This window comes from Rhodoferax sp. (assembly GCF_028689295.1).
Lineage (GTDB): Bacteria > Pseudomonadota > Gammaproteobacteria > Burkholderiales > Burkholderiaceae_C > Rhodoferax.
In genome coordinates, this window is sequence record NZ_JAQTWL010000010.1 from 1 (window position 1) to 57,426 (window position 57,426).

Annotated in this window: 54 protein-coding genes and 1 tRNA gene (1 of these 55 only partly in view); 21 read left to right on the plus strand and 34 right to left on the minus strand. The window is 59.5% G+C overall.

Annotated elements, in window-relative coordinates:
- The 4 genes from PHF15_RS09965 to PHF15_RS09980 all read right to left on the minus strand — a co-directional run.
- Positions 1-472: UDP-2,3-diacylglucosamine diphosphatase (locus tag PHF15_RS09965; protein ID WP_300120773.1), on the minus strand; the 472-nt coding region annotated here is incomplete at its 3' end.
- A gap of 16 nt (positions 473-488) precedes the next feature.
- A complete protein-coding gene (locus PHF15_RS09970) occupies positions 489-995 on the minus strand; it encodes a peptidylprolyl isomerase (protein ID WP_300120775.1) in 507 nt (168 codons plus the stop codon).
- A 3-nt stretch (positions 996-998) separates the two neighbouring features.
- Positions 999-1,682: a peptidylprolyl isomerase gene (locus tag PHF15_RS09975; RefSeq protein WP_300120777.1), complete on the minus strand. Its 684-nt coding sequence runs from the start codon at positions 1,680-1,682 to the stop codon at positions 999-1,001.
- A gap of 67 nt (positions 1,683-1,749) precedes the next feature.
- Positions 1,750-2,319 carry a tetratricopeptide repeat protein gene (locus PHF15_RS09980; RefSeq protein ID WP_300120778.1) on the minus strand — a complete coding sequence of 190 codons (570 nt, stop codon included), beginning with the start codon at positions 2,317-2,319 and terminating at the stop codon, positions 1,750-1,752.
- Positions 2,320-2,513: 194 nt separating this feature from the next.
- Here PHF15_RS09980 and cysS point away from each other — a divergent pair, with 194 nt between their 5' ends.
- The 11 genes from cysS to PHF15_RS10035 all read left to right on the plus strand — a co-directional run bounded on the left by cysS (position 2,514) and on the right by PHF15_RS10035 (position 14,705).
- A complete protein-coding gene (cysS, locus tag PHF15_RS09985; protein ID WP_300120780.1) occupies positions 2,514-3,890 on the plus strand; it encodes a cysteine--tRNA ligase in 1,377 nt (458 codons plus the stop codon).
- A gap of 13 nt (positions 3,891-3,903) precedes the next feature.
- Positions 3,904-4,542, plus strand: coding sequence for a DNA-3-methyladenine glycosylase 2 family protein (locus PHF15_RS09990; protein ID WP_300120782.1), 639 nt, complete (start codon positions 3,904-3,906; stop codon positions 4,540-4,542).
- Between the two features lie 90 nt (positions 4,543-4,632).
- Positions 4,633-5,610, plus strand: coding sequence for an acetyl-CoA carboxylase carboxyltransferase subunit alpha (locus tag PHF15_RS09995; RefSeq protein WP_300120784.1), 978 nt, complete (start codon positions 4,633-4,635; stop codon positions 5,608-5,610).
- A 15-nt stretch (positions 5,611-5,625) separates the two neighbouring features.
- Entirely contained in the window at positions 5,626-6,579 is a 954-nt protein-coding gene (tilS, locus tag PHF15_RS10000) for a tRNA lysidine(34) synthetase TilS (protein WP_300120786.1), read from the plus strand.
- A gap of 18 nt (positions 6,580-6,597) precedes the next feature.
- The gene (locus tag PHF15_RS10005) at positions 6,598-7,866 is read left to right on the plus strand and encodes an aspartate kinase (RefSeq protein ID WP_300120788.1); all 1,269 of its coding nucleotides are present in this window, start codon (positions 6,598-6,600) and stop codon (positions 7,864-7,866) included.
- 43 nt (positions 7,867-7,909) lie between these two features.
- A tRNA-Ser gene (locus PHF15_RS10010) sits at positions 7,910-8,002 on the plus strand.
- Positions 8,003-8,187: 185 nt separating this feature from the next.
- Positions 8,188-9,402 carry an integrase arm-type DNA-binding domain-containing protein gene (locus tag PHF15_RS10015; protein WP_300120790.1) on the plus strand — a complete coding sequence of 405 codons (1,215 nt, stop codon included), beginning with the start codon at positions 8,188-8,190 and terminating at the stop codon, positions 9,400-9,402.
- 107 nt (positions 9,403-9,509) lie between these two features.
- Positions 9,510-9,980, plus strand: a complete 471-nt coding sequence (locus PHF15_RS10020; RefSeq protein WP_300120792.1) for a MerR family transcriptional regulator — start codon at positions 9,510-9,512, stop codon at positions 9,978-9,980.
- 15 nt (positions 9,981-9,995) lie between these two features.
- Positions 9,996-12,314: a VIT domain-containing protein gene (locus tag PHF15_RS10025; RefSeq protein ID WP_300120794.1), complete on the plus strand. Its 2,319-nt coding sequence runs from the start codon at positions 9,996-9,998 to the stop codon at positions 12,312-12,314.
- 37 nt (positions 12,315-12,351) lie between these two features.
- Complete coding sequence (locus tag PHF15_RS10030) at positions 12,352-14,016, plus strand: hypothetical protein (protein WP_300120796.1); 1,665 nt, start codon at positions 12,352-12,354, stop codon at positions 14,014-14,016.
- Between the two features lie 296 nt (positions 14,017-14,312).
- The gene (locus tag PHF15_RS10035) at positions 14,313-14,705 is read left to right on the plus strand and encodes a hypothetical protein (RefSeq protein ID WP_300120797.1); all 393 of its coding nucleotides are present in this window, start codon (positions 14,313-14,315) and stop codon (positions 14,703-14,705) included.
- A gap of 458 nt (positions 14,706-15,163) precedes the next feature.
- Here the strand turns inward: PHF15_RS10035 and PHF15_RS10040 are convergent, their stop codons facing one another.
- The 7 genes from PHF15_RS10040 to PHF15_RS10070 form a co-directional block, all read right to left on the minus strand.
- Positions 15,164-15,334, minus strand: coding sequence for a hypothetical protein (locus tag PHF15_RS10040; RefSeq protein WP_300120798.1), 171 nt, complete (start codon positions 15,332-15,334; stop codon positions 15,164-15,166).
- Between the two features lie 384 nt (positions 15,335-15,718).
- A complete protein-coding gene (locus tag PHF15_RS10045) occupies positions 15,719-16,816 on the minus strand; it encodes a site-specific integrase (protein ID WP_300120800.1) in 1,098 nt (365 codons plus the stop codon).
- A 13-nt stretch (positions 16,817-16,829) separates the two neighbouring features.
- On the minus strand, positions 16,830-17,300 hold the full coding sequence (locus PHF15_RS10050) for a helix-turn-helix domain-containing protein (protein WP_300120802.1): 471 nt from the start codon (positions 17,298-17,300) through the stop codon (positions 16,830-16,832).
- Positions 17,301-17,321: 21 nt separating this feature from the next.
- Positions 17,322-19,907 (minus strand): hypothetical protein, encoded by a 2,586-nt coding sequence (locus tag PHF15_RS10055; protein WP_300120804.1) that lies wholly within the window; start codon positions 19,905-19,907, stop codon positions 17,322-17,324.
- A 10-nt stretch (positions 19,908-19,917) separates the two neighbouring features.
- A complete protein-coding gene (locus PHF15_RS10060) occupies positions 19,918-20,190 on the minus strand; it encodes an AlpA family phage regulatory protein (protein ID WP_300120806.1) in 273 nt (90 codons plus the stop codon).
- 57 nt (positions 20,191-20,247) lie between these two features.
- Positions 20,248-21,075, minus strand: coding sequence for a hypothetical protein (locus tag PHF15_RS10065; RefSeq protein ID WP_300120808.1), 828 nt, complete (start codon positions 21,073-21,075; stop codon positions 20,248-20,250).
- A 9-nt stretch (positions 21,076-21,084) separates the two neighbouring features.
- The gene (locus PHF15_RS10070) at positions 21,085-22,200 is read right to left on the minus strand and encodes a hypothetical protein (RefSeq protein ID WP_300120810.1); all 1,116 of its coding nucleotides are present in this window, start codon (positions 22,198-22,200) and stop codon (positions 21,085-21,087) included.
- Positions 22,201-22,212: 12 nt separating this feature from the next.
- Between PHF15_RS10070 and PHF15_RS10075 the strand changes: the two genes are divergently transcribed.
- The 8 genes from PHF15_RS10075 (at position 22,213) to PHF15_RS10110 (ending at position 33,394) form a co-directional block, all read left to right on the plus strand.
- On the plus strand, positions 22,213-22,554 hold the full coding sequence (locus tag PHF15_RS10075; protein WP_300120812.1) for a hypothetical protein: 342 nt from the start codon (positions 22,213-22,215) through the stop codon (positions 22,552-22,554).
- 34 nt (positions 22,555-22,588) lie between these two features.
- Complete coding sequence (locus PHF15_RS10080) at positions 22,589-24,649, plus strand: class I SAM-dependent DNA methyltransferase (protein WP_300120813.1); 2,061 nt, start codon at positions 22,589-22,591, stop codon at positions 24,647-24,649.
- A complete protein-coding gene (locus PHF15_RS10085; protein ID WP_300120815.1) occupies positions 24,646-25,980 on the plus strand; it encodes a restriction endonuclease subunit S in 1,335 nt (444 codons plus the stop codon). The genes PHF15_RS10080 and PHF15_RS10085 overlap by 4 nt, the downstream gene beginning before the upstream one ends.
- A gap of 2 nt (positions 25,981-25,982) precedes the next feature.
- A complete protein-coding gene (locus PHF15_RS10090; RefSeq protein ID WP_300120816.1) occupies positions 25,983-26,504 on the plus strand; it encodes a hypothetical protein in 522 nt (173 codons plus the stop codon).
- Between the two features lie 2 nt (positions 26,505-26,506).
- A complete protein-coding gene (locus PHF15_RS10095) occupies positions 26,507-29,485 on the plus strand; it encodes a type I restriction endonuclease (RefSeq protein ID WP_300120818.1) in 2,979 nt (992 codons plus the stop codon).
- A gap of 228 nt (positions 29,486-29,713) precedes the next feature.
- A complete protein-coding gene (locus PHF15_RS10100; protein WP_300120820.1) occupies positions 29,714-30,061 on the plus strand; it encodes a hypothetical protein in 348 nt (115 codons plus the stop codon).
- Between the two features lie 26 nt (positions 30,062-30,087).
- Complete coding sequence (locus PHF15_RS10105) at positions 30,088-31,371, plus strand: hypothetical protein (protein WP_300120822.1); 1,284 nt, start codon at positions 30,088-30,090, stop codon at positions 31,369-31,371.
- A 274-nt stretch (positions 31,372-31,645) separates the two neighbouring features.
- Positions 31,646-33,394: an alpha/beta fold hydrolase gene (locus PHF15_RS10110; protein ID WP_300120824.1), complete on the plus strand. Its 1,749-nt coding sequence runs from the start codon at positions 31,646-31,648 to the stop codon at positions 33,392-33,394.
- 63 nt (positions 33,395-33,457) lie between these two features.
- Here the strand turns inward: PHF15_RS10110 and PHF15_RS10115 are convergent, their stop codons facing one another.
- Positions 33,458-34,792: a D-amino acid dehydrogenase gene (locus tag PHF15_RS10115; protein ID WP_366520602.1), complete on the minus strand. Its 1,335-nt coding sequence runs from the start codon at positions 34,790-34,792 to the stop codon at positions 33,458-33,460.
- A 108-nt stretch (positions 34,793-34,900) separates the two neighbouring features.
- Between PHF15_RS10115 and PHF15_RS10120 the strand changes: the two genes are divergently transcribed.
- The gene (locus PHF15_RS10120) at positions 34,901-35,368 is read left to right on the plus strand and encodes a winged helix-turn-helix transcriptional regulator (protein WP_300120826.1); all 468 of its coding nucleotides are present in this window, start codon (positions 34,901-34,903) and stop codon (positions 35,366-35,368) included.
- 50 nt (positions 35,369-35,418) lie between these two features.
- Here PHF15_RS10120 and PHF15_RS10125 read toward each other — a convergent pair whose 3' ends face one another.
- From PHF15_RS10125 to PHF15_RS10135, 3 genes are all read right to left on the minus strand, one after another.
- Positions 35,419-35,835: an RNA-binding S4 domain-containing protein gene (locus PHF15_RS10125; RefSeq protein ID WP_300120827.1), complete on the minus strand. Its 417-nt coding sequence runs from the start codon at positions 35,833-35,835 to the stop codon at positions 35,419-35,421.
- The gene (locus tag PHF15_RS10130; RefSeq protein WP_300120829.1) at positions 35,835-36,287 is read right to left on the minus strand and encodes a DUF192 domain-containing protein; all 453 of its coding nucleotides are present in this window, start codon (positions 36,285-36,287) and stop codon (positions 35,835-35,837) included. The genes PHF15_RS10125 and PHF15_RS10130 overlap by 1 nt, the downstream gene beginning before the upstream one ends.
- A gap of 67 nt (positions 36,288-36,354) precedes the next feature.
- Positions 36,355-36,765 carry a hypothetical protein gene (locus PHF15_RS10135; protein WP_300120830.1) on the minus strand — a complete coding sequence of 137 codons (411 nt, stop codon included), beginning with the start codon at positions 36,763-36,765 and terminating at the stop codon, positions 36,355-36,357.
- Between the two features lie 59 nt (positions 36,766-36,824).
- Between PHF15_RS10135 and icd the strand changes: the two genes are divergently transcribed.
- Positions 36,825-38,078, plus strand: a complete 1,254-nt coding sequence (gene icd, locus PHF15_RS10140) for an NADP-dependent isocitrate dehydrogenase (protein ID WP_300120832.1) — start codon at positions 36,825-36,827, stop codon at positions 38,076-38,078.
- 77 nt (positions 38,079-38,155) lie between these two features.
- On the opposite strand, the gene PHF15_RS10145 is transcribed toward icd, so the two are convergent.
- From PHF15_RS10145 to hybA, 19 genes are all read right to left on the minus strand, one after another.
- A complete protein-coding gene (locus PHF15_RS10145) occupies positions 38,156-39,514 on the minus strand; it encodes an ATP-binding protein (RefSeq protein ID WP_300120834.1) in 1,359 nt (452 codons plus the stop codon).
- 18 nt (positions 39,515-39,532) lie between these two features.
- Positions 39,533-41,029, minus strand: coding sequence for a nickel-dependent hydrogenase large subunit (locus PHF15_RS10150; RefSeq protein ID WP_300120836.1), 1,497 nt, complete (start codon positions 41,027-41,029; stop codon positions 39,533-39,535).
- Between the two features lie 14 nt (positions 41,030-41,043).
- Entirely contained in the window at positions 41,044-42,045 is a 1,002-nt protein-coding gene (locus PHF15_RS10155; protein WP_300120837.1) for a HupU protein, read from the minus strand.
- A gap of 14 nt (positions 42,046-42,059) precedes the next feature.
- On the minus strand, positions 42,060-43,253 hold the full coding sequence (locus tag PHF15_RS10160; RefSeq protein WP_300120839.1) for a nickel-dependent hydrogenase large subunit: 1,194 nt from the start codon (positions 43,251-43,253) through the stop codon (positions 42,060-42,062).
- 16 nt (positions 43,254-43,269) lie between these two features.
- Complete coding sequence (locus tag PHF15_RS10165; protein WP_300120841.1) at positions 43,270-44,724, minus strand: sigma-54 dependent transcriptional regulator; 1,455 nt, start codon at positions 44,722-44,724, stop codon at positions 43,270-43,272.
- On the minus strand, positions 44,721-46,418 hold the full coding sequence (locus tag PHF15_RS10170; protein WP_300120843.1) for a hydrogenase maturation protein: 1,698 nt from the start codon (positions 46,416-46,418) through the stop codon (positions 44,721-44,723). Before PHF15_RS10170 ends, PHF15_RS10165 begins: the two co-directional genes overlap by 4 nt.
- 10 nt (positions 46,419-46,428) lie before the next feature.
- A complete protein-coding gene (gene hypE / locus PHF15_RS10175) occupies positions 46,429-47,493 on the minus strand; it encodes a hydrogenase expression/formation protein HypE (protein ID WP_300120845.1) in 1,065 nt (354 codons plus the stop codon).
- Positions 47,493-48,620: a hydrogenase formation protein HypD gene (hypD, locus tag PHF15_RS10180; protein WP_300120847.1), complete on the minus strand. Its 1,128-nt coding sequence runs from the start codon at positions 48,618-48,620 to the stop codon at positions 47,493-47,495. Before hypD ends, hypE begins: the two co-directional genes overlap by 1 nt.
- Complete coding sequence (locus tag PHF15_RS10185; protein ID WP_300120849.1) at positions 48,617-48,859, minus strand: HypC/HybG/HupF family hydrogenase formation chaperone; 243 nt, start codon at positions 48,857-48,859, stop codon at positions 48,617-48,619. The genes hypD and PHF15_RS10185 overlap by 4 nt, the downstream gene beginning before the upstream one ends.
- On the minus strand, positions 48,850-51,177 hold the full coding sequence (gene hypF / locus PHF15_RS10190) for a carbamoyltransferase HypF (RefSeq protein WP_300120851.1): 2,328 nt from the start codon (positions 51,175-51,177) through the stop codon (positions 48,850-48,852). Before hypF ends, PHF15_RS10185 begins: the two co-directional genes overlap by 10 nt.
- Positions 51,177-52,148: a hydrogenase nickel incorporation protein HypB gene (hypB, locus tag PHF15_RS10195; RefSeq protein ID WP_300120853.1), complete on the minus strand. Its 972-nt coding sequence runs from the start codon at positions 52,146-52,148 to the stop codon at positions 51,177-51,179. The genes hypF and hypB overlap by 1 nt, the downstream gene beginning before the upstream one ends.
- Before the next feature lie 97 nt (positions 52,149-52,245).
- Positions 52,246-52,587: a hydrogenase maturation nickel metallochaperone HypA gene (hypA, locus tag PHF15_RS10200; protein ID WP_300120854.1), complete on the minus strand. Its 342-nt coding sequence runs from the start codon at positions 52,585-52,587 to the stop codon at positions 52,246-52,248.
- 12 nt (positions 52,588-52,599) lie between these two features.
- Entirely contained in the window at positions 52,600-52,995 is a 396-nt protein-coding gene (locus PHF15_RS10205; RefSeq protein WP_300120856.1) for a hemerythrin family protein, read from the minus strand.
- Between the two features lie 33 nt (positions 52,996-53,028).
- On the minus strand, positions 53,029-53,532 hold the full coding sequence (hybE, locus tag PHF15_RS10210) for a [NiFe]-hydrogenase assembly chaperone HybE (protein WP_300120858.1): 504 nt from the start codon (positions 53,530-53,532) through the stop codon (positions 53,029-53,031).
- On the minus strand, positions 53,529-53,795 hold the full coding sequence (locus PHF15_RS10215) for a HypC/HybG/HupF family hydrogenase formation chaperone (protein WP_300120860.1): 267 nt from the start codon (positions 53,793-53,795) through the stop codon (positions 53,529-53,531). The genes hybE and PHF15_RS10215 overlap by 4 nt, the downstream gene beginning before the upstream one ends.
- A gap of 10 nt (positions 53,796-53,805) precedes the next feature.
- On the minus strand, positions 53,806-54,300 hold the full coding sequence (locus tag PHF15_RS10220) for a HyaD/HybD family hydrogenase maturation endopeptidase (RefSeq protein ID WP_300120862.1): 495 nt from the start codon (positions 54,298-54,300) through the stop codon (positions 53,806-53,808).
- Positions 54,301-56,007 carry a nickel-dependent hydrogenase large subunit gene (locus PHF15_RS10225; protein ID WP_300120864.1) on the minus strand — a complete coding sequence of 569 codons (1,707 nt, stop codon included), beginning with the start codon at positions 56,005-56,007 and terminating at the stop codon, positions 54,301-54,303.
- Between the two features lie 22 nt (positions 56,008-56,029).
- Positions 56,030-57,190, minus strand: a complete 1,161-nt coding sequence (gene hybB, locus PHF15_RS10230; protein WP_300120865.1) for a Ni/Fe-hydrogenase cytochrome b subunit — start codon at positions 57,188-57,190, stop codon at positions 56,030-56,032.
- Positions 57,187-57,426, minus strand: the 3' portion of a protein-coding gene (gene hybA, locus PHF15_RS10235; protein WP_300120866.1) for a hydrogenase 2 operon protein HybA. 747 nt of this gene lie beyond the right edge of the window; 240 of the gene's 987 nt are visible here — the last part of the coding sequence; the start codon falls outside the window, past its right edge; it ends in the stop codon at positions 57,187-57,189. Before hybA ends, hybB begins: the two co-directional genes overlap by 4 nt.

Consider the following 57,426-nt stretch of genomic DNA (forward strand, 5'->3'; position numbering starts at 1 on the left):
CTTGTTGCCACGCTGGGTTGCGTACCTGTTGTCGAAACTGCTGGTAGTCCACATCGTCGAGGCACAGTTCTTCGCCATGGGACAGCAGCCAGCGCTGGCCATCGAAGTCCAGCACCGTCGGGTCAGTCAGCAGCGTCATGCCACAGCCCTTGGCAAAGTCGTTGCCCAGCAAAAAGTCGCGGTTGCCGTGCATGAAATACACGGACATGCGCGCTGCCGTTGCGCTGATGACCTGCTGGCATTGCAGCGCGAAAGCCCCCTCAGGGTCGTCAGCCGCGCGGGTGATGTCATCGCCCACCCAGACCTCGAACAAGTCGCCCAGAATGAACAGCGCATCAGCCGACGTGCTGGCCATGTAGCGCTGCCAGGCAGCAAAGGTGGCGGGCTCGCCGGCCTGCAGGTGCAGATCGGAAATGAAGTCGATCATGCGCCAGTGGGGGCGGGCAATTTCCACTGGCGCAATGGGGAGCATCCGAATCCCCGGAGGTTTACAGCGCGACGGCCTTTTCGATCACCACGTCTTCCAGTGGCACGTCATCATGGTAGCCCTTGCGGCCGGTTTTGACGGCCTTGATCTTGTCCACCACATCGGTGCCGCCCACCACTTTGCCAAACACCGCGTAGCCCCAGCCCTGGGCGCTGGGCGCGGTGTGGTTCAGAAAGCTGTTGTCGGCGACGTTGATGAAAAACTGGGCGGTGGCCGAGTGCGGGTCGCCGGTGCGGGCCATGGCCACGGTGTAGTTCAGGTTTTTCAGGCCGTTGTTGGCCTCGTTTTCGATCGGCGCGTCGCAGGCCTTTTGCCCCATGCCAGGTTCCATGCCGCCGCCTTGCACCATGAAGCCTGGTATCACGCGGTGAAAAATGGTGTTGTGGTAATGGCCCTTGTTGACGTAGCTGAGGAAGTTGGCGGCGCATTTGGGCGCCTTGTCAGCATCGAGTTCAAGCGTGATGGTGCCGTAGTTTTTGATATGGAGTTCGACTTGGGGGTTGCTCATGATTTATTTCACCAGGTTTGCAGAGTTGATAAGAATGGGGGTTTTGGGGACGTCAACACCAAACGGGCCACCGGGGCCGGTGGGCGTGGACTTGATGGCGTTGACCACGTCCATGCCTGAAACGACTTTACCAAAAACCGTGTAGCCAAACAGGCGGTTGGAATTTAACAGATCAGCACGGGGCGTGTTGGTATAAACCTCACCCTGGAATTCAAAACGCGGCACCGGGTCGCCTGGGGGAATGGCGACGGGGTCGAGGCGGCGGTTGTCGGCCACATTGATGAAAAACTGGGCAGTGGCCGATTGCGGGTCACTCGTGCGCGCCATGGCCAGCGTGCCGACCACATTGCGCAAGCCCTTTTCATAGGCCAGGCGGCCTTCATGCACGACAGGTGCGCGGGTGGGCTTTTGCTGGTAACTGGCATCGAAGCCGCCGCCCTGGATCATGAAGTTGCCGATCACGCGGTGAAAAATGGTGCCGTCATAGTGCTTGTCCTTGACGTACTGCAAGAAATTCTCGACCGTTTTGGGCGCCTTGTCGGGGTACAGCTCGACCACAAAATCGCCCGCCGAGGTGGCAAACTTGACCTGTGGCGCGGCTTGCGCCAGCGCCAGGTTGGCCGCAGTCGATAGCGCCGAGGCGGCTATAGAGGCACGAACCAGCATGCCAAATGTATTGAAAATCATCCAATTACTCCTTCATAAGTGGGCGTCAGTGCCGATCTGTGTGATCAGCCGCTGTGACTGCGGGCAATCAAGGCTTGACTACCGGGGGTAGCGTTGTCTGGCGCGGGTTGGCCAAGCTGGGTTTGAAGACTTCGCGGATCAAGGCGAGCTTGGGCGGCACAAAGCTGTTGCCGCTGTCGAGTTGCAGGGCTTTGTTGTAGGCTTGGCCAGCCAGACGGGCATAGACGTCGCCCAGATTTTCATAGGCCGTGGCGTAACCGGGGTTGGTGCGGATCGCCATTTCGAGTGCCGCGCGCGCCTTTTCATAGTGGCCCTGCGCTGCATGTAGCACGGCCAGGTTGTTGTACGGTTCGGCCAGTTCGGGGTAGTCCTGGGTAAGGCTGACAAAGGTGGCAATCGCCTCGTCCTGCTTGCCCAGATTGCGCTGGATTACACCCTTGAGAAAGCGCATTTGCGGATCGGCCGGTTTGGTGGCTAGGTAGCTGTCCACCTTGGCCAGGGCCTCGGCGAATTTGTTGGCGCGCACTAGCTGGCTGGTGTCAGCGTATTCGTCAGCCTGGCTCGACAGTGCCGTCAATGCCCCCAAAATGATGAACCAGCGCAAGGTTTTGTAAAGGAGTGAACGGGCTTGCTTCATGGGTGGAAGTGTGGAAAGGAGTGGCTCGGCCTGCCCACAAGCATGTGTGGGTAGGGCCTTATACTGATGCGAATTGTAGCTGAGGGGTCCTTTTTTGGGCGTGTTTGCCGGTTGCCGGACACCATGCTCGAACGTATGGTTCGCGCCTCCCCGTTTGGCGCAATATTGGTTTTTTTAATGGATTTAGACGACTCATGAGTTTGCGCATTTACAACACGATGTCTCGTGTTCTTGAAGCTTTTTCGCCGCTACAGCCCGGCCATGTGCGCATGTACGTGTGTGGTATGACCGTGTATGATTTGTGCCATCTGGGCCACGCGCGGGCCATGGTGGCTTTTGATGTGGTGCAGCGCTGGTTTAAGTGCAGTGGCTATCAGGTCACTTATGTCCGCAACGTGACTGATATCGACGACAAAATCATCAAGCGCGCCCTTGAAAACGGTGAAACCATCCGTGCCCTGACCGACCGCATGGTGGCAGCCTTGCACCAGGATGCCGATGCGCTGGGCATCGAGCGCCCCACGCTTGAGCCGCGCGCTACCGACTACGTCCCCTCCATGCTCAAGCTCATCGGCCAGTTGCAGGACAAAGGCCTGGCCTACCAGAGCGGCGACGGTGATGTGAACTTTGCGGTGCGCAAGTTCGACGGCTACGGCAAGCTCAGCGGCAAGTCGCTCGACGAGTTGCGCGCCGGCGAGCGTGTGGCTGTGGCCGATGGCAAGACCGATCCACTCGACTTCGTGCTTTGGAAATCTGCCAAACCTGCCGAGCCGGTCGATGCCAAATGGGACAGTGTTTATGGTCCCGGACGGCCGGGCTGGCATATCGAGTGCTCGGCCATGTGCGGCGAGTTGCTGGGTCAGACGGTCGATATTCATGGCGGCGGGGCCGACCTGCAGTTCCCCCACCACGAGAACGAAATCGCCCAAAGCGAAGGCGCCACCGGCCAGCCATTGGCGCGTTTCTGGATGCACAACGGTTTTGTCACGCGCGACAACGAGAAGATGTCCAAAAGCTTGGGCAATTTCTTCACCATACGCGAGATCCTGGCCCGCTTCGATGCCGAGACGCTGCGCTTTTTCATTGTGCGCGCGCACTACCGCAGCGCCCTGAACTACAGCGACGTGCATCTGGAAGACGCCCGCCAGTCGCTCAAGCGCTTGTACACCGCGATGGATTTGGTGCCCCCTGAATCAGTCGTCATCGATTGGACTGACCCCTTTGCGGCGCGCTTCAGGGCGGCGATGGACGAGGACTTTGGCACGCCCGAAGCGGTTGCAGTGCTGTTCGACTTGGCCAGCGAGGTCAATCGCACCCGTTCGGGTGCGCTGGCGGGTCTGCTCAAGGCCTTGGGTGGCTGCCTGGGCTTGCTGCAAGAAGACCCCAAAGCCTATTTGCAGTCAGGCGCCGGTGTCAGCGAAGCTGACATCACCCAGCGCATTGCCGAGCGGGCCGCCGCCAAGGTTGCCAAAGATTTTGCCGAGGCTGACCGCATTCGCCGGGAGTTGCTGGCTCTGGGTATCGTGCTGAAAGACTCGGCCAGCGGCACCAGCTGGGAAGTTTCCAAATGAGGGCGATCAAGAGATGAGTGCGACAGAGAGTTGTGCGACGCCCGCCTATTGGGAGGATGCCTGCAAGCATCTGGTCAAAAAAGACCGCGTCATGAAGCGGCTGATTCCGCAGTTTGGCCAGGCCTGCCTGCAAAGCCGGGGCGATGCCTTTGCCACCCTGGCGCGCAGCGTCGTCGGCCAGCAAATCTCGGTCAAGGCGGCGCAAACCGTGTGGGACCGCTTTGCCAAACTGGCGCCCAGGATGGCCCCCGCGCAGGTGCTCAAACTCAAGATCGACGACATGCGGGCGGCGGGTTTGAGCGCCCGCAAGGTGGAATACCTGGTGGATCTGGCGATTCACTTTGACAGCGGTCTGGTGCAAGTGGATGACTGGACGGCGATGGACGACGAGGCCATCATCGCCGAGTTGGTGGCCATCCGTGGCATCGGCCGCTGGACCGCCGAGATGTTTCTGATTTTTCACCTGATGCGCCCCAATGTGTTGCCGCTCGACGATGTCGGGCTGATCAACGGCATCAGCAAAAGCTATTTCTCGGGCGATGCCGTCAGCCGCAGCGACGCGCGCGAGGTGGCGCTGGCCTGGGCGCCCTACCGCACCGTGGCAACTTGGTATATTTGGCGCTCGTTGGATCCGGTGCCGGTTGAATACTGAAACCAAAAACTTTGCGGGACAGACCAAGATTTGCGCAGCAAATTTGCTCTGTCCTCAACTGATCAAGAAGACCCTGAACAGGAGCCCGTTTTGGCTAAAAAAACTTTCCTCGATTTCGAGAACCCGATTGCCGAACTGGAAAACAAAATTGAAGAACTGCGCTACGTGCAGACCGAGTCGGCGGTCGATATTTCGGCTGAAATCACCCAACTGGCCAAGAAAAGCCAGCAGCTCACCAAAGACATCTACAGCGACTTGACGCCCTGGCAAATCACCAAGATTGCGCGCCATGCCGAGCGTCCCTACACCATGGACTATGTGAACGAGCTGTTCACCCATTTTGTCGAGCTGCACGGCGACCGCCACTTTGCCGACGACCTCAGCATCGTGGGCGGCCTGGCGCGTTTCAACGGCACGCCCTGCATGGTGATCGGCCAGCAAAAGGGCCGCGACACGCGCGAGCGCGCCAGCCGCAACTTCGGCATGAGCAAGCCCGAGGGCTACCGCAAGGCGCTGCGGCTGATGAAGACCGCTGAAAAGTTCAAGCTGCCGGTGTTCACCTTTGTCGATACGCCCGGCGCCTACCCCGGCATCGACGCCGAGGAACGCGGTCAGGCCGAAGCCATTGGCCGCAACATTTTCGAGATGGCGCAGCTCCAAGTTCCGATCATCGTCACCATCATCGGCGAAGGCGGCTCGGGCGGCGCGCTGGCGATATCGGTGGGCGACCAGCTGCTGATGCTGCAGTATTCCATTTACTCGGTGATCAGCCCCGAGGGCTGTGCCTCCATTCTTTGGAAAACCGCTGACAAGGCGCAGGAGGCCGCCGACGCGCTGGGCATCACCGCGCACCGCCTCAAGGCTCTGGGCGTGATCGACAAAATTGTCAATGAACCAGTGGGCGGCGCGCAGCGCGACCCCAAGCAAATGGCGGCATTCCTCAAGCGCGCGCTGACCGAAGCGTACCGCCAGGTCAGCGACCTCAAGGTGGAAGATTTGCTGGCCCGGCGCTACGAGCGGCTGCAGAGCTATGGCCGTTTCACTGACACCAAGACCACGGGCAAATAACCCGCTTGCCACGCCATGACGCGCTCCTTCGAGCAGGCCATGGCCGCTTTCGAGCCTGCCTTGCCGCTGGCCGTAGCCTACAGCGGTGGTGCCGATTCCACCGCGCTGCTGCTGGCATGTGCGCGCCAATGGCCCGGCCAGTTGGTCGCCGTGCATGTGCACCACGGCTTGCAGGCGGCGGGTGACGACTTCGAACGCCATTGCCGGGCCTTTTGTGACAATTTGCAGGTGCCGCTGATGGTGCAAAAAGTTGATGCCCGACATGCCCCGGGGCAAAGCCCCGAAGCCGCGGCGCGTCAAGCCCGTTACAACGCCATCGGGGCGCTGGCGCAGCGCGGGCCAGCCGCCTTCCAAACCATTGCCGTTGCCCAACATGCCGACGACCAGGTCGAAACCCTGCTGCTGGCTTTGAGCCGGGGTGCCGGCCTGCCCGGCATGAGCGCCATGGCCGCGCAGTGGCGGCGCGCTGGCCTGACTTGGTGCCGCCCCTTGCTGGAGGTCAGCAGCGCGGATATACGGGCCTGGCTGAAAGCGCAGGGCGCTGACTTCATCGAGGACCCCAGCAATGTCGATGAACGCTTTACCCGCAACCGTATCCGGGCACGCCTGATGCCTGCGTTGCAAGCATGTTTTCCCCAGTTCCGTGACACCTTTGCCCGCAGCAGCCGCCATGCCGCGCAGGCTCAAGGCCTGTTGCAGGAGATGGCCGTTGAAGACCTTGCGCGCATCGGTGTCCCCCCAGCCATTAAATCCCTGCAAATCCTGAGCCCTCCGCGGCTGGCCAATTTGCTGCGCCACTGGCTGCTGCGCGTGCACCAGGTCACGCCGACCAGTGCTCAACTGGATGAACTGATGTTCCAGCTCGATGCATGCCGCACCCGGGGTCATCAGTTGCACCTGAAGGTGGGTCAGGGCTTTTGTGTCAGGCGCGGGGATGCCCTCGATTGGTACAATCCTCAGCTCTTGTAACCCACCTCAACCCCTTTCATGTCCTTGATTGTTCATAAATACGGCGGCACCTCGATGGGCTCAACCGAGCGCATCAGAAATGTCGCAAAACGCGTCGCCAAATGGGCGCGCGCCGGTCACCAGATGGTGGTGGTACCCAGCGCCATGAGCGGTGAAACCAACCGCCTGCTGGCCCTGGCCAAAGAACTGGCGCCATCCACCCTGACCGACGCCTACAACCGCGAGCTCGACATGCTGGCCGCCACCGGCGAGCAGGCGTCAAGTGCCTTGCTGGCCATTGCGCTGCAGGCCGAGGGCTTGGAGTCGGTAAGTTACGCGGGCTGGCAGGTGCCCATTCGCACCAACAACGCCTACACCAAGGCCCGCATCGAGTCGATCGACGATCAAAAAGTACGCGCCGATCTGGACGCTGGCAAGGTGGTCATCGTGACCGGATTCCAGGGTCTGGACGAATCAGGCAACATTACCACGCTGGGCCGCGGCGGCTCGGACACCTCGGCGGTGGCCGTGGCAGCGGCCATGAAAGCCGACGAATGCCTGATTTACACCGATGTTGATGGCGTTTACACCACCGACCCGCGCGTGGTGCCCGAAGCGCGCCGCCTGCAAACGGTGAGCTTTGAGGAAATGCTGGAGATGGCCTCCATGGGTTCCAAAGTGCTGCAGATTCGTTCGGTCGAATTTGCCGGCAAGTACAAAGTCAAACTGCGTGTGCTGTCGAGCTTTACGCCGTGGGACATCGATATCAATGAAGAAGCCAAATCTGGCACCCTGATCACTTTTGAGGAAGACGAAAACATGGAGCAAGCCATCGTTTCAGGCATCGCATTCACACGCGACGAGACCAAAATTTCTGTGCTGGGCGTGCCCGACAAGCCCGGCATTGCCTATCAGATCCTGGGCGCCGTGGCCGACGCCAACATCGAAGTGGACATGATCATTCAGAACATCAGCAAAGAAGGCAAAACCGACTTCAGCTTTACCGTGAACCACGGCGACTACGCCAAGACCATGGATTTGCTGAAAAACGTGGTGGTGCCCAAGCTCGGCGCCCAGGAAGTGTTGGGCGACACCAAGATCTGCAAGGTTTCCATCGTTGGCATCGGCATGCGCAGCCATGTGGGCGTGGCCAGCACCATGTTCCGCGTGCTCAGCGAAGAAGGCATCAACATCCAGATGATTTCCACCTCGGAGATCAAAACCTCGGTGGTAATCGACGAGAAATACATGGAACTCGCCGTGCGCGCGCTGCACAAGGCATTTGGCCTGGATCAGGCACCAGCCTGATTAAAGTCGCCAAGTCGTGACATAATCGCGGCTCTGATTTTCAGGAAACGTGACCGAGTGGCCGAAGGTGCTCCCCTGCTAAGGGAGTATGGGGTGTAGAGCCTCATCGAGGGTTCGAATCCCTCCGTTTCCGCCAAAATTAGGTTTTATGACATCCAATAAAGCCTTCAAGAAGCCCCGCAAACCTAGTGTTTACGGGGCTTTTTTGTTTTTTAACGTCCAGCTAGGGGTATTGCAAGCTAGTGGCTAATGGGGGTATCTTTGGGGGCATGGGGGTATTCCAGTGGGGGTATCGCCAAAAAACAACCCTTGGAGTGCCCTATGTCACTGACTGATACAGCCATCAAGAAGGCCAAGCCGGGCGACAAACCTGTGAAACTGAGCGACGGCAGGGGCTTGTACCTACTGCTCAATCCCGTTGGCTCGAAGCTATGGCGCTGGAAATACCGGTATCTTGGCAAAGAGAAGGTGATGTCGCTGGGAGCCTATCCTGATGTTTCCCTGGCGCAGGCGCGCGACGGTATGGGTGAAGCGCGCAAGTTGTTGGCCAGCGGCACGGACCCCATGGCGCAGCGGGCCACCGACAAGATCACCAAACAGGCATCTGCTGAAAACTCTTTCCAGTCCGTGGCGTTGCTGTGGTGGGACCACTGGCACGGTGCCAAGAGTGCTCGCCATGCTGATGATGTGATGCGCCGCCTCAAGGCTGATGTCTTCCCCGCCATTGGCGCACGCCCGGTATCGGAGATACAGGCGCATGAGCTGGTGGCGATGGTGCTGACGATTTCAAAGCGGGGGGCATTGGATATTGCCAAACGGGCCTTGCAGACCTCTGGACAGGTTTTTCGATACGCGGTGGCCCATGGCCTGGCCCAACGCAATCCGGCCGGCGACATTAAGCCCAGCGACGTGCTGGCGTCCCGCAAGGCTGGTAATTACGCACGCATCAGCGCCAAAGAGCTGCCTGAGCTGCTGCGGCACATCGAGGGCTATGCAGGCGCTGCCGTGACACGCATGGCCATGAAGTTGATGGCGCTGACCTTTGTCCGCACCTCTGAACTGATCGGCGCGCGCTGGGCCGAGTTTGACTTGGAAACGCGGCGCTGGGACATCCCCGCTTCGCGCATGAAGATGAAAACCCCGCACATCGTGCCGCTGTCCACCCAGGCGGTGAACGTGCTGCAAACGCTGCAACTGGTGTCCGGGCGCGGCAGGCTGCTGTTTCCGGGCGAGCGTGACCACGAAAAGTCCATGAGCAACAACACCATTTTGGGTGCGCTGGACCGCATGGGCTACAAGGGGCGCATGACCGGCCACGGATTCCGTGGCGTGGCTTCCACGTTGCTGCATGAAATGGGTTTTGACCATGCCCACATCGAACTGCAACTAGCGCACCAGGAACGCAACGAAGTGAGCGCCGCCTACAACCATGCAACCTATCTCAAGCAACGGACCAAAATGATGCAGGATTGGGCGGATTACCTGGACCGTTGCACCACAGGCAAGGTGCTGGCGTTCGAGCGTAAACAAGCCTGATCGTCAGTGTTTGGGCGATACGAACTGGGATCAAATTTGTGATCACTCGATGACCCGATATATTAAGACACTTGTTTAAATACAGTAATAGTGTTTTAATATGTCCCATGCCATCCGAAACAACGCCATCAATCCAAAGCTACCCACTCTCAGACCTGTGCGTGCTTGCAGATTTGCCCCTGCGCACGGTTCGCTATTACGTCCAGGTTGGCTTGGTTGATCGCCCCGAGGGTGAGACCCGTGCCGCACGCTACGGCGCCAAACATCTTGAGCAATTGCTGCTAATCAAAAAGTGGACAACGGCCGGGGTTTCTCTTGACCGTATCCGCCAACTACTCCAGGGCGAACCAGCGCCGGTGCCGCCACGCCACAAAGGCATTGGCACAGTTGAAGTGTGCAGTCACCTGATGGTCACAGACGGTATTGAGGTGGTCATCGAACCAGGCCGTGCTGGCATGACCCCCGAGCAAGTGCGTCATTTCATCAACGGGGTGATGACGGTGTTTGCACAGGTCACTGGCGACCAATCGGCCGATGCAGCAGGCGCCGCAAAAGCCCAGAGCAAAAAAGCATCTTAAAAAGGGAGTAAAAAAATGAGTCAAAAAGAACATGCGCAATTGACCTGCCGTGATGGTGCGCCGGTCATGCTGCAGGGTATCAATGTCTCCGGTGATCTGAACGGCTTGATGTTTGAAGCCAACATTGAGCAGCGTTTTTGCAACCCTACGGACAAGAACATGGAGGTGGTTTACACATTCCCCTTGCCGTGGGGTGCAGTCCTATTGGGTATTGATGTGCAGTTGGGTGACAAGCATCTGACTGGTGCCGTAGTCGAGAAGAAGCTCGCGGAAGCGCGTTATGAAGAAGCGCTCTCACAAGGCGATGCGGCCATCATGCTGGAAAAGAACCATGACCTCAGTTACAGCCTGAATCTCGGTAATTTGGCAGCCAAGGAAACCTGCGTCATCACGCTGCGTTATGCCCAGACGCTTCAATTTGAGCAAGGCGGTCTGCGTTTGTTGATCCCAACTGTGCTGGCACCGCGCTTTGGCGATGCGGTCATCGACGGCGGACTGCAGCCGCATCAGGCGCCTGTTCATAGCCTTACCGTGGACTATCCATTCAATATCGAATTGCGATTGCACGGTGATTTGGCGGCGGCCCGGGTCTTGTCGCCGAGCCATCCGGTTGGCATGAGCCATACGTCCAAGGATGGTGCCAACGTGCTAACGGTCAGCTTGGGCCGCAGTGCATCGCTGGACCGTGACTTTGTGTTGGTGATCGATCAGTTGGCCCATGATTCGGTAGCCCTGCTGGCGCGTGACATGGATGACGCTGATGGGCTGGCGGTAATGGCCAGTTTTTGCCCTCGAATTGAAACGCAGGCGGACAGTTTCATCGCAGTAAAAATTCTGGTGGACTGCTCGGGTTCTATGAATGGTGAGAGCATAGAGGCGGCGAAACGCTCCCTGCAAGCCATCGTCGGGCAGTTCGGACAGCTTGATCGATTTTCCCTGTCAAGGTTCGGTAGCAGCGTTGAACACCGGTCGCGCGGACTGTGGTCGGTGACTGATGCCACACGGCTGGCAGCACGGCGCTGGGTTGGCGCACTGGTTGCCGACCTTGGCGGCACTGAAATGGAATCGGCTCTGGAATCGACCTTTGAACTATCGCAATTGGTGTCCAGCGACGTTTTGCTGATCACGGATGGCGAGATCGAGTCGATTGATCAAACCATCGAGGCAGCTCAAGCATCGGGCCATCGGGTATTTGTGGTGGGCATCGGCAGCAGCCCCGCAGAGGCGCATTTGCGTCGCCTGGCCGAAACCACTGGCGGTGCCTGTGACTTTGTGGCACCGGGTGAAGCTGTGGAGCCAGCCATCTTGCGGATGTTCGCGCGCCTGCGTTCACCAAGGTTAAGTGACCTGACGTTGGTTTGGCCCGACGGCTTCAGCCCAACCTGGACCACCGCGGTCCCCAAATCCGTGTTTTGTGGCGACACAGTGAACCTGTTTGCCATGGCCAGGCAAATCCCCACGGGTATGGTGCGCCTCATGGGGCGCCTTGCCGATGATGGCGAACTGATAGAAATCGCCTGCGCACAACTCAGTGCCGATGTGCTGCAAAGTGACACCCTGTCGCGCATGGCCGTGGCGGATCACTTGCAGCGCAAATTCATGGTCAGGCCAGTCGGCACCAAAGCCTTTACCAAGGACCTGGCACTTGCCTACCAGTTGGTGACGGATCAGACCAACTTTTTGCTGATTCATGAACGCGCAGAAGCAGACAAACCCAAGGACATGCCCGATCTGCACAAAGTCAGCCAGATGCTGGCCGCTGGATGGGGTGGTGTGGGCGGTCACCGTGTTGACGAACAAAACCCTCACTATGGGGTTGTCAGCGCTTCAAGTGGCGATTTTGATATGCCCATGTTTAGCCGCGCGCAAGCAACCACCCCCGCCGTCTGGCGCACGGCAAGGAGCGAGTCTGTTGTGCAAAAAGAAGTCATGACACCCATGGCGCTATGCGTGTGGCTGCGGAAAATTCCCGAGATCAACTGGCCAACGGATTACCAGACACTGTGCCAGTTGGGCGTAAAACGTTGGGTGGTCGAATGGCTGGAGATTGCGATGGCAGCGAATCACGACAAGGCGTTGACCGAACAAACCGTTGTGCGAACTTTCCTGTTCGTCATGGCTCGGCGCGACACATTTGATCGACTGTCTTTGACCCAGGCTGCGGAAGTGCGCAGCAATGGATTTGTGCAAATCGTCAAAGGAATCTTTGCCACGGTTCATGGCGGCAGTAAAACGGGCGTCGATATGCAGCTTGCAGATGAAATCGCTGCAGCATTGCAAGGCATGACCGCTGATGTGTGGCCGGATCAGATTTACGAATTGACTGTTGTCTGAGCATGTGAGGCCAATATGCCCAACGTTCTAATTCGCCATGGTCACCGCCACCAAAACTCTTGAACTGCGCTTTTCAGAGTGTGACTATGGCCTGTCTGCTCGTCGCCTTTGGGAGCACACCGAGTTGGGGCAGATCAATGTATTCGGCCGTGCCATCAGTCAGCAGCCGGGTGCCAACATGGCAGCCGCGTTTATCGATGTTGTCCGTTTTGATGGGGAAACCTTTTCGCTGCTTGACATGACGCTAGCCGAACTACAGGCTGGTCAGTTTCAACCAAATACTTCGTTTCGCATCAATACCGAGTTGAGTCACCGAGTGAAGACGCAGCGAGGGCAGGCATTCGTCCGTGCGGTGGCAGCGCACCTTCAGCAATGTGCGACCAGGCAAGCCGTGCGCAATCTTCAACATGGCTTTCTGCCTGTTGCACGCACAGGTGATTCCTTTGGCGTGCCGTACATTTTTAGCACCTTGCAGCGTCGGCTAAGGGAAATGGGCAATTCAAAAGCTGCAGGCGTGCAGTGGATGAGAACCATCGAAAACTTTCAAAAGAAAGGCATGCGTGCCGAAGAGATGGAATTTGCAGACTTGTTTCCTGACTTGAATGTGGCGGACGATGCAAATGCTCAGCTCACAGGCGCGGCATTGGCGCGCTTGTGTCATTTCAAAGACTTGCGAATTTCAGTGATTCCGGTGATCAGCGACGCACAACGGCAGTTGCAATTTGCCAAGCCTACTGGCCGCAAGCTGACGCGCACCAAGAATTTGTCCAAGGCTTTGGTAGCATTACCCAGGACGGTTTCCAGCTTCGAGCCTGCGCTGGGCTACCGTATCGAGGAGGTAGAGCATGAGTCACTTTGGGGTGCTGAAAAAAGCTGGCAGGCTGTCACCTTTGGCGGCAAAGTTATCAGTACTCCCGTAGGGCAAACTGGCTTTCAGACGGCTGAAGCGGCAGCAGGGTTGGCCAATCAACACGCCAAAGAGCATTTCCCCAAACGCATGGCGCTCGGGCGCTTTGGTCACTGCGCCTGGACGGGTGGCCAGGATTACCGGGAATGGCTGATCACGTTGCCTTATTACCCAATGACTTATTTGTCAGGTCACTTCAAGGTTCGAAACGTGCTGGCCCATGTTCGCTGTGACGTGCGACTCGGTGCGGATGACGAGCGGGTCCTGATGTTGCAGGAGGCGCAGAGCGACTGGGCACAGCGGGCGCGCAAGGCTTCCAGTACGGGCACCATGGAAGCGGATGATGAGGTGCCTCCACCGTTCATGAAAGAGTGGTCGGCGCTGGTGATGAAGCTGGTGATGCTGCACGCGGCGCACCAAGGGCTCGATGCTGTGGCCTGGACGCGCGGCGCGCATCAGGTGCACCGATGGAATGGATTAGGTGCGGCAGGGCTGATTGAGTTGTACGACCGCACACTGCCGCGCGAGGTCAATCGGATCATGAAACCATTCGGTGGAGCGTGCGAGACGCTGGGGGTGTTTGTGCCGACCAATTTCAGCATCAAGCAAACGGAGAACGGGTACGAGGTCCATTCACCAGAACATGGGCTGTTAGGGACTGCGTCGACGCTGGAAGACGCCAGGGAGTTTGTTCCTGACAAAGGACATGAATTGCTATATGACGTTCATGGGGTGCGATTGACCGCGGCGATGCGTAAAGCGATTCTCGGCAGTGGATTCCCGGCCTGGGGTTGAAAATGGGTCGATCAAAGTTGACAGTGTCGGTCACAAACTACCCACTCCCGCAGGAAAGAATCGGGCAGCCTGATCCGTTGGCACCGGACTATGTGGGGACCTACAGTCCACCGTGTCCTTATATGACACACTGGCACCACTTGGTGACCCAGCCTCTTGGTCAACACATGAGGTCGCCATCCAGCAGTGGGTTGACTCCAACATTGTTTATCTGTCGCAGGTGGTTCTCTTGACAAACTTCAAATCGACCTCGCACTTGATAAACGCATTTTTTGAGGCTGCACAAGGGGATAGCAATGCCGAATAGATCACACGAAATCATCAAGGCGTTCTGGGCACTTGGTGACTATTTCTCTCGATTGGGTGGCGCTGCCCGATATTTCAATATGAGCGAGTCTGAGATACCGCTCTACATAGCCTGCCGGTTGTCGAAAAAGCTAACTTCGGCCTTTGAACCACGGGACTATGTAAGCGATCAATTTGTCAAGTCTGCTTCGCCCGTATTGGGGGTGGTTCACTCTCATCTCGAAATGGTAACGGCACAAGCGGATGAACTGGTTGGTCTCATTCAAGAGTTCATAGGTTACGTCAATTCAAAGTTAAAACCAGAGGACCGCTCGGCCAGATGGGACCGATTCGTTGAGTGGTTTACCCAGGCGTACGGCCAGTCGAATGTTGGCGGCTTGTAGCTTCTAAATTGAGGATCGCAGCCGCCCAGTTATATCGACTTGGTCACGTTGCTGATGAATGAATGGCTTGTTGTGCTTAACCCTCGGCGCTACAGACTCAGGATACGAATATCAGTGCTTCGCAAGTGTTAGTCAGCGCGCTGGAGCGCGGACATGGCCGATACGCCGTCAGCTTTGGCAAGCAGCGCAGTCGTGCCGGTTCCCCTGCCCATAGAAGGGCGCTTTGCGCCAACGGCTGGGCAACCGACGCCACTGCTTAGTGCTCGATCGACGTTCCGGGTCTTTCAGCCAGTTGGCACGGCGGTGCTCCGCCCTGCCAAAGCATTAGGCTACGGCTCGCTAGCGCATCGTGCTGACACCCCGTAGCCACCAGCGTGGTCATGCGCCCCTGCAAGTCGCTTTGCTTTGTTTCCGGGCCACATCACCACTTTCGCCGGTTCAACGGCCTGGGTTGCCAGTCAGTGCGCGCGGCGCTGCTGCACCCCGCGCAGTCGCCCGCAGAGGTACATGGCCAGTGCTTCGCAGTATGGCAGCCAGAGCGCCGTGGCGCTGGGTGTGGCCACGGCTCGCTGCGCATCGTGGCTGGGCGCCGGATTTACGGCAGTGACGGTATCCACAGCTTCGGCCACACGCTTCGCTTTTACATAAGGCCCCACTGCGTGAAGTGCCCGCCAGTCAGTCGCGCAGCTCCTTTGGTGTCGTCCACCGCTTCGCGCCCTTGCGGGTTTACGCAGCAGGCATTATGCAAAGTGGCCTACGCTGGTCCGGGCTTGTCAGCCGTCTGCACTCCCCAGCCGCTGCGCGTCTGACGTGCCGCCGCCTGCCGCCCTCGTGTTGTGCTGGCGCTCTGGTATCAGTCAGGCGCTATGCGCATGGCTTTGGCCAGCGGCTTCGTCGTGCATCTTGTGTTTGCCCCCGCCCACCCCTGGGCTTGCTTGCTTCGCAGCTTTGCCCGCGCGTTCTGCCCGTCCGCCCCCCGTGGGGGCTCCCTCAACCGCGCTGAAGCGGTGGCATCAAATCGCGATCCGCATCTCTCGCATCAACGCCCGCGCCAGCTCACCCACATCCGTCTGCCCAGCCGTGACATGCGGTGTCGCCAACGCCCGAATGATCTGCCCTTGGCGCGGGCTCTCCACCTGCCCGTAGCTCAGAAAGGTCGTCAGCACTTTCTCATGCCCCAGGTTTTGGCTCCACGCCTTGAACTCTTCCGGCGTTTTGCAGACCGCCTGACCCAGCCGCACCAGCGTGTTTCTGAAACTGTGCGGGTTGAAGTACGGCAGCCCCGCGCTGGTGAACGCATCCCGAAAGATGGTGCGAATACGCGCCGCGCTGCTCCAGTGCGCCCGCTCCAGCCCAACCGCTTCAAATTTGCGTGCCGCACTGACGGCAATGCGCGTCGCCGGAAACAACGGGTCATCGTTGCCCCACAGCATCTCCTCGCGCAAATACGCCACCCAGTCCACCACCATCTGGTGAATCTCCTCGCCGACCGGGAAAAAGTAGGTGGTGAATGTCTTGCTGAACTTGGTTTTGACCTCGCGCGCATCCTGATCGACGCAGCCCGCAATCAAGTTGACGTGCTTGAGCTTCATCGACGCAATGGCGCTGTCACGCGCGCCGGTCAGCAGAGTGAATGCGATCAGGGCGCGATCCCTGCGTTCTATCGCGGTGGCAGCCGGCATCAGGGCAATGACGTGCTTCGCCTGCTCCAGCGTCGGCCCCACCTGGTCCCGCCGGGCATTCGCAACCCGAACATCTTTTTCAGACAAGTTGAAGTAGTCGGCATCAGAATACTGAAGCCGCGACTTGTAGCCCGGCTGCCCGGCCAGCCAATGGAAGAAGGCTTTGACGTTGGCCAGCGTCGCGTGCAAGGTCGCCTTGCTCAGCTTCTCACCCGTCTGCTGGTTCTTTTGTTCTGTCAGGCGGCGCTTGAAGGCAATGGCCTGCTCGAAGTGAAACGACTTGAAATCACGGTGCTTGTTGTCCTCCTCAAATCGGGCTAGTGCCTTGGCCACCGCGTCCACCGTTGGCTCGCTGTGGCGCTTGGCCTCCTTCAAATACGCAAAGTATTTACGCTTGATTCGTTCATTGTTGGGGTTGTGTGTTGTCATGGTCTGTTGCTCCCTAGTTGAAGTCACTGTTTACGCAGGGCTGGGTGCTCTCGTCTATGTGTGGCAGGGCTTGCACCAGTGTGACGTCCAATCCCGTGCCAACCAGCGCCAGCATGGCCAAGTTGACCCGCCGGTACATCATCGATTCGCAACTGGGGCAGATGCCCACCAGGTTGCCTGACGTGCCAGTCAACGGCTGGTACTCGGCCATGGCACCGGCGGGCTTTTGTGTCGTACGGCAGCGCACACAATAGATTTCACCCGGCTGGCAGGGGCGCTTGTTCTTCACTCTTTTGGCCTGCAGGAAGGCAAACAGGTCGCGGCCCAAGATCAACATTGGCCGCCGGTCATCGTTGGTCGGCATTCCGTCCTTCACCCAATTCCGCACGGTATTCTTGTGGACCCCATACAGGGTGGCGATCTCCTCCACCGAGTAGTTGCGGTGGATTTTGGCCAATCGGGGGTTTGGGTGGCGCTTAGACATGGTGTTGCTCCGTCATGTCAGTCACTCACCGCGGCTTGCGCGGGCATAGGCACTGCTGTCGTCAGCAACGCCGCCACTTCTTGCGCCAGGCGGGACAGAAACCGGTAAAACCGGCGAAACCGACAAAGTGGACTCCACCTGCCAGGCCTCCGCCGAGCCGTTGCCACTGCCACGCACAAAGCGCCGCCCATCCACAATGCGCCCGGCATGTCGCTTGATCCACCAACCCAGCTTGCGGCGGTTGATCTCACCGCGCTCGTCGGCAATGTCACGCAGCACTTCCCGCAGTTCCACTCGTTTGGCAGCGATATTCTCTGCCTGTTTGACGGCCTCGCGCACCATCGCCGCCGTCTTGCCGAAAACGTCTTGCCAGGCGGTCAGAAGGCGGCCCAGCGTTTCACGATCCGGGTCATCGGCCATGGCCTTGAATACCGACGCCGTTGGGTCTGCCATCCCGAGCCACAGCAGCGGCTGTCGGCAAAGGTCTGACCAGTCGCCAAAACCCGCCAGTGACTTGCACTCTGCCTTGGGCCTACCGGCCACGATCCAGGCGCGCACGATGGTCAAGGCCGCTGACACATAGCGCCCACGCTCGCGCAGCACATCGCGCACCAAATCCGGCCGGGTGAAGCTGCGCGCCGCTGGCACTTCACAGCCGGGGTCCAAATGGATGCTGATGCAGCGCCGGGTCATGTCCTGCACCGGCCCCACGTTATTGCCGCTGGACAAAAACAAGGCGCGCGTATTGACAGTGGCTGTTTTGGACACACCCAGAATGCGCCCACTCATGTGCTCAGAGGTCAGCACCGTGCACAGGCTCTTGTGCGCCACCAGATCACCCGTCAAATTGTCAAACTCAATCACTGCTGGCGCCCGCAACAACTCGGCCAGCAGCAGTTTTCTGCATTCCTCGTCGTCGCCAGGGAAGGTGGTGGGCGTGCCGCGCTGGGGCGTGGCCAGTGCCGTGATCAATTCACACAAGTACGACTTGCCCGAGCCCACCATGTGCGCCCGCACATGAATCATCGGCGCATGGGGCAGGCTGGGGCGCACCGTGGCGGTCTGCATGGCGACCAATGCGGCAGACAAGTCGGTATCGCTCGCGAAGCTGAACTCTGCCAAAAGGTCTTTCAGCACCGCCAGCGCAGCCAGCGCATCGTTTCGGGTCGGATTCTTCGGAACAGAAAACTCACGCGCATCAAACACGCCAAACATGCCGGTGGCCGAGTCATACCCCGCAGCCATCATCAAGCTGCCATCCGGGCGCAAGTAGGGTTGGCGCGTCAGGCCACTGAGCACAGGCAGGTGGTGGTAGCTGGTGGAGTCAAACAGCACGGCGGCATGGCGCGCCGGCGGGTCGGTGCGGCACCAGTCTTCGGCACGGGCATCAAAGCGTTCCCAGGTGGCTGCGCCGGCCAGGGCGCGCACCAAGGCGGGTGGGCTGATGTCTTGCACACGGGTTTCGCGGGTGCCGGGGTCGGTCACGATGGTGACGATCAGACCACCGCGCTGGTAGTGGCGGTGCGACTGCGCCAGTTCACGTTCAGCAGCATCCACCACCCGGTGAATTTCCCCGGCCATGATGCGGATGGTGGGCTTCATGCGGGCCGCATTGACTTCGATGCCGACAAATTGCAGCAGGTCGCGCACATGGCGCTCAGCGCAGTGACCGTGCAGGCATTTGAAGCCACCAATGGGCCAGTTGTCATCAGGCTCAAAGTAAGCGGTGCCGCCATCGGCTGCAACCGTGTGCTCCTGCACCCAGGGGCAGGTGATGTCGTGCTTGCCATCCCCAAGCGGCGCCTTGTACAGGCCGCGATCATGCAAGGCGACCAGCACGCTGTTTTCATCAGGGCGCGGTATCCACACGGGGTCGCCATCGCTGGGGCGCTGTTGCACACTGCGCGTGCTTTGCCGCTTGGGGCGTGAATTTGGTGTCAGCTCCAGCTCTAGTCCGTCCGCCAGTTCGTCCAATGAGTAGCGCAACTCGGGTGACCACGCCACCATCCGGCAGGAGAAAGGCGGCGTGTGCTTGCCATTCATCGCCACCGGCAGCCGGGCCAGCCGTGCTCTGGGGCCGTTGGCACCGGGGTCGCACAGGCCAGCGGCAATGATGGCGTTCATCAACCGGTCCGCAGTGGGACCGTCCACCAGGGGTTCGCGCAGCAGATAGCCCGCCTGATGGTTGCCGGGCGAAGTTTCGATCAACCACGACGGCGTCAAAGTCAGCCGCTCCATCACCACCTTGGTGCCAACGTCGTCGAGCATCACCGCATACAGCGCAGCAAAACGTGCCTTCTGGCGCCGGTACTGGCCTGCTTCGTCGGGGCGGAACACGGCCAGGCTGAAGTAATTGTTGGCGCTGACGGGCAGGGCGGTGGCTAGGTCGGCATCCCGCAGCCACGGCCGGCCAGCCCATACCCTGGCGGGCACGTTGGCAGGGTTGCCATCAAAACTCACCAACACCGGTCGTGCATCGCCCAGCGCATCGGCCATGCCCCCGCCAAACACGGCCAGCATGAACTCATCATTGCTGACTTGGTAGGTTTTGCCGGTTGTGTCGGTTTCGATCGGGTCGGGCGCAAAAACTGTCAAAGGTGCGTTCATTGCGGCCACCTTAGACCACGGCCTTGCGTGCCGCTTCCAGCTTCACCACCAGGTCACGGATTTCGGCATCGGTCTTGCCTGAGATGCGGGCCGCATTCAGCGCAGAGACCTCGTTTGCGGGCCAACCGATACAGCGCGGCCCCAAGCTGATTTGTTTGGTCCACAACCCTTGTGAAATTCGCAGGTAGATCGTGGAACGGGAATAACCGGATTCAGACTTGACGGCAGGAAGCCGAAAGATGGTTTGCAGCATGTTGGCACCTTGTTGGGCGTTGTTAAACATGCCGTCATTGGGAAGTAGCTAGGGGGCTAGCCCGCAAGCTGACTCATGAAGCGGGCGTCATCGCTTGGGTTTAATCTTCTTCAAGCTATCCCCGTTCTTTTGTACTGTGCTTAATCCTGACCACATATTGGTGGAAGAAGGTTCTGCCGACGTGAGCTGCTTGAGGCGTGACACGGAGATTCCCTCTTCCTCAGCCACTCTTCGAAGAAACGCCCTGGTGCCCGTCGCTCTCTCTTCACGAACGCGTGCCCGGAGCCTGTCGCGACGTTGTTCCGGGATTTCTGGTTCTACATCACTAGCCGGTTTGTCCACCAAACGAATCAATTCGCCTTTATCCAGGGCGAGAGCTTCATTCTTGATGGCCAGCACCTCTACTATCGGAACCGTGTGGCCGGCAAACGCAAGGCTGAGGCCACCATCCGCCAGCAGCGTGACCCGGCTCTTGTGCTTTTTCCCCTTCAATACGCCGAGATGCCATTGTCTGGATATTGACGCCGTGGATGCCGACGCACTGGCACCCAGTAAACGTGCCACTACATCGGCAATCAAGTCGCATGTTGTTTGCCACTGTCTCATACGGTCAAAGCTGACGCGAATGCGCCCCATACCATCGCGCTCGTCACAGACAACAAATGCCCGTCCCGGCTTATCTTCCTGCGCTGGATAAACAACCACAGGCTTGTTGATGCATTTTTCTTCACACCCATCGCATTCAATGGTGGTCATCGGTTGGGCTGGCCGTAAAAGGCCGCCTGTTACCAATACATCAAGTGCGCCAGCAGGCCAATCTTTCACTTCATCCCAGAAAAAGAAAGCACCCTTTGCGGGATCAGCGCAGCCTAATCTTTCAAGTAGGACTTCCAGCGGGTTGCTGCGATTTATCACAATTAGCGGCTACCGTAATCGTGGCTCAATTCCTGATGCAATGAGCATTTTGCGAATAGCGGCATCTTTCCCGTCGTGCTTTAACGAACAGGAGTTTGGCCAATTTATATCGAAACTCCGTGAGCTATTTCTCCCTGTTTCTGGATCGGGTACATACGTAACCAAGATGCCCACCTGCGTAATGGTCATTTGAGAAAGCGGAATTGTCTGGCACAACTTATCTCGCAATTCATAGATCGCGTTCAGGTTCTGTGCTGGATTCGACTCAAGAGTGATGCGCTCTTTAGTGCCATTGATCGCCAGTCTAAATTTCTTGATAGCGACACTCTGAATGCCTGATTCGGGTGAAAACTGAAAAGCTGGATTACTGCCTTGCAGTGGGGCAAGATCATAGACACGATCATCTTCAACAAATTCACCAAGCTCTAGACCAAGCACCGTATCCGCAAACAGCGCGCGAACTTCTTTTTTGGTGTCTCTGTTGCCCTTCATGTAGAGGCTGATTTTTCCTTCATCCTGCGAATAGACAAAGATGATTTCAAAGGCGGGGTGGCGGGCTGAACGCTTGAGTGTTGCTCCATCCCAATCAATGCTGGCGTGCGCATAATCTTCAGGGTAGGCAAAAAAATAGTCCAGCTTCCCGCGTCGATATGGCTCAACCGTGCAATTTTTGCCGCGCCCCTCTTTGTTGTGGAAATAATGGCTCAATATCTTCCCCAATTCCTGGACGCTTTTTTCATCAACCAATGCGGGGGCGTGATTTATGGTTCTGCACTCATTCCACTGACTTGTACTAATTGAGTCGGCACGACAGAATGCACTCGCGGCAGGCCAGTACTTGGGGCGTTCGAGAAAAACCCAAAAAGCCTTTTCGTGGAAGCTCTCATGCGTGCTGAGCATTTCGGCTAAGTTTTCATCGTGCCAGTCAGCCTCATCAATGATCGCCTTGACGCCGCCCTCACAAGCCAAGGTATCAATCTCCTTAAAATCCCGCTCCATTTCCCCGCGTTGGGTATCTGGCAATGACAACCATGCTTGGTAGATCGGCTCAATTTTCGTCTCGGTTATTTCACTAAAGTCATACTCTGTCAGTACACCATGATTGGCAAAGTACTTCATCAGCATGGCATTGGGTGCATGACGAAAAAACGATTTGGGGGAATAGTGCCCTGCCATAGTTTTGCTCCCTTCTTCGACGTGGAGGCCACGCCATCGAACAACTCTGAACCTTGCTGTACATTGCAGTATATCTACGGCCAAAACGTCATTGCCAAGACCACCACGCTGACCTTGCGCATTGAGTCCAACTTGAAAGAAGCGTTATGTACTGTCACCGACCGCGTCCACCGATCCATCGCCAACATGATTGAAATGATGCTTCAGGATTATTGCGGGCGCGAAGGGGTTGAGATTCAGGAGCACGAGGTGCAGACACCGAAGGGCAAGCGCGGTTCCAAAATTAATTACGAATACCAATAACCCCAAACACGCATGCAACCGGACCCCTACTACCATGAACGACACCTCCAAATTCAACCCCGTCGTCAGCTTCCTTTGGGCGATTGCCGACCTCCTCAACGGTGCTTTCCAGAAAAGCGAGTTCCAGAAGATCATCCTGCCCTTCACCGTGCTGCGCCGTCTGGACTACGCCCTGGAGAAAACCAAGGCCAAGGTGCTAGAGACCGAGCACACGCTGAAGGAGAAGGGCCTTGAGAACCGCCACGGGCAATTGTGCCGCGCTGCCGGTTACGCCTTCTACAACACCTCCAAGTTCAGCTACGAAAGCCTACTGCACGATGACGCCAATCTGGCGCTGAACCTGCGCCAGTATGTGATGGGTTTCTCGCCCAATGTCCGCGAGATATTCGCCGCCTTCAATTTCGATGACACTATCCGCGACCTCGGTCGGGTCAACCTGCTCTACCTGCTCATGGAGCGCTTCAATGAGAAGAGCAAGGTGGACCTGCGGCCCTCCTCCATGTCTAACCACGCGATGGGCTATGTCTTCGAGCACTTGCTGCGCAAGTTCAACGAATCCTTAAACGCAAACCCCGGCGAACACTTCACGCCCCGCGATGCCATCCACCTGATGGTGGATCTGGTGCTCATGCTCGACACCGAGCTGGCAGGCACCGAGGGCGTCACCCGCACGGTCTATGACTGCGGCTGCGGCACCGGCGGCATCCTCTCCATCACCAAGGAGCACGTTCTTCAGATCAACCCGCAGGCCAAGGTCTTTCTCTACGGGCAGGAGCTGAACCCGTTCACCTGGGCCATCGCCCGCGCCGACATGCTTATTCTGGAGCCCGAGGGCAAGGACGCGGAAAACATCAAGCTCGGCAGCACTCTCTCCAACGACCAGCTCTCGGACATGCGCTTCGACCTCCAGTTCGTGAATCCACCCTACGGCTACGAGTGGAGCAAGGACTACGACGCCGTCACCGCTGAGGCGGCACGAGGTTTCGATGGCCGCTTCGGAGCTGGTCTGCCGCGCAAGTCGGATGGCCAGATGCTCTTCTTGCAGCACCTCATCGCCCGGATGAACGACCCGGAGGAATCCCAGAGCTACATCGGCATCATTCTTAACGGCTCGCCGCTCTTCACCGGCGGCGCGGGCTCGGGCGAATCGGAAATCCGCCGCTGGATCATGGAAAACGACTGGCTGGAGGCCATCGTCGCCCTGCCGCAGCAGATCTTTTACAACACCGGCATCGGCACCTACATCTGGCTGCTCAGCAATCGCAAACCTGCCAAACACAAGGGCAAGGTTATGCTGGTGGATGCCTCGGGAGAGCAATTCTGGTCGGGCATGTCCAAGAGTCTCGGAAGCAAACGCCGCGAGATCACCGACACCCACAAGCAGGCCATCCTCAAGCTGGTCAAGGACCGCGAGCCTGGCCCGCATGTCAAGATGTTCGACACCACCGATTTCGGCTACCGCGAGATCAAGGTGCTGCGCCCGCTCAAGCTGCACTTTGAGGTCAATGCCGAGTCGCTCGCCCGTCTCGATGCACAGGCGGCCTTCAAGAATCTGGCGGTGAGCAAGAAGAAAGACCCTGCCGAGCAGAAGCGGGAGGAGAGAGAGGGCCTCGCCCTGCAAGCGGAGGTCCGCGCCGCCTTGCAAATCCTCGCGGGCAAGACCTTCATCTGCCGCGACAAGTTCACCGCCGAACTGGAGGCCACGCTCAAGAAGGCGGGCTTGAAGCTCAAAGCCCCCGTGCTCAAAGCCATTCTGGGTGGCATCGGCGAGCGCGATGACGCCGCCGAGATCTGCCGCGACAGCGACGGCAACCCCGAGCCCGACACCGACCTGAACGACACCGAGAATGTGCCGCTCAAGGAGTCGATTGAAACGTACTTTGCCCGCGAAGTGACACCGCATGTGCCTGATGCGTGGATTGATTCCGCCTACTGCGACGACAAGGACGGCCAGGTGGGGCGCGTCGGCTACGAGATCCCGTTCAACCGGCACTTCTATGTGTTCCAGCCGCCCCGACCCCTGAGCGCGATCGATGCCGACCTGAAGGCTGTCACCGACCGCATCCTCACGATGATCGGAGGGCTGACCCAATGAGCTTCCCGCGTTATCCGAAATACAAGGCCAGCGGGGTGGAATGGCTGGGGGATGTGCCGGTGCATTGGGACGTAAAGCCCTTGAAATACTCAACTCTCATTTATACGGGGAACAGCCTAAACGAGTCTGAAAAGGTGTTGTATGAAAGCACCGACCCTGAATCGTTCCCTTATATATCTTCAAAGGATATAGATTTGGAAACCCATGAGGTTCAGTATGAAAATGGACTCAAAATTCCCAAAGAAAAATGCAATCTGAAAGTAGCCGAAAGTGGCACCTTTCTTCTATGCATCGAGGGAGGAAGCGCGGGTAGGAAAGTGGCTTTGCTTAATCACGATGTTTGCTTTGTAAATAAACTGTGCTGTTTCTCATCGAAGCAAAACAACAAATTTAGATTCTATTTTTCTCAAACTCAGAATTTCAAAGACAAATTTGGACTCTCATTAACAGGATTGATAGGTGGTGTTTCAACTTCTCTTCTTAAAAATTTTCAGCTCCCCACTCCAGCAAACCATGATCAAACCGCCATTGCGCAGTTTCTGGACCGGGAGACTGGGAAGATTGACAAGCTGGTGGCGGAGCAGCGGCGGTTGATGGAACTGCTGAAAGAAAAGCGCCAGGCCGTCATCTCCCACGCCGTCACCAAAGGCATCAACCCCAACGCCCCAATGAAGCCTTCCGGCATCAAATGGCTCGGCGATGTGCCGGAGGGGTGGGAGATTGCCTCAATAAAGCACTACGCTGAAACCATTACGGATGGCGCGCACATATCGCCGGATACGGTGAACGGCATCTATCCATTTGTCTCTACGAAGGATACATCAGATGATTTGATCGACTTCGACAACTGCTTACGAACTTCGGAGGAAAGCTTCGCGTATTTAGTTAGGACTGGCTGCAAGCCCTTGGTTGGGGACGTGCTTTTCAGCAAAGATGGAACAATTGGACGGACCGTTGTTGTGAAAGAGGACCGCGACTTTGTTGTTGCATCGTCACTAATCATCATCCGTCCAAAAGCAAAGACTCTTGATCCCGATTACCTAAACTATCTTTGCCAATCGGGTATCGTCGCGGGTCAAGTCGAATCCTTTGTAAAAGGCGCCGGACTTCCAAGGCTTTCGATTCAGAATCTCGTTCGCGTGTTGGGTTGTTTCCCGCCACTCGCACGGCAGAAGGAAGTCGCTTCGTTTCTTGGTAAGGAGCTATCCAAATTCTACGCACTCACCGCCGAAGCCCAACGCGCCATCGTCCTCCTACAAGAACGCCGCACCGCGCTAATCTCTGCCGCCGTCACCGGTCAGATTGATGTGTGTCAGCCAACAGAAAACTAATCATGACAAGTGCAGCAAAATTGAAAAAGGTCCGCGCCGTAAATGCCGGCCCCAAGTCGGGTCCGGCCCAAGCCAGGAGAAGACTTTACGGTAATGCAATTACCCGAATTAACAATGCTATTGAACATCGTTATCCGCTTGAGTCCATTGCGCTGCTCGAAAGCATGATGGCTGATCGGCTTGAAGCGCGTTTGGCTTGGCTTCACCAACAAGGAGTCAATAAACGAGAGTTTTCCACGCTTGGGAAACTGACCCAGGAGCTATGCAGCGCCCTATCTAATGAGAGCGACGAGGCGAAGTCCGTTTACGAAGCCATTAAAGCATGGGCCAATCGTCGAAATGAAGCGCTTCATCAAATGGCCAAACTTGTTGAGGATGACCCCAAGGATTGGAAAGCACGGCTGCGAGAAGCACAAGCCACCGCAGAAGCTGGGGTGCCACTCTTTAATAAAGTTACCGCGTTAGTCAGAAAACTAAACAGACCTCCAAAGCCGGTCGTCGCTGCGACGCAACCCCGGAACTAACCATGGCCAAAATCACTTCTGAATACACGTTTGAAGAACACATCGAAGATGTATTGCTGAAGTCGCATGGCTTCTTCGGCGCCAAGCAGGACGACTACGACAAAGCACTGTGCCTGCGGCCTGCAACGGTCATCCAGTTCATCCGCGCCACACAAACAAAGAAGTGGGCCGACTACTGCGAGCTGATCGATGATCTGGATCAGGCCAAGCGCAACCTGCTCAAGCGCATTAAGGACGTGGTGGACAAGGAAGGCACGCTGCACGCCCTGCGCAAAGGCTTCGACATTCACGGCGGTGGGCATTTCGACCTTTGCTATTTCGAGCCAACCAACCCGGTGGCCGAGGAAAGCCGGCGGCTCTATAAAGAAAACCTCCTCCACCTGCAGCGGCAGGTGAAGTTCTCCGATCAAGACGAGAAGTCGCTCGACATGGGCATTTTTCTGAACGGCTTGCCCATCTTCACCATCGAGCTGAAGAACCAGATCTCTGGGCAAAATGTGACTCACGCACTGAAGCAATACAAAGCCACACGGGACCCCAAGGAGCCGCTGTTCCGCTTCAAGCGCTGCCTCGCCCACTTTGCCGTGGACAATGATTTGGTCTATGTGACTACCGAACTCGCCGGCGCCAAAACCCAGTTTCTGCCATTCAATCAAGGCGCGGACGGCGGTGCGGGCAATCCGCCCTGCAAGGTCGGCTATGCGACCAGTTACCTGTGGCAGGATGTCTGGCAGAAGCCGCGCATCCTCGACCTGATCCAGCGCTTCATCCGCGTGGTAGATGTGCTGGATGACAAGGGCCGGCCAACCGGCAAACAACGGCAAATCTTCCCGCGCTTTCACCAACTGACTTGCGTGCGCGAGCTGGGCGCCGACGCCCAGAAGCACGGGGCCGGTCGGCGTTACCTAAACCAGCACAGCGCCGGCAGCGGTAAAACCAACTGCATCGCCTGGCTGGCCAATAGCCTGGCCACCCTGCACACGCCGGACGGCAAACCGGTGTTCAGCTCAGTGATCGTGATCTCGGATCGGCGGGTCATCGACCGCCAGTTGCAACGCACGTTGAAGCAAGTGATCGAGACCCCGGGCATGCTGGTCAACATCGCCGCCGATGACGGAATGACCGCGAAGGATCTCAAGACGGCGCTGGAAGACGGCAAGCGCATCATCGTCACCACGCTGCAAAAGTTCGGCGTCATCATGGACAGCATGGGTGAGCTACCGGGTGAGCGCTTTGCGGTGATCGTGGATGAAGCGCACTCCTCGCAGGGTGGTGACAGTGCCAAGGCGGTGGAAAAAGTGTTGTCCTATGCTTCGGAAGACGAGCAGAACGACGAAGAGGAGAAGACTGTCGAGGATCGGATTCTGGAGGAGCTGAAGCATCGCGGCCCGCAAAAGAATGTGAGCCACTTCGCATTCACCGCCACACCCAAGCCCGAGACCTTGCGACAGTTCGGCACTAGGCAGGCGGATGGCACTTACAAGCCCTGCAGCCTCTACACCATGCGCCAAGCGATCGAGGAGGGCTTTATTCTCGATGTTCTAAAGAACTACGCCACCTATGACCAGTACTGGAAGCTGCTAAAGAAGGTGAAGGACGATCCCAGGGTCGATGAGGTCAAGGCCAAGACCCTGCTCAGGCAGTTCGTCAGCCGCCACGAGCGCACCATCGCCAAGAAGGTGGCCATCATCGTGGATCACTTTCAAACGTCGGTCAGCGCCAAGCTGGGCGGCAAAGCCAAGGCGATGATCGTCACTTCCTCGCGGCTGCACGCAGTGCGATACCGGCTGGCCGTGGATGCCTATTTGAAATCCATCGGCAGTCCATTCAAGGCGCTGGTGGCGTTCACCGACGTGGTAAAAGATTCCAAGGACGGCAAGGAATACACCGAAGCCAAGATGAACGGATTCCCCCAAGCGGCGACGGCGGATCGGTTCGAGGCGGACGACTGCCGCTTCCTGATCGTGGCAAGCAAGTTCCAAACCGGCTTCGATCAGCCCAAGCTGATGGCGATGTATGTGGACAAGAAGCTCAGCGGCGTGGCGTGCGTGCAGACGCTCTCGCGACTGAACCGCACCATGGCCGGCAAGGAAGAGACCTTTGTGCTGGACTTTGAAAACAGCGCCGAGGACATAGAGAAGGGATTTCAGCCGTTTTACGACCGCATCACGCTTTCAAAGGAGACCGACCCGCACCAGCTCTACAACATCCGCACCGACCTCGATAAATTCGCCATTCATGAGGCGGCAGATGTGGAGGCGTTCGCCAAGCTTTGGTTTGTTGATAAGCCGAAGATTGACAAGCTCCACGCCGCCGTCGATCTGGTGGCAGCGAAGTGGAAGAAGGAAGCCGAAGAAGAGCAAGTGGACTACAAGTCCAAGGCGCGGGATTTCGTGAAGCTCTACTCGTTCATCTCACACCTTGTTCCGCTCCGAGATGTTGGGCTGGAAAAACTCTACGTGTTCCTGCGGTTCCTGCTGCCGAAGCTGCCTGCCAAGAAGGGCGAGTTGCCGCTGGAGGTGCTTGGCATGGTGGACATGGAAAAGCTCGCCGTGCGCAAGAACGACAAAAAGGATATTGGACTGAAGCGCGGTGAAACGAAGGTTGATCCGCTCAACTACGGCGGTGGAGCCACCTTGACGGACGGAGAGTACGAGGCGCTCTCGAAGATCATTGGAGACCTAAACACGCGTTTCAATACCTCGTTCACCGAAGATGAGGTCATGGTGATCAAACACCTCGAAAAGAAGATCGGGGAAGACGAGGCATTACAGCAGCAGCTCAAGAACGGCTCGCGTCACGCTGTGGAAGCTACCTTCCAGCAGGTAGCTAAAGATGCATTTGAAGACCTGGTGAACGATAACTTCAAGTTCTACAAGAAAGTTAGCGAAGACGACGAAGTGTCGAAGGAATTCTTTGCCCGCCTGTTTGAGTGGTATGTCGAGGGGCGCTCGAAAAGTCCACCAAAGAAGAAGGGCTGATGGCTAACGAGCATCATGCTGAAGTGCGCCGCCATCGTGCCGGCGCCGGCGATCCGGCGGAGTGTTGGCAGAAGACGCGGAGGCGCGCACCCGATTTGGGTAATGACGTTCAAAGGGGGGCGACAAATTGACCTCCCCTTACGGTGGCGTTTTCGACGGCAGACGGGCGGCAAAAGCTCTGGTGCTGATAAGTCATGAGCAGTAACGCCAAAACCATCCATCATGATCTTGACTGACACCATGACTACAAACCCTCAAGATACCGACAAACAGTTCAATGCAATCGAATCGACTGCAAGTCTGACGGCCTATTGCCGCGAGAACTCGCGCGTTTGCCCCATGCCACAGCGGTGGAGCGCGCTCTGGGAGTTGTTGCCAAATCGCAGCCGTGTTGGGTCTGGCTGGCAACCGCCGTTGCCGCTGATTCTTGGCGCATGGTATGACACACCTGCACTCCTAAAAATGCTTCGATTGGCGGAGCACATCAAGTGGGCCGCCGAGCATGGCGAACTGGAGGCGGTCGCGGTGTTTTTGCGCGGCTTGACCGAAGATGAATGGTTTCATCTTGGCGACTGAACGGTTCATTTATCCAAAGGTTACCCATGAACGCCAATGCACTTTTTTGTTCTTTGTCGCCGGTTCGGATTGCCGACCAAGTTCGGCGTGCGCAGTATGCCGTGTGTTACGCCGCACCGGGTATCCAATTGGATTTGGCGCAGGCCATGGTGGAGACGGCTGGTCGGTTAGGCAAAGAAATGCTCACCGTGAGTCTGGATTTTGACGACCGCGTCATGCGCATGGGCTATGGCGACATTGGCGCGGTGACCCTGTTGCTTGACGCTGGTATTGCGGTGCAAAGTTCACCCGGCTTGCGCACCGCTTTGGTTGTGGTGGATAACGAGGGCTACATATTCACACCCACGGCGTTGTATTTGGAAGCAGAGCCCTCCGATGGCGCTGCGTCCAACGCAATGCGCATGTCGGGCGAACAGGTGGCACAGGCGCTGGCGAGGCTGTCACCGGCAGCCAAAGCGATTGCCGTGGCCCAGGCCAAAACGCCAGAGGCAAAACAACACATCGAAGCCTTGACCGTGGATGTGGTGTCGGCACCCATTACGGCGGCGCAGTTGACCGATGTAGCAACCAGCCTTAAAGAGGTGCCACCGGTGCGCTTTGACCTGGCGCGGCAGGTGCGCGTGTTTGAACCGTATTTGCAGTATGTGGAGCTGAGTCTGTCCGGCGCGGCCATCCAGCGCCACCGCATGGCGATTCCACTCAGCATCCAGAAGTTGGGAGGCAGCAAAGACCTGGAAACCCGTTTGCGCACCACCTTTGAATTGATCGAGAAGGGTAGCAAGCTGTCGTCCAAACCGCTGGAAGATGCACTGAACGAGATTCGCAAGAATTTCACGCCCTCACTGGGCAAGGATCATGGGCGGGTCGTGTTGAAAGCAGCCAAGCCGCATTTGGTTGCCAGACTGACAGAATTCCGCACCAAGCTGGAGACGCACCAAAAGGCAGTTGCTGCCGGGCTCCAGACGCACCTCGATGAATCGCGCACACAGATAGTGGCTTACTACCAAGCGCGTGTCATTGAGGCTAAGCCTGATGCACTGCTCGGACAATCGGTCAGCGGGGAGATTTCCGTAGCAAATGCGCAAAAGTGGCTCAACGGTGAGTTGGATCGGGTCTTCCCCACTGCTGAGTCTTTGATTCAAGAAATGAAGCTTGACGAGCGTTACAAGGACGTGACTTTCGAGACCTTGAACCGTGATGACTTTCTGGAGTCAGTCAAAGACGCATTCCCCAACGTGGATTGGGACAAGGCCTATGAAGAATTCAGGGCTGCTGGGCAGAGTGAAGCAAATCAGTCAGGTGCGAAGTAGTCAAGTTGGATTGACGCAACAAAGCAATATTTTTTGTTGTCGATTGTTGGACGCTAAACTGCACTTAGGCTGACAGAAAGTGTGCCTCCAAATTCATTGGGGGTATTTATGGGGGTATTGGTAAACAATCTAATCTTGAAACCTAGCATTCATGCGCGTTGCAGGGGATGATGTGAACGACTCCGTTGAATAAACCCCATGTATTGATTTATGTGGGTTTTTTTTTGGACCTGCGGTGTAGCATGTTCGACCTGACAACTGGAGGTCATTCATCATGTTCACTCGTCAAATTGCGCACATGGAAGGGGTTGAAGGCGCGAGCCTGGCACCGCTCGAAGCGGCCATTCGCGCCGTCAACAAACAGGTCGATCCTTTCGGCATTGTGTCTTCCCAGATCAACGCACAGGTGGCCTTGATGTTGCACCCGCAGGATTTCATGCGGGCGGTTGACGATGTCGCTGCCGACGTGATTGCACTCTATGACCACGCCGCACGGCACATGCTCGGCATGCCTGCCCACGAGGTGTATGAACAAAACCCCGCGGATGCCCGCTTTGCCGATCCGATCTGGACCGAGTCGGCTCCTTGGGACATCCTCAAGGAATGGTATCTGACGTTTTCCAACCGGCTGCAAAAGATCTGCCTGGAAACACCCGGCTTGTCCGGTCACGCGCGCCGCCAAGCCGCGTTCTGGCAGCGCAACTGGCTCAACAAGATGGCGCCCACCAATTTTTTCTGGCTCAATCCGCAGGCCATGGCCCGCGCCATTGAAACCAACGGTGAGAGCCTGCAGGAAGGCTTCAAGAATTTCTTGCGTGACGTGGCCGCCAAAAACATCCAGATGGTCGAGCCCGATGCCTTTGTCGTGGGCGAGGACCTGGCCACCACGCCCGGCAAGGTGATATTTCGCAACCGGCTGGTGGAGCTGATCCACTATGCGCCCACCACCAAACAGGTGCGCGCCATGCCCATTCTGATCGTCACGCCGTGGATCAACAAGTTCTACATTCTTGACTTGACCGAAAAGAAGAGCCTGGTCAAGCATTTAACCGACCAGGGTTTTTCGGTGTTCATCAGCAGCTGGAAAAACCCGACCGCCGACATGCGTGACGTTCGTTTTGACGACTACCTGCAAGACGGCATCAACGCGCTGGTCAATGCCACCACCGAATTCTGCAAGGTGCCGCAGGTGCATCTGGTGGGTTATTGCATCGGTGGCACGCTGGCGGCCACCTACATGGCCTGGGCCAACAAGCGCTATGGCGCAGACCAGGTGCCGGTCGCGCACTGGACGCTGCTGACCTCGCTGACCGATTTTTCGCATCCCGGCGAGATCGAGGTGTTTATTGACGAAGCCTGCATCAGCGCGCTGGAGGACCTGATGGCCAAAAAGGGCTATCTGGATGGTGAGGAGATGGCGAGTGCGTTCCGCCTGCTGCGCTCCAACAGCCTGATCTGGCATTACTGGGTGAAGAGCTATTTGATGGGTGAGCAACTGCCGCCTTTCGACGTGCTGTTCTGGAACACCGACACCACGCGCATGCCGCAAGCCATGCATTCTTACTACCTGCGCGAGATGTACCTGAACAACAACTTGGTCAAGCGTGATGCGCTCAGCATTGGCGGCGAGTCGATCGACCTGAACCGCATCGCCCAGCCACTCTATGCGGTGACCGCCGAAGAGGACCATATTGCGCCCTGGCAACAGTGTTATTTGATCCGCCGCGACATTCATCCCGAGACCCCGGTGCGCTTTGTTCGGTCCAGCTCAGGGCACATTCTGGGTATCGTCAACCCGCCGGTGAATCCGCCAAAACGGAATTACTGGGTGGCCGACCCCAAGGCCAATGATGACGCGCAACGGTGGCTCAGCCGGGCCGAGAAGAAGCAGGGTAGCTGGTGGCCCGACTGGACCGCCTGGCTGCATGCGCGCACCGGTGACATGGTGCTAGCCTATGCCACCACCAGCCGAAAATTCCCGGCGCTGGCGGATGCGCCGGGCACCTATGTGCTGGAAAAATAGCGATTGAGCTTAGCGGTGCCTCCGTGGGAGCGGTGCCCTCGCCGCGAGTGCCTTTGAATGGACTCAGGCGGTGGCGCTGACAGCCCGCTTGGGCAGGCTGCGTATCGGGGTGGACGGGCTGTAGCGGTCCAGCGCCAGACCCTCGGTGCTGATGGCGGGTTGCCGGCCGGTGATCAGGTCGGCCAACAATTGCCCGGAGCCGCTCGCCATGGTCCAGCCCAAGGTGCCGTGGCCGGTGTTCAAGAACAGGTTGGGGTACTGCCGGGTGGCGCCGATGATGGGTGTGCCATCCGGCGTTTGCGGGCGCAAGCCGGTCCAGAATTCCGCCTTGGGCAGGTCGCCGCCGGGAAACAGGTCGGCGGTCACCATTTCCAGCGTGGCGCGGCGTTTGGGATTCAGGCTCAGGTCAAAACCGCACAACTCGGCCATGCCGCCGACACGGATGCGATGGTCAAAGCGGGTGATCGCCACCTTGTAGGTTTCGTCCAGCACAGTCGATTGCGGTGCCAGGCTGGCATCGAGCAAAGGTACGGTCAACGAATAACCCTTGACCGGGTACACCGGCAGGTTCAGACCCAGTGGAAGTAACAGTTGGCGTGTGTAACTGCCAAGTGCCAGCACATACTTGTCGGCCTTGAGGACTTCTGCTTCAGGTCCTGCCAGTTGCACACCTTGCAGGCTCTGGCCGTCGATGAGCAGCTGCTTGACATCGACGCCGTAGCGGAACTGCACCCCCAACTGCCGTGCTTTCTCGGCCAGTTGCTGGGCAAACATGAAGCAGTCACCGGTTTCATCGTGGGGCAGCCACAGGCCGCCCAGCAAGCGGTCCTGCGTGTGGGCCAGCGCGGGTTCCACCCGGGCCAGCCCGGCACGGTCCAGCACCTCATGCGCCACACCGCAGGCACGCAACACCTCAAGGTCGCGCGCCACGGCATCGAGTTGCGCCTGGGAGCGAAACACCTGCAGCGTCCCGCCGGTGCGTTGCTCGTACTCGATGCCGGTATCCAGGCGCAGTTGCTGTAGACAGGTGCGGCTGTATTCCGACACCCGCATCATGCGTTCCTTGTTCACGGCGTAGCGCGCCGGCGTGCAGTTGGCCAGCATGCCCGCCAGCCAACGCAACTGGAACAGCGAGCCGTCGGCGCGCAAGGCCAGCGGCGCATGTTTTTGGAACAGCCATTTGAGTGCCTTGAGTGGAATCCCGGGGGCGGCCCAGGGTGTCGAGTAGCCGGGCGAAACCTGGCCGGCATTGGCAAAGCTGGTTTCGAGCGCCGGACCGGGCTGACGCTCCAGCACGGTGACCTCGGCCCCGGCGCGTGCCAGGGCGTAAGCCGTTGAAATGCCGATCACCCCAGCACCCAAAACAACAACTTTCATGCGAACCTCACTGTTAACGATTGATTCGTGAAGTTTAGAGTGGTATCAGCAGCAAATTTTGTTGTATTAAATCGTAATTTCAGAAGAAAATACAAACTCCAACTGAAAAATCAGACTCAAACCAAAAAAATGGCTGAAATCGACCGCATCGACAAAAAAATACTCGACATATTGCAGCGCCAAGGCCGCATCTCGATGACAGACCTGGGCGAGCAGATCGGGCTCTCCACCTCGCCCTGCGCCGAGCGCGTGCGGCGCATGGAGCGCAATGGTGTCATCACCGGCTACCACGCCCAGGTTGATCCCAAATCGGTTGGCAAAACCTTGTTAGTGTTTGTCGAAATCACGCTCACCACCAAGTCGGGCGATGTGTTTGACCAGGTGCGCAAGGCGCTGTTGCACATGCCCGAGGTGATGTCGTGTTATCTGGTCTCAGGCAACTTTGACTACCTGGTGAAAGCGCGGCTCAATGCCATGCCTGATTACCGTGACCTGCTGAGCAGCATCCTGCAAAAAATCCCGGTGCCTTCGCAGTCGCACAGCTACGTGGTGATGGAGGAAGTCAAGGACACCGCCATCATGAACATTACGTTCTAATCAGTTGGGGTCAGAGCACGTCGCTGCGCGAGTGGTCTGACCCACAAACATCAGGATTTAAGGCTGGCGCTCCAGCGTTCGTCCCAGTCGTGCTGGCGCAGTTGCTCGGTGTCGCGGCGGTCGCGTTTGGTAGGGCGGCCTTGGCTCAGACTCAGGGCCGGTTCGGGCGCCAGCCGACGCTGTTCGGCCGCCTGCTGGCGCTGGCAGATGGAATCTTCAGTTTCTTGATATAACAACGCGGCAACCGGCGCCGGGCTGCGATTGTCGCTGAGCGCCAGCACGGTCACGGTGCAGCTGATGGGCCCGTTGCGCAGCAGCACGTTGTCGCCCGCCTTGAGCTCACGTGCCGGCTTGACGGCCACGCCGTTGACCTGGACCCGACCCTTGTCGATTTCTTCGCTGGCCAGCGTGCGTGTTTTGTAGAAACGCGCCGCCCACAGCCACTTGTCAATGCGCAGGCGGTCCATTAATGGGACTTGAACGGTGGGCCGCTGAGCTTGAAGCCCGCCTTGATGCCTTTTTGGGCAAACCAGCCCTGGTTCATTTCCAGCACAAAGCGCACCGGTTTGGCCGAGCAATGGGAGTCGGTGGTTTGCGGCGCCATGTCGGCCAGGTTGACGATGGTGCCGTCGTCGGCCACAAAGGCGGCAGTCAAGGGTAACAGGGTATTTTTCATCCAGAAACATTGTTCGCTGGGCTGCTCAAAGACAAAAAGCATGCCTTCAGCGGCTGCCATCTGCTTGCGAAACATGAGGCCGGTGGCGCGCTGCTCCGGCGTGCTCGCCACCTGAGTGTCCACCAGATACATGCCTGCCGTGAGTGTGACACGTGGCAAGTTCATTTGGGGCGTGCCTTGGGCATAACTGTTGCTGCAGCACAGCAGGGCGAAGATCAAAAGACGGGTCAATATAGGTGTCATGGCTTGATTTTGACTCAAAAAAAATGCCCGCGCGAGCGGGCATGTGCGTCAAACCTGCTTGGTCTGATTACTGGGCAGCAGATGCCTTGACAGTAGCTTTTTTGGCTTTCTTGGCCTTTTTGGCTGGCTTGGCGGCAGCAGATGCCTTGGCAGCAGGAGCGGCTTCGGCTTTGGCTGCGGAGGCAGGTGCTGCGGGAGTTGCCTTGACAGCAGGGGTAGCAGGCGCAGCAGCGGGAGCAGCCTTGACAGCAGGAGTGGCAGGTGCAGCGGGAGCAGCTGCTTGAGCGAACGCGCCAGCAGCAAAAAGACCAGCAACCAGAGCAGCGAGAAGTTTGTTCATTTCCAATTTCCTTGAGATAACGTTATTACAAAAAAACCTTCTAATTGATGAAGGTAGCACCACAACGCGTCGGTGGGCCAGTTGGTTGACAGCTTTCGGTAATTTATTGAGACTAGAATTAAAAAGTTTAAAAAACACGGGTCAGTTTGATCGCTGGCCTGCCTCGATCATCGATCAACTACCGGAGACTCAAGTCCATGTATCAGCACATCAAGGTGCCCTCAGAAGGCCAAAAAATTACCGTCAATGCCGACAACTCATTGAACGTGCCAGACCAGCCGATCATTCCTTTTATCGTGGGTGACGGCACCGGTTTTGACATCACGCCGGTGATGATCAAGGTGGTCGATGCTGCTGTCGCCAAAGCCTATGGCGGCAAGAAAAAAATTCACTGGATGGAAGTGTATGCCGGTGAAAAAGCCACCACGGTATATGGCCCCGATGTCTGGTTTCCGACTGAAACCCTCGATGCCCTGCGCGAATATGTGGTGTCCATCAAAGGTCCATTGACGACCCCTGTGGGCGGCGGTATTCGCTCGCTCAACGTGTTCATGCGTCAGGAACTCGACCTGTACGTCTGCCTGCGCCCCATCCAGTATTTCGAAGGCGTACCCAGCCCGGTCAAGGAACCGGAAAAGACCAACATGGTGATCTTCCGTGAAAACACCGAAGACATCTATTGCGGCATCGAATTTGAAGCCGAATCCGACAAGGCCAAGAAACTCATCAAGTTTCTAAAGGACGAGCTCGGCGTGACCAAAATCCGCTTCCCCAACACCTCGGGCATTGGCATCAAGCCCGTGTCGAGCGAAGGCACCGAGCGGTTGGTGCGCCAAGCGATCAACTACGCCATTGCCAACGACAAGCCCAATGTGACCCTGGTGCACAAGGGCAACATCATGAAATACACCGAAGGCGCGTTCCGTGACTGGGGTTATGCCCTGGCGCAAAAAGAATTCGGTGCGGAACTGATTGACGGCGGCCCGTGGTGCAAGTTCAAGAGCCCCAAAACGGGCAAGGACATCGTGGTCAAAGACTGTATTGCCGATGCCTTCCTGCAGCAAATCCTGTTGCGTCCGGCCGACTACAGCGTCATTGCCACGATGAACCTGAATGGCGACTTCATTTCTGACGCGCTGGCCGCCCAGGTGGGCGGTATTGGCATCGCGGCGGGTGCCAATCTGTCCGACAGCGTGGCCTGCTTCGAAGCCACCCACGGTACCGCGCCCAAGTACGCTGGCAAAGACTATGTGAACCCGGGTTCTGAAATCCTGTCCGCCGAAATGATGCTGCGCCACATGGGCTGGGTTGAAGCCGCCGATGCCATCATCAAGTCGATGGAGCGCTCGATCAAGAGCAAGAAGGTCACCTATGACTTCGCCCGCCTGATGGACGGTGCGACCCAGGTCAGCTGCTCCGGGTTCGGTCAGGTGATGATCGACAACATGTAAGAGGGATCCAGGCCGCCTGCGGCGGCTTGATGCAACCCCGATGCGCGCAGGCCGTCGAGGGTTTTTTTGCCTTTGGCTTATGCGCGGGGCAATATCAATGTGAACTCGGCGCCGCCTTGCGGCAAATTGGCGACGGCCAGACGGCCGCCATGTTGCTCGACCAGACCGTAGCTGATCGACAGCCCCAGTCCGGTGCCTTTGCCGACGCTCTTGGTGGTGAAAAATGGGTCAAAAATGTGCGACAAATGCGCCGGCGCGATGCCCGGGCCATTGTCGGAAAAGCGCAGCTGCACCTGTCCGTCCTGTTGCACCAAGCTGATCCACAGTTGCGGTGCCGCCGCCCTGGCAGCGTCGGCAGCCGTGTTGGCGCTGGTGGCATCCGCAGCGTTCTGGATCAAATTCATCATCACTTGCAACAACTGCCCGGCGTTGCCGCTGACGAAGCAATCGGGGCCGCGCGTCCAGTGGATTTCAAAATGGGGTGCCGTGCCTTTTTGCACCCAGTGAATGGCGCGTTCCACTACCGCGTTGAGCTCGACCTGGGTGACCTCCCCCTGGCTGGCGCTTGAAAAGCGTTTCAGTCCGTTGACGATGTCCGCCGTGCGCTGGGCGCCCTCGAGGGTGCCTTCCATCAGCGATGGCAGGTCTTTGAGCAGGGCGTCAATGCGCAATTCCTGGCGCAAGGCCTGCACCGGCGTGGGCAGGTCCAGCTGGTGCAAGGCCTCCAAGTAGCGGCCCAGGCGTGAGCCGTAGCGCTGCAGCACGTGCACATTGCCCAGCACAAAGCTGATCGGGTTGTTGAGCTCATGCGCCACACCAGCCACCAGGCGGCCAAGCGAGGCCATTTTTTCGGAGTGCAGCAGTTGTTGCTGCGCCAGTTTCAGCGCGTCGTGCGCTTCGCGCAATTGGTGGTAGGCGCGCTTGATCTCACCCAGCGGGCGACCTACCAGCACCCTGCCAACCTGGCGCCCGGTGCTGTTGTGGCGCGGTGTGCAGCTCATGTCCACCGGTACCGGCAGACCATGAGCGTCGCGCAAATTGAGCTCGACGACGGCCACTTCGTGCGCGGCCGCGTGGTACATGGCCAACTGCCAGCGTTGCACGCTTTGCGCATCGGCAAGCAGATCAGGCACCGGGGTGCCGCGCAGGTCTTGTTCGCTGCGGCCCACGAGCTCGCACAGGGCGGCGTTGGATTCCTCGATCAGGCCATCCTGGTTGCAGGCGATCAGCACGTCGCTCATGCTTGAGAGCAAGCTGAAGATGAACTGTTGCGACTGTTCCAGCTGGGCGTTTTTTTCTTCCAGCTCGACCTCGTCGCTGACCAGCTTCGAGTACACCTCTTCCATCTTGTGGATCACGTCCAGCCAGGTGTCGTCGCCCACGCCTTCGAGGTCTGCGGGTGGCAATTGCAGGTTGGGTGGCGGGCGCTGAGGCATGGTTCGAGGCCTCTTGCGTCAATGCACGGTGCAAACCATGCAGGGGTCAAACGATCGCACAATGTGCTGCACCGCCACGCTGGTGTTGTTGTCAGCGTCGTCAACGGTGCTGTCCATGGGAGCGCCGACCAGTGCGGTTTCGAGCGCACCGGGCGTGCCAGCCGCATCGCGCGGCGAAAAGTTCCAGCTGGTGGGCGCTACGATCTGGTAGTGGCTGAGGCGACCTTTTTCAATACGCAGCCAGTGGCCCAGCGCACCGCGCGCGGCCTCGGTCAGGCCGGTGCCCCGGGCCTGGTCGGGCAGCGCATGGGATTGAAAAAACGGCGCGTGCGGTTGCAAGGCCAACAACCATTGTTCCATCAAGGGCACGATGCGCGCCATCTCCAGAAGCCGTGCCAGCACCCGGGTGCTGACGCAGCCGCCGTGCGCTGCAACGGCGGCGCGGATCAGCGACTGGCCGTCCACCAGCTGGCGCGCAATGGCGCCAGTCTCCAGTACCTGTCCGCCCAGACGCGGCGCCTTGTTCCAGCTGTAGGCACCAGCTTTGTCGGCTTGTGGCAGCGTGCTGCCAACCATCGGGTGCAAGGCGGCAGCGCTGGCGTCTTCGGCGTACCAGGCATGGCGCGGGTCTTCGGTGATGTCATGGGTATTGAGCGACAACACTTTTTGGTGGGAAGCATCCCATACGCCGCGCGCAAAAGCGTGACCGCTGTCGGCAAGAGCATAGGCACCATAGCTCAGGTAGCGGCCCGGGCCGACGCCCAGTTGGTTCAGGCTGGTGTCATCGGCGATGTCCAGAAACAGGGCCAGGTCGCTGCCTGCGGCGCGGGTGCGCCAGCCCTGGAGTGCGGCCAGGCTGTCCAGCGCGGCCACTTCTTCGAGTGGCGTGCCGAACAGAGTTTGCTCCAGAAAGGCCCGCATCTCGCGCACACGCGCCAGCAGGCGCACGCGCTCGGCGGTTTCGATGGCGCGTGAACTCCCGCCCGGCAGAATGGCCCCGGTGTGCGGCCATTTGCCGCCCAATGTGCCGATCAGTTCGAACCAGCGCGCCCGCGCGGCCAGCGCTTGGCGGCTGTGCAGGCCGCCGCCGGTGGTGCTGCCCGCCAAGGCAGCAAAGCGCTGCTGCGCCTGCGCCAGCCAGGCGCGCCCGTGGTACGCCTGGCCGGTGAAGTCGGGCATGAAAAACAGATAAAAATGCGTCAGGTGGTCGGCCAGATTTTCGCAGGCCAACATCAAATTGGTGGCTAGCACGCCGTTGGGCGGCATCACCACGCCACAGGCATCGGCCAGCGCCCGCGCTGCGGCTACCGACTGCGACACCGAGCAGATGCCGCAAATGCGCGGCACGATGGTGAGCGCGTCCATCGGATCGCGGCCCGCCAGCATCAGTTCGAAACCACGAAACATCGGGGCGTTGACATGGGCTTCTCTGATCCGCCCATTGGCCACGTCAAGCTGTACCTCGAGGTCGCCCTCGACGCGGTTGAAAGGTCCCAGAACCAGGCGGCGGGTCATGCTGAAGCCTTCATTTAGCGCTGCCGCGTGTTGCGCGAGACGGGCGGTAGCACCACGTGGTCGCTGCGCGAATTGATCTTGACGCGTTTGGGCGTGGCACTTTTGGACAGCGATGCCAGCGCCACAAACCAGGCTTTGGGCATGTCGGTGGGCAGCCCCACCGGAATGCCTGCCAGTTTGGGTGTGAGGTGAAAGGCGTGCCCCGGGCTCTGAAAACCCGGTGCGGTGCAGTTGATGCAGGCAAAGCCACCGCGCAGGCAACTGCCGTCGCCGTTCCAGAGACGGGTGTTGCAGTCGGCGTGCGCCTGGGTGCCCTTGCAGCCCATGTTTTCCATCAGGCAGCCCAGGTCGGTGGGCTGGGCGGCGCTGGCCTTGTACTCGTAATACTCATTGCGCGGGCAGCCGTGGTGCACCAACTGGTCAGCATAAAAGCGTGGCCGCCCCAGCGGGTCGAGGTCGTTCGCGTCGAACTGATCCGCAGCCAGCAGCATCAGCGTGTCGATGACCCAGCCGGGGTGGGTCGGGCAGCCAGCCACATTGATCACTGACAGGCCACCCTGGGCGCAAAAATTGGCACCGAGCTGGCCGCCGATTTGTTCGTCTTCATACTGCAAGCCGCAGGCATCGGTGGGGTTGCTGCCGCTGGCGCTGATGCCACCCCAAGCGGCGCAACTGCCCACCGCCAGCACATGCTTGGCCACGCCTGCGAGCTGCTCGATCCAGTGCATCATGGGCACGTCGGTGCCGGCCAGCAGGTGAAATCGCCCACTGCGGTTGGGGCCGCGCAGCACGGCGCCCTCGATGCACAACGCGTCAATGCGGGTGCGCCCGCTCAAGGCATCTTGCAACAGGCCAAGCAGGTCTTGTTGGCTATCGAGTGACAGGCTGGGGTGCCACAGCAGGTGGATGCCGCTGCTTTTGAGCAGTGCCGGAAAATCTGCCGTGTCGGCGCATAGCAGCGACATGCTGCAACCGCCGCAGCCGCCCGATTGAAGCCATAACACGTTAAACCCCATGATCTTGATCCCTTTCAGTTTGCCACTGTAGCGCCAAACACGGTGCAGTTCACGCAAGGATCAAAGGCGGCTGCCAGCATGGCGGCGGACGCTTGGTCGTCGGTGGCCAGCGCCGCTACCGCCTGAGCCAGCGCGCCTTGCGGATGAAAGTTCCACTCGGTGGGTGCCAGCACGCGGTAATCCAGCACGCCGCCCTCGGCGTCCAGCAGCACCCAGTGCAGCAACAGGCCGCGCGCCATTTCACACCAGCCCAGCGCCTGGCCTTGGACCAGCCACAGGGCACCTGTTGACAGCATGCCCCCGGCGCCAGTGGCATCCGGGCCATCCGAAGCATCCGAAGCGGCCTGGGCCAGCGCCAACAATTCCTGCCAGCGCGCGCTCAGGCGCCACCAGGCACTGCGCAGCGCGCCCTCTGGCTGGGGGCCGTGGCGCAGCCGCGCCCAGGGGCCGTTCTCGGCGCATTGGCCGTGCCAGGTGGGCTGCTGCACAAAGCCGTTCTGGTGCACCATGGCCTGCGCCAGTTCGATCAATTGCCGGTTTTGCAGCGTGAGGTCCTGATGCAGAACCTGCAGACAGCGCGCCGGCAACTGCAGGCGGCTGGCGAGTGGCTGCCAAGCGCTTAAAAACCGGGCCGGCGGCAAACGGGTTGCCTGACTTTGGCACCAGTCGGCAAAGGCTTCTGGTGTAGCGCAATCTCGCTGCCATTGGCCGATGGACTGTCCCAGAATGTGTTCTTCGAGCCAGCCGCGCAGTTGGCCCAATTGATTCAGCGCAGCCGCTGCATCGGTGGGCGCGTGCTTGGCGACCAGAGGCAGCGGACAGTCGCGCAGCCATTTCAGATCGGGACCTGCGACACCCGTTTCAGGCAGGCGTTGTGGCCAGTCCAGCGCCATGCTGCGCAGGTGGTCGCGCGCGGTTTCCAGCCACAGCGCAACGGGGGGCTGGGCCGCATTGCCGCATGGTGTTTGCCTTTGCGCGGCAGCCAAGGCCAAAACCGCCGCCTGCCGATGGGCATGGGCGCACAGGGTAAAGACGCTGCCCAATCCGCGTACAACATCATCGCCGCGCTGGCCGCGCAACAACTGTCCGAGTCGGCCAGTGCCGAGCACCGGACGCTGACCCATCACGCCAGGCCTGGCGCCGGGACGGAGCTGGTACTCGCCAGCGAGCGCGTTGCTGCCGGGCAGGTTGGACGCAGCAGGTGCCATGATCGGTGCCGTCGCCTTAATGGTTCAGGCCAAGCCGCATCAACTTCATGCGCAAGCCAACCCGCGTCAGCCCCAACTCTTCAGCAACATGGGTCTTGTTGCCCTTGTGGCGCAGCATGGACTCCTTGACGATTTGCGCCTCGAAGCGCTCAAGGTGATGTTTGAGCTGGCCGGAGGTGTCGGCAATGGCCTCGTCGGCCACCTCATTGGCAGCACTTTCGACGGCCAGCGTTTGAGCCGCATGCTGGATACGCGGTGACAACAGCTCTGGCCCCAGAACGGCGCCATCACTGATTGCCATGGCGCGGCGAATCTCGTTTTGCAACTCGCGTACATTGCCGGGCCAGCTGTGGCGGTTGAGCAGGTCCAAGGCCTCGCTTGAGAGGCTGCGCCCGATCAAGGGGGATCTTTTCAGCAGGTCGGAGACGAGCAGCGGGATGTCCCGGGCGCGCTCGCGCAGCGCCGGCAAATACAGTGTGATGCCGGCCACGCGGTAGTACAAGTCTTCGCGAAAGCGGCCGCTGGCCACATCAAGCTCCAGGTTGCGGTTGGTGGCGGCGATCAGGCGCACATCGACGGCCACCGGGCGCGCACTGCCCACGGGGCGAATTTCGCCCTCTTGAAGCGCGCGCAGCAGCTTGACCTGAAAGGCGGGTGAGGTCTCGCCAATTTCATCCAGAAACAGCGTGCCGCCATCGGCCTGCTGAAACAGGCCGATGTGCGAGTCGGTGGCACCAGTAAACGCACCACGCTTGTGGCCGAAGAGTTCACTCTCGAGCAGTGTGTCTGGCATGGCGCCGCAGTTTTCCACCACAAAAGGCTGTTCGGCACGGGCGCTGGCGTAGTGGATGGCGCGCGCCAGCAGTTCCTTGCCGGTGCCGGATTCGCCGGTGATCAGCACCGACAGATCGTGCCCCGCAATGCGCTGTGCCAGCGTGCAAACGGCATTGAGCGGACTGTCAGGGGTGCGCAGCAGCTTGTCAAAACCGGCCAGCGCTCTGGCTTGTTGACGCAAGCCGGCCACGCGCAGCGCCAGACTGTCGGGGTGGGTGCGCAGCTCCAGCGTGAGGCGCTGATTTTCCTGCTGCAAGCGCCACAGTTCGCCAGCGCTTTGCAGCGTGAGCAGCAACTGGTCGGGGTGCCAGGGCTTTAGCAGGTATTGCCAGATACCGGCTTCGTTGATGCCAGTGATGATGTCCTCGGCCTCGGTGTAGCCCGATAAAATCAGGCGCACGGTGTCGGGCCACCGGTCGCGCACCGCGCGTAAAAACGCCACTCCCGAGGTGCCGGGCATGCGCTGGTCCGACACCACAATCTGCACCAACTCGTTGTGCATCACGGTCATGCCTTCATCCGCTGAATTGGCGGTGAAGACCGTGAAATATTCGTCCAGCGTGCGCTTGAGTGTTTCGAGCGAGCGCAACTCGTCATCGACCACCAGCACCGACAGGGGCGCGCGGGCCGGGCTCATGGCAGTTTCCATCCCAGTTCCCGGTGCCGGGCCAGGTGCCGTGGGGTCCAGGAGGCGAGTGACTTCTGCACAAAGTGGTGCCGCGCCACGTGGTAGCTGGGGTCAAAGCCATAAAAGTTGCGGTGCATGTGGGCCATCTCCTCGTTGCGGTAGGCCGCCAGCGGTTTGGCGGCTTCGTCCCGCGCGCGGGATTTGGTCTTGGCAGCCAGTTGCCCGGGCAGGTCGGGGGCGGCTGCCAGCCGGGCAGCCATGGCCGCAACGTCGGCGCGAAAGGCGCTCACGTCGCCGCTCAGACAGGCATCGGTCAGGCCAAGCTGCAGCGCGCCATGCGCCGTGAGCGGCTGGCGGTTGTGCATGATGGCTTGGGCAGCGTTCTGCCCGACCCGGCGCGGCAGCAGGTAGGTCCAGTATTCCGAGCCATACAGATTGCCCATGTTTTTGTAATGCGGGTTGAGCATGACCCCGTCGCGCACCCAGACCAGGTCGGCCGCGCGCGCCAGAAAACAGCCACCCGCACCCGCGTTGCCGCCGATGGCAGCCACCGTGATTTGCTGCGTGGTGGTGATGAGTTCGAGCGCCAGGTCGTTCATGGCGTTGATGTTGTGCCAGGATTCGTCAGCGGCCGAGCCGCCGCTCAGGCTGGCAGCTTCGATCACGTTCAGATGAATGCCGTTGGACCAGAAGTCGAGCCCGCCTGGCAGCACCAGCACGCGCGTGGGGCGCTGTTTGGCCCAGACCAAGGCATCGCGAAGCCGCTCGCATTGCCGCGTTGACATGGCGCCGTTGTAGAACTCGAAGTGCAAGAAGCCAATGCCGCCAGACTCTTCATAGGCAATGTCTTGCCAGGTGGGGGCCGCTGCGCGCCACCAATCGGGCAGGAGTGCGTGCGGCACAACCGCCGCTTCTTCGGCAAACGCCAAGGTGGCGGGCAGTTTGATGCTGCCTGGCCGCTTGACGTGGCCGATCCAGACGGCGCCATCAATGGTGGCGCGCAGCAAGGCGGTTTCGCGTTGGGCCAGCACCTCGCCGGGTGCGCCGCGCAAAGTCGATTCGGGCCATGCATCAAACACATGGCAGGGCTGGTCAAACAGTGTGTCAACCACGCCGGGGAATCCGTCTGCTGCGTCGATCTTGCGCAGCACCGTGGCGCTGTCGTCCTGCTGCCAGTCAATGGCACGATGGGCTTGCTTCATCAGCGGCTGCCACTGACTGCTTGACGGGCGTTGTGGCACAAAGTTGCCGGCGGCAAAGCATTCCACCGCTTGCAACACCGCAGTTGTGGCTGCTTGTGTGACTTCGTGGCGGTACAGGCTGGCCTTGGTGGCGGGGCGCATGGCCAAACTGGCGCTGGCCCAGACCGGCCCGCCATCCATTTCAGCCTCGGCCTGCAACACGGTCACGCCCCAATCCCTTCGCCCCGCGTCAATGGCCCAGTCCAGCGCTGAAGGGCCACGGTCGCCCACCACGCCGGGGTGGACGATCAGGCACACATGGCGCGACCAGACCGACTCCGGGATGGCCCGGCGCAGGTAAGGTGCCACGATCAGGTCAGGCGCAAACAGCGCAGCAGCCTCTTCGGTCACCGAGTCGCTGATGTCGAATTCAACCGACACCAGGTGACCGCGCTGGCGCAGTTCAGCCGCCAGGCGCTGAGTCAGGCTGTTAAAGGCGTGGGTGAGCAGCAGGATACGCATGACGTGGGTTTCAGCAAATGCGCGGCAATTGCTCGCCGGCCAGCCAATCGACGATGCGCCGGCCACCGAAGGCGGTGGTGAGTTGCACAAAATGGTGGTCGTCGGCCAGCACATCGCCGATTTGTGCGGCATTCGTTCCCAGTGGATGCGCGTGCATCACATCCAGCAACTGTTGCGCGTCGGCAGCGGCGCAAATCACGATCAGCTTGCCTTCGTTGGCCACATAGAGCGGGTCCAAACCCAGGAACTCGCAGGCGGCGGCCACCACCGGCTTGATCGGAATGGCTTTCTCGTGCAGCATCATGCCCACGCCGGATTGCCCGGCAATTTCGTTCAGGGTGGAGGCCAGCCCGCCGCGGGTCGGGTCGCGCAGACAGCGGATGTCGGCACCGGTGGCGAGCAGCCTGGCAATCAGGCCATGCAGCGCAGCGGTGTCCGATGCAATGGCCGCCTCAAACGTCAGGTTTTCGCGCTGGCTCATGATGGCCACGCCGTGATCTCCCATGTCGCCAGACACCAGCACCACATCGCCCGGACGGGCACGGGCGCCGCCCAGTTCCAGTCCATCAGGCAACACGCCAACGCCGGTGGTGGTGATGAAAATGCCGTCACCCTTGCCGCGCTCCACGACCTTGGTGTCACCGGTGACCACCGGCACACCGGCGTCGCTTGCGGCGCGCGCCATGGACTCGACGATACGGGCAAGGTCGCCCAGGGCAAAGCCTTCTTCCAGAATAAAACCGGCTGCCAGATAAAGCGGTGTGGCGCCCATCACGGCCACATCGTTGAGTGTGCCGTGCACCGACAAACAACCGATGTCGCCGCCCGGGAAAAACAGCGGCGAGACCACATGGCAGTCGGTGGACATCACCAGCCGTGCCGGTTGGCCACCCAGCACGGGCGCGGGCAACACCGCGCCGTCATTGCCCTGGCCCAGATAGGCGTTGCCCAGGTGTTTGGCAAACAGCTCCGAGATCAGTTGAACCATGGCGCGACCGCCGGAGCCATGCGTCATGTCGACCCGGCCGTGTTTCAGGTCGAGCGGACGGATGTAGCCGCGTTTGACTTCACTCATCAGTTCATATCCTTGTAACGGCCGTAACTGTAGTGCGCCGCGCAGGCGCCTTCGCTGCTGACCATGCACGAGCCCACCGGGTTCTCGGGGGTGCAGACGGTGCCAAAAATATTGCAGTCCTGCGGGCGCTTGACGCCACGCAAAATCGCGCCGCATTCGCAGGCCTTGTTGTCGGGCACCGAGGTGTAGTCCATGTTGAAGCGGCGCTCGGCGTCGAAGGCGCCATATTTTTCGCGGATTTTCAGGGCCGAATAGGGCACCACGGACAGGCCGCGCCATTCGAATTCACGGCGCAGCTCGAACACCTCGGCCACGCGGTCTTGCGCCTTGCGGTTGCCGTCGCGGCTCACGGCGCGGGCAAATTCGTTTTCGACCTCGGCTCGGCCGTCGTTGACCTGGGCGATCAGCATCAGGATGGCCTGCATCACGTCGAGTGGCTCAAAGCCGGCAATCACCACCGGCTTGCGGTATTCTTCGGCAAAAAATTCATAGGGCCGGCTGCCGATCACGGTCGAGACGTGCGCCGGGCCGATGAAGCCGTCGATTGGCACCGTGCCCCACTGGCGCACCTCGGGCGACTCCAGAATCTGGGTGATGGCGGCAGGTGTGAGCACATGGCAACACAGCACGCTGAAGTTGGCGAGCTGCTCCTGAGCGGCCTGCAGGATGGCCAGTGCGGTCGGCGGTGTGGTGGTCTCGAAGCCGATGGCAAAAAACACCACTTCGCGGCCCGGGTTGTCGCGCGCAATCTGCAAGGCATCGAGCGTGGAATACACCATGCGGATGTCGCCGCCGCGCGCTTTCGCCTTCATCAGAGACAAGCCCTCAGAGGCCGGCACACGCAAGATATCACCGTAGCTGCACAAAATCACGTTTTGCTTGAGCGCCAGGTTGATGGCCATGTCGATGCGGCCAATCGGCAGCACACACACCGGGCAACCGGGGCCGTGCACCATGCGGACATTGGTTGGTAGCAGATCGCTCAGGCCGTAGCGCGAAATGGCATGGGTGTGGCCGCCGCAAAATTCCATGAAACTGTAGTTGCGCTCGGGCTGAGCCAAGCCCGCAATCTTCCCGGCCAGCGTTTGAGCCACCGCGCCATCGCGAAACTCGTCGATGTATTTCATGGCGTCGTCAGGGCTGACTCAGACATTTCCGAGAACAGCGCCAGCGTGCGCTCGGCCTCTTCGGGATCGAGCTTGGAAAGCGCGTAACCCACGTGCAAAATCACGTAGTCGCCCACCTGCACATCGTCGAGCAGCGCCAGCGAGATTTCTTTCTTGACCCCGCCCAGGTCCACCATGGCGTGCTCGCTTTTTTGGCCACAGCCCACTTCAATCACCTTGACCGGTAGTGCTAAACACATCTGTTTGTCTCCAAAGATTGCAAGGCCACCCAGGCCTGCCCGAGCGCGATGCTGGCGTCGCCGGGCGAGGTGCGAAGCGGTGCCAGCACCGTGATGCCATTGTGTTGCAGATTTTGCCTCAGCTGAGACGTGAGCAGGGTGTTAAGAAAGCAGCCACCGCCCCAGGCCAGGGTATTCAAACCGGTGGTTTTGGCGGCTTGAAGCCCCCATTCAGTCAAGGCCATCACCAGGGTGGCATGGAACACGGCGGCGGCGTGTTGCACGTTGCGTGTATCGATCAGCGCGCCCAGCACGGGCAGCAGATCAAGCTGGCCGTCGTCGCTGATTAAATAGCCACCCGGCATGGGGTTCGGCCAGCCGTGGGAATCGATGAATAGCGTGGCCGCCTGCTCCAGCAGGATGGCGGCTTGGGCCTCGTAAGCCATACTGTGGCTCAGGCCGAGCAGGCCCGCGCCAGCATCGAATACCCGGCCCATGCTCGACGTGCGCGGGCTATTGAGCTGGCGCACCAGCATGGCTGTCACGGTGCTGGCCGCCAGATTCTGAAATCGTGGCGCAATCTCGGCGTTGCGGCCGAGCTCATGCAGCGCGGCGGCCGCCATTCGCCAAGGCTCGCGCGCCGCCCGGTCACCGCCCGGCATGGGCAGAGGGCGCAGGTGACCCAGGCGCTCGCATTGTGCGCCATCGATGTGCAGCAGTTCGCCGCCCCAGGCTGTGCCGTCCGTGCCCAGGCCGACACCATCGAGCGCCAGCCCCAGGAGCGGGCCGTGCCAGCCGTGTTCGGCACACACCGCAGCGATGTGGGCGTGGTGGTGTTGCACGGCCATGGTGGGCAGGCCATGCTGTTGCGCATAGGCCATGGCGGCGCGCGTGCTGTAGTCGTCGGGGTGCAGATCGTGCGCCACACATTGCGGCTTGACATCCAGCAAATCGCACAAGCGCCGCACCGTTTCATCCTGAAAGTGGCAGCTGGCGGCGTTGTCCAGGCTGCCGATGTGGGGCGACAAAAAGGCCTCGTGGCCGCGCGTGACGCAGACCGTGTTTTTCAGGTGGCTGCCAAAAGCCAGCACCGACGCCCCGGACTGCGGCAGGGCAATGGCGGCCGGTGCGTAGCCACGGCTGCGGCGTATGAATTGCGCCGCGCCCGCCGCCACCTGCAGCACGCTGTCGTCGCAGCGCGCCACGATGTCGCGGTCATGGTCCAGAAAAGCATCGGCAATGCCCGCCAGCCGGGTCTGTGCCTCGGCCGTGTCGCGCACGACGGGCTCACCGCCCGGGTTGGCGCTGGTCATCACCAGAATCAGCGCTTGCGGCTGGTCAAGCCAGGCCGTGCCATCGGGCCGGCCAGCAGCTTCATGAAACAACAAAAAATGGATCGGCGTGGTGGGCAGCATCACTCCCAGACTCAGCAGGCCGGGAGCGACACCAGGCAGGGCCGCATCGCAACCAGCCTGGGCGCGCAGCAGCACGATGGGGCGCTCGCGGCTTTCCAGCAGGGCGCGCTCGGCCGCTGGTACCTGCGCATAGGGCGCCACGCTGGCGGCGTTGGCCAGCATCACGGCCAAGGGTTTGGCTTCGCGGTTCTTGAGCAAGCGCAGCCGCGCCACCGCCTCCGGGTTGCGCGCATCGCAGACCAGGTGGAAACCGCCCAGGCCCTTGATGGCGACGATCTGGCCGTTTTGCAGAAGTTGCAGGGTGCGTGCGATGGGGTCGCCAGCGAGGGGCCGGCCCTGTGCATCGGACAAACTTAAACGAGGCCCGCATTGCGGGCAACAGGTGGTCTCGGCATGAAAACGGCGGTTGGCCGGCGCGGTGTAGTCAAGGCTGCAGGCCGGGCACAGCGGGAACGCCGCCATGCTGGTCTGCGGCCGGTCGTAGGGCAGGGCGCGGGTCACGGTGTAGCGCGGCCCGCAATGGGTGCAGGTGATGAAGGCGTGGCGATGGCGCCGATTGGTCGGGTCGAACAGTTCGCTGAGGCACTCGGCACAGACCGCCACGTCAGGGCCAATCGCGGTGGCGGCCTGACCCGACTGGCTGGCGATGATGCTGAAAGCAGTGAACGGCTCTGCCGCCAGTTCCTGCGCCTGCACGCTGTCAACGCGTGCCAGCGGCGGCGCATCGGTGCGCAGGCGCTGTTGCAACTCGGCCAAAGCTGGCGGGCCGCCCTGGGCCAGGATTTCGACCCCCTGGGAATCGTTGCGCACCCAGCCGCGCAGGCCGAGTTGCTCGGCCAGGCGCCAGACAAAGGGCCTGAAACCAACCCCTTGCACAATGCCGGTGACGCGGATGTGCTGCGAAAGCAAGGCCGATAACGCCATCAGGCCGGTGCGTTTGATCTGGCTTGTTCTTGAGCTTCGAGTTGCGCCTTCAGGTGCGCGACTTGGGCCTGCAGGCTGGCCATGGTTTGTGATTTGACAGCATGGGCTTGGGCGATACCGTCGCGCAGATAGGCCAGCCACTCGCCCATGCCTTCTCCGCTGGTGGCGCTGAGCTGGATCACCTTGATCTGCGGATTAACACGGCGCGCGTAGGCTATTGCCGCATCCACATCGTAAGTCAGATGCGGCAGCAGGTCGATCTTGTTGAGCAGCATCAGGCCGGCGGCGCGGAACATGTCGGGGTATTTGATGGGTTTGTCCTCGCCCTCGGTCACCGACAGGATCACCACCTTGTGCGCCTCGCCCAAATCGAACGCAGCCGGGCACACCAGGTTGCCCACGTTTTCGATCAGCAGCAGCGCATCGTCCGCCAGCTGGAGTTGGGCCATGGCGTGGCCCACCATGTGCGCGTCCAGGTGGCAACCCTTGCCGGTGTTGATCTGGATGGCTTGCGCGCCGCTGGCGCGAATGCGGTCGGCGTCCTGGCTGGTTTGCTGGTCGCCCTCGATCACGGCAACCGGGAACGAGCCCAGCAGCTCGATGGTTTTGCACAACAACGTGGTCTTGCCCGAACCCGGACTCGACACCAGATTGAGCGCAAAAATACCGCGCTCGCAAAGCTGCTGCCGGTTGCGCGCGGCATAGGCGTTGTTCTTGGCCAGGATGTCCTGCTCGATCTGCACCATGCGGGTGGGTGGCAGGCCGGCTGCATGCGAATGCGCCGGCGTAGCGTCATGCGTGTGTTCATGCGCATGCCCGTGATCGTGCGCCTGGTCATGCTGATGCTCGTGCGCATGGGGGTGCTCATGGGAATGACGAGTGCCATCGGCGTGCACATGCTCATGCGCGTGCGTCGCTGCCGCGCCTTCGATATTGACTTCGCCTTCACCACAACCACAGGTCACACACATCGTATTTCTCCTCGATTTAATCCGCTGGGGGCAGAGCTTGTGGGGCGGGTTTCAACCCGCCATGGCCGACTGAAGTCGGCCCCACAGCTGCAATGCTTCATGATACTTCCAGCTCCTTCACCCGCATTTCGGTGCCGCCTGTCACTTGCAGTTGGAAGCCGCCACAGCTCGGGCATTCACCAAAAACTTCGGTCATGGGCACGGTTCTGGCGCAGACCATGCACCAGCCCCGGCCGGGTGTGGTAATGATCTCCAGTCTGGCACCATCGGCTACGCTGCCACGGGTGACGGCATCAAAACAAAAGGCCATGGCTTGCGGCTCCACGCCCGAGAGCAGGCCAATTTCCAGCCAGACGGCGGTCACCTTGTTGAATTGGTCCTTGCGCGCGGCGTCTTCAACGAGTTGCAGCACGCCTTCGGCCAGCGACATTTCATGCATGGAGCGGCCGCTTCACAGCCCCAGTCGCACATGGTCTGCCAGCCGCTTGTCGCGGGTGGCAATGTGCTGCGTGATAAAGCCAAGCATGTCACGGGCTTTGTGCTTTAACAGGGCGCCCTCTCCGGCGATATTCTGGGAAGCCATGTCGCGCAAGACTTCGAGGATATGAGTATGGTTGTCCTGGTGCTCTTCATAGTCGTCGTAGCTTTTCATGCGCATCAGCAGTTCTTCGGACATGAAATGCGCTTCGCTGTAATCTATCAGATCACTGATGATCTGATGGACTGTGGTGGCCGTCGCCCCGGCTTCAAGCGCCAGGCAGAGCTTTTGCAGCAGCTCAAGCTGTACCTGATGCTCGCGGTCGGTGTCGTCGTTGGCCTTGACGTTGAATTCTTTAATGGGGGACATGTCTCGCCTCTCTGGTTTTCTGAAGCTTGAAGTTTACGATTTGTGAAAAGCCAAAAAGCCGCGCCGTGAAAGTTTCCTCGTTACCGGTTTTCGATCCACCTGTTCGACTGTGCTGTCTGCTTTGACGACAGGCGCTGTGAGCAGCCCGATCAGGGCTGCGCGCGCGGTCTGCACAGCCTCGAACTGGTTGCTGAATTTGTTCATGGGTGAAAACAGCGAGCAGCTTTGGTACTCGCCAAGTTCTTCCTCATGGCCGCCTAGAAAGGCAAAATCACCTGCCGGAAACTTGATGAAGCGGCGCTTGTTCACACCCACCGAAATCCAGCCTTGCGCGTTGCCGGGCAGCAGCGTCAGACTCATGCACCATGGTGTGACCACCATGCCCAGCCAGTTCCCCTGCCAGTGCCGGAAGTCGATGGCCTCTACCGATAGCGCCGGATTCAGGATGGGCACGTCGGCCATGCTGGTCTGCTGAACGCGAAAAAAAGCGGCAGCCACCGCTTCTTCGGGGTTGTTTGTGTGTACCCGTAGCGTCATGCCGGCTCAATTCCGGCTGCGCCCCACAGCCGGGCATCGTGGGGCTGCGCCATGAGTTCCTGCATCAGCGCCAGTGACTCGCGGGCGCGCTCGGGCTCAATGCGTTCAAAGGCAAAACCGCCGGCCTGAATCAGCAGGTAGTCGCCCACCTGAACGTCTTCACTCAACAGCAGCAGGCTGACGCGGCGGGTCTGGCCAAAACATTCGGTCACAGCCATGCCATCAGCCACTTCGAGCACCAATGATGGGGCGGCCAGGCACATATTGACGCTTTCAGACCTGCGCCGGGCTGAGCAGCGGCTCCAGCACATAGCCGCGCGCGCTCAGCTCGGCCACTGTCCTGTTCACCAGTTCGGGAATCGTGGCAGCCACGGTGGGCGTCATGTCCATGCCCAATTCGAGTGAGATTGGCTCCACGCCCAGCACCACAATTTCCTTGGGAATGGCATCGAGCAATTCCAGGCTGGCCAGCACGTCGGGCAGGCCGATCTGGTGCGGCGAGAGTTTGTCGCGAAAAAATACCGGAATCTCGTCGCCGGCAATTTTGACCAGGGTACCGGGCGCTGCACCGGTCAAGACCACGTCAAGCACCAGCAAAAAATCGAGGTTGGAGAGGTCTTCGATCATCTCCATGCCCGAGGTACCGCCGTCGATCACCAGCACGTTGGCCGGCATCCGAAAGGCCTGCTCCAGCGCCTCGACGGCGCGCACACCGGCAGCCTCGTCGCTCAGGATGGTGTTGCCGATGCCCAGAACCACAGCGCGCATCTATACCGCCTTGACCGAGAACGCCGCGCCGCTTTTCGGGTCGGTCAGGTGGATGGCGCAGGCAATGCAGGGGTCGAACGAGTGGATGGTGCGCAGCACTTCCAGCGGCTTCTCAGCGTCGGCAATCGGGGTGTCCACCAGCGAGGCTTCGTAAGGACCGGGCTCGTCCTTGTCGTTGCGCGGGCAGGCGTTCCAGGTGGAAGGCACCACGCACTGGTAGTTTTTGATCTTGCCGTTGTCGATGACCACCCAGTGCGACAGCGCGCCGCGCGGCGCTTCGTGAAAGCCCACGCCCATGACTTCTCCTTTGGGGAACACCGGCTTGTTGAAAGTGGCCATGTCGCCCTTGCCCATGTTGGTCAGCAGCAAAGTCCACTGGTCAGCCAGCGTATCGACATTGACGCAGCAGGTGATGGCGCGTGCGGCGTGACGGCCAATGGTCGAATGCATCGCATCCAGACCGATCTTGGTTTTGGCCAGCGCCGATACCGTGTCCAGCGCCGCCGTGGCGTATTGGGTGGTGGGCTTGTGACCGGCCGCCAGACCATTCAGGACGCGCGCCAAGGGGCCAACCTGCGCCACCTGACCGTAGAAGGTGGGTGACTTGAGCCACGAGTATTTGGCATCGTCCTTAAAGTCGGTGTAGTTGGGGGTGGTCTCGCCCTTGTACGGGTGCAGCGACTTGGCATCCGAGTAGTTGTACCAGGAGTGTTTGACTGATTCTTCCACGCCTTTTTGCCAGTATTCATCGTGGAAACTGCCGATGGCTTTGCGCTTGCTCAGGTCGCCGCCAGGGATGAAGCCACCGGGGAAGGCGAACTGCGTGCCCTTGGTATCCAGGGGAATGTCTGGCACCGACAGGTAGTTGGTGATGCCTTTGCCGATCTTCGTCCATTCGGGGTAGAAAGCACCCACCGCGGCCACATCGATTAAATAGACGTTTTTGACAAAATCGGCCAGATCGTCGATGTAGCCCTTGATGGCCATCAGCCGCTCGACCGTGAGCACGGCCTCGGAGTCGGTGGCCAGCGGGTTGGCCACGCCACCGACGGCCACATTCTGGATGTGCGGGGTCTTGGAGCCCAGGATCGACACAATCTTGTTGGCCTTGCGTTGCACTTCCAGCGCTTGCAGGTAGTGCGATACCGCCAGCAGGTTGACCTCGGGCGACAGCTTCATGGCTGGATGACCCCAGTAGCCGTTGGTAAAGATGCCAAGCTGGCCGCCATTGACAAAATGTTTCAGGCGTTCGTGCACGCGGCGCATCTCGTGCTTGCTGTTGAGGTGCCAGCTCGACAGGCTCTCACCCAGCACGGCGGTCTTGTCGGGGTCGGCCTTGAGGGCGGAGGTGACGTCCACCCAATCGAGCGCCGACAGATGGTAGAAGTGCACAATGGCATCGTGCACTGCATGGGCGGTGATGATGATGTTGCGGATGTACTGCGCGTTGAGCGGGATCTCAAGGTTGAGCGCGTTTTCTACCGCACGCACCGAGCAGATGGCGTGCACCGTGGTGCAAACGCCACAGATGCGTTGGGTGATGGTCCAGGCATCGCGTGGGTCACGTCCGAGCAAAATCAGTTCAACTCCGCGCCACATCTGGCCGGACGACCAGGCCTTGTTGACCTTGCCGTCATTGATGTCCACGTCAATTCGCAGATGCCCCTCGATGCGGGTGATGGGGTCGATGGTGATCCGTTGTGCCATTTTTGTCTCCTAAAAATTTTAATCAAGCCAGCTTGGGTTCGCGCGGCAAAACCGGGAAGCGGCGTGTGATGATGATGTAGCCCAGGACTTCGATGGCGAACATGCCCGTGGTGACCATGATCTCGCCAAACGAGGGGAAATACGTCCAGCCGCTGCCGGTGTGGTGCCCGTAGCCAATCATGAAGCCATTAAGTCGCAGCAGCACGCCACCGACCATGATGGCGATACCAGCCAGGAACAAGCGTGCCGGGTTGCGCCGGGCTTGCACCGTGCCAATCAGAAAGAAGGGCGCAATGAAGCCAATGTTTTCCACCCAGAACGACAACGTGACCCAGCTCGGCTCAAAGGCACCCGACCAGGCGCCGCGCACGGTCAGGTCTGCCACCCGTACCACCAGATAAAGGGCCAGCACGCCCAGCATGATTTTGGCCAGCGGATCGAGCAAATGCGTTTCGATTTTGAGTCGGTAGGCGCTTGATGCCACACACGACTCAAACAGCACCACGCCATAGCCAATCACGATGGCGGTCAGCAGGTAGATGACGGGCTGCAGCGGGGTTTGCCACAATGGGTTGACCTGGCTGCCCATCACCACCAGCATGGTGCCAAGCGACGACTGGTGCATCATCGGCAGCAACACACCCAGGGCGATGAAGAAGAACAGCAGCTTGTTGAGCTTCTGGCGCACGTCCTTCATACCCAGTTTTTCAAGAAACACCGGCGAGAACTCGATCCACATCACGACGATGTAGGCGGTCACACACACGGCCACTTCGAACATCACCGAGTTGGGGTTGGAATAGCTGGGCCAAAAGATGTGCCAAAAGTTCCACCAGCGCCCCAGGTCGACAAAGATGCCGGTACCGGCCAGGGTGTAGCCAAACAGGCTGCCCAACAAAGCGGGCCGCACCAGTGGATGGTATTGGCCCTTGTTGAAGATATAGACCAGTAGCGCCACTGAAAAGCCGCCACAGGCCAACGCCGAGCCGACCATCACGTCGATCACCACCCAGATGCCCCAGGAGTAACCATCGTTGACATTGGTAACGCTGGCCAGGCCAAAGGCAAAGCGCACCAGCAAAAAGGTGACCATGATGGCAATCAGGACACCGCAGACCAGCGTGGTGGCATTGAGCAAGCTGCCGCCCCGCGGTGCGGGGGTGGCGTGCGAATGTTGGCTCATGATGTGTGCTCCTCGGAGGCGTCGTCATCCTCTGGTTTGACATTCCGTTTGGCGATGAAGCTCAAGGCCCCCAGCGCCACCACCGGCAAAACCAGACCGCCATAGAGCGAGTGTTGAATCGTCTCAGACGTGGCCGCCGATGAGTTGGGCGGCAGATCGGGCAAGCCCATTTTCTGGAAATTGACGGCCGAGAGCTTCAGCACTTGCGTGCCGCCATATTCGGTTTCGCCGTACAC

What these genes read in the sequence shown, in the direction of transcription:
- PHF15_RS09970 (WP_300120775.1), bottom strand. Translation starts at nt 995, where the DNA reads ATGAGCAACCCCCAAGTCGAACTCCATATCAAAAACTACGGCACCATC.
- PHF15_RS09975 (WP_300120777.1), bottom strand. Translation starts at nt 1,682, where the DNA reads ATGATTTTCAATACATTTGGCATGCTGGTTCGTGCCTCTATAGCCGCC.
- PHF15_RS09980 (WP_300120778.1), bottom strand. Translation starts at nt 2,319, where the DNA reads ATGAAGCAAGCCCGTTCACTCCTTTACAAAACCTTGCGCTGGTTCATC.
- cysS (WP_300120780.1), top strand. Translation starts at nt 2,514, where the DNA reads ATGAGTTTGCGCATTTACAACACGATGTCTCGTGTTCTTGAAGCTTTT.
- PHF15_RS09990 (WP_300120782.1), top strand. Translation starts at nt 3,904, where the DNA reads ATGAGTGCGACAGAGAGTTGTGCGACGCCCGCCTATTGGGAGGATGCC.
- tilS (WP_300120786.1), top strand. Translation starts at nt 5,626, where the DNA reads ATGACGCGCTCCTTCGAGCAGGCCATGGCCGCTTTCGAGCCTGCCTTG.
- PHF15_RS10005 (WP_300120788.1), top strand. Translation starts at nt 6,598, where the DNA reads ATGTCCTTGATTGTTCATAAATACGGCGGCACCTCGATGGGCTCAACC.
- PHF15_RS10015 (WP_300120790.1), top strand. Translation starts at nt 8,188, where the DNA reads ATGTCACTGACTGATACAGCCATCAAGAAGGCCAAGCCGGGCGACAAA.
- PHF15_RS10020 (WP_300120792.1), top strand. Translation starts at nt 9,510, where the DNA reads ATGCCATCCGAAACAACGCCATCAATCCAAAGCTACCCACTCTCAGAC.
- PHF15_RS10025 (WP_300120794.1), top strand. Translation starts at nt 9,996, where the DNA reads ATGAGTCAAAAAGAACATGCGCAATTGACCTGCCGTGATGGTGCGCCG.
- PHF15_RS10030 (WP_300120796.1), top strand. Translation starts at nt 12,352, where the DNA reads ATGGTCACCGCCACCAAAACTCTTGAACTGCGCTTTTCAGAGTGTGAC.
- PHF15_RS10035 (WP_300120797.1), top strand. Translation starts at nt 14,313, where the DNA reads ATGCCGAATAGATCACACGAAATCATCAAGGCGTTCTGGGCACTTGGT.
- PHF15_RS10045 (WP_300120800.1), bottom strand. Translation starts at nt 16,816, where the DNA reads ATGACAACACACAACCCCAACAATGAACGAATCAAGCGTAAATACTTT.
- PHF15_RS10050 (WP_300120802.1), bottom strand. Translation starts at nt 17,300, where the DNA reads ATGTCTAAGCGCCACCCAAACCCCCGATTGGCCAAAATCCACCGCAAC.
- PHF15_RS10055 (WP_300120804.1), bottom strand. Translation starts at nt 19,907, where the DNA reads ATGAACGCACCTTTGACAGTTTTTGCGCCCGACCCGATCGAAACCGAC.
- PHF15_RS10060 (WP_300120806.1), bottom strand. Translation starts at nt 20,190, where the DNA reads ATGTTTAACAACGCCCAACAAGGTGCCAACATGCTGCAAACCATCTTT.
- PHF15_RS10070 (WP_300120810.1), bottom strand. Translation starts at nt 22,200, where the DNA reads ATGCTGATGAAGTACTTTGCCAATCATGGTGTACTGACAGAGTATGAC.
- PHF15_RS10075 (WP_300120812.1), top strand. Translation starts at nt 22,213, where the DNA reads ATGACGAAAAAACGATTTGGGGGAATAGTGCCCTGCCATAGTTTTGCT.
- PHF15_RS10080 (WP_300120813.1), top strand. Translation starts at nt 22,589, where the DNA reads ATGAACGACACCTCCAAATTCAACCCCGTCGTCAGCTTCCTTTGGGCG.
- PHF15_RS10085 (WP_300120815.1), top strand. Translation starts at nt 24,646, where the DNA reads ATGAGCTTCCCGCGTTATCCGAAATACAAGGCCAGCGGGGTGGAATGG.
- PHF15_RS10090 (WP_300120816.1), top strand. Translation starts at nt 25,983, where the DNA reads ATGACAAGTGCAGCAAAATTGAAAAAGGTCCGCGCCGTAAATGCCGGC.
- PHF15_RS10095 (WP_300120818.1), top strand. Translation starts at nt 26,507, where the DNA reads ATGGCCAAAATCACTTCTGAATACACGTTTGAAGAACACATCGAAGAT.
- PHF15_RS10105 (WP_300120822.1), top strand. Translation starts at nt 30,088, where the DNA reads ATGAACGCCAATGCACTTTTTTGTTCTTTGTCGCCGGTTCGGATTGCC.
- PHF15_RS10110 (WP_300120824.1), top strand. Translation starts at nt 31,646, where the DNA reads ATGTTCACTCGTCAAATTGCGCACATGGAAGGGGTTGAAGGCGCGAGC.
- PHF15_RS10120 (WP_300120826.1), top strand. Translation starts at nt 34,901, where the DNA reads ATGGCTGAAATCGACCGCATCGACAAAAAAATACTCGACATATTGCAG.
- PHF15_RS10125 (WP_300120827.1), bottom strand. Translation starts at nt 35,835, where the DNA reads ATGGACCGCCTGCGCATTGACAAGTGGCTGTGGGCGGCGCGTTTCTAC.
- PHF15_RS10130 (WP_300120829.1), bottom strand. Translation starts at nt 36,287, where the DNA reads ATGACACCTATATTGACCCGTCTTTTGATCTTCGCCCTGCTGTGCTGC.
- icd (WP_300120832.1), top strand. Translation starts at nt 36,825, where the DNA reads ATGTATCAGCACATCAAGGTGCCCTCAGAAGGCCAAAAAATTACCGTC.
- PHF15_RS10145 (WP_300120834.1), bottom strand. Translation starts at nt 39,514, where the DNA reads ATGCCTCAGCGCCCGCCACCCAACCTGCAATTGCCACCCGCAGACCTC.
- PHF15_RS10150 (WP_300120836.1), bottom strand. Translation starts at nt 41,029, where the DNA reads ATGACCCGCCGCCTGGTTCTGGGACCTTTCAACCGCGTCGAGGGCGAC.
- PHF15_RS10155 (WP_300120837.1), bottom strand. Translation starts at nt 42,045, where the DNA reads ATGGGGTTTAACGTGTTATGGCTTCAATCGGGCGGCTGCGGCGGTTGC.
- PHF15_RS10160 (WP_300120839.1), bottom strand. Translation starts at nt 43,253, where the DNA reads ATGGCACCTGCTGCGTCCAACCTGCCCGGCAGCAACGCGCTCGCTGGC.
- PHF15_RS10165 (WP_300120841.1), bottom strand. Translation starts at nt 44,724, where the DNA reads ATGAGCCCGGCCCGCGCGCCCCTGTCGGTGCTGGTGGTCGATGACGAG.
- PHF15_RS10170 (WP_300120843.1), bottom strand. Translation starts at nt 46,418, where the DNA reads ATGCGTATCCTGCTGCTCACCCACGCCTTTAACAGCCTGACTCAGCGC.
- hypE (WP_300120845.1), bottom strand. Translation starts at nt 47,493, where the DNA reads ATGAGTGAAGTCAAACGCGGCTACATCCGTCCGCTCGACCTGAAACAC.
- hypD (WP_300120847.1), bottom strand. Translation starts at nt 48,620, where the DNA reads ATGAAATACATCGACGAGTTTCGCGATGGCGCGGTGGCTCAAACGCTG.
- PHF15_RS10185 (WP_300120849.1), bottom strand. Translation starts at nt 48,859, where the DNA reads ATGTGTTTAGCACTACCGGTCAAGGTGATTGAAGTGGGCTGTGGCCAA.
- hypF (WP_300120851.1), bottom strand. Translation starts at nt 51,177, where the DNA reads ATGGCGTTATCGGCCTTGCTTTCGCAGCACATCCGCGTCACCGGCATT.
- hypB (WP_300120853.1), bottom strand. Translation starts at nt 52,148, where the DNA reads ATGTGTGTGACCTGTGGTTGTGGTGAAGGCGAAGTCAATATCGAAGGC.
- hypA (WP_300120854.1), bottom strand. Translation starts at nt 52,587, where the DNA reads ATGCATGAAATGTCGCTGGCCGAAGGCGTGCTGCAACTCGTTGAAGAC.
- PHF15_RS10205 (WP_300120856.1), bottom strand. Translation starts at nt 52,995, where the DNA reads ATGTCCCCCATTAAAGAATTCAACGTCAAGGCCAACGACGACACCGAC.
- hybE (WP_300120858.1), bottom strand. Translation starts at nt 53,532, where the DNA reads ATGACGCTACGGGTACACACAAACAACCCCGAAGAAGCGGTGGCTGCC.
- PHF15_RS10215 (WP_300120860.1), bottom strand. Translation starts at nt 53,795, where the DNA reads ATGTGCCTGGCCGCCCCATCATTGGTGCTCGAAGTGGCTGATGGCATG.
- PHF15_RS10220 (WP_300120862.1), bottom strand. Translation starts at nt 54,300, where the DNA reads ATGCGCGCTGTGGTTCTGGGCATCGGCAACACCATCCTGAGCGACGAG.
- PHF15_RS10225 (WP_300120864.1), bottom strand. Translation starts at nt 56,007, where the DNA reads ATGGCACAACGGATCACCATCGACCCCATCACCCGCATCGAGGGGCAT.
- hybB (WP_300120865.1), bottom strand. Translation starts at nt 57,190, where the DNA reads ATGAGCCAACATTCGCACGCCACCCCCGCACCGCGGGGCGGCAGCTTG.